At 65.6% G+C, this 57,671-nt stretch carries 43 protein-coding genes, 1 tRNA gene and 3 pseudogenes (1 of these 47 running past the window's edge); 14 read left to right on the top strand and 33 right to left on the bottom strand.

From position 1 onward, the window contains the following. The 3 genes from A7B20_RS04785 to A7B20_RS04775 all read right to left on the bottom strand — a co-directional run. Positions 1–847: the 5' portion of a sensor domain-containing diguanylate cyclase gene (locus A7B20_RS04785; protein WP_102107418.1), read on the bottom strand. 161 nt of this gene lie to the left of the window's left edge; 847 of the gene's 1,008 nt are visible here — the first part of the coding sequence; it begins with the start codon at positions 845–847; its stop codon lies beyond the left edge, outside the window. A 260-nt stretch (positions 848–1,107) separates the two neighbouring features. Then, a complete protein-coding gene (locus tag A7B20_RS04780) occupies positions 1,108–1,470 on the bottom strand; it encodes a helix-turn-helix domain-containing protein (protein WP_102107417.1) in 363 nt (120 codons plus the stop codon). A gap of 316 nt (positions 1,471–1,786) precedes the next feature. Then, complete coding sequence (locus A7B20_RS04775) at positions 1,787–2,101, bottom strand: hypothetical protein (RefSeq protein WP_172960963.1); 315 nt, start codon at positions 2,099–2,101, stop codon at positions 1,787–1,789. Between the two features lie 225 nt (positions 2,102–2,326). Here A7B20_RS04775 and A7B20_RS04770 point away from each other — a divergent pair, with 225 nt between their 5' ends. The 6 genes from A7B20_RS04770 to A7B20_RS04745 all read left to right on the top strand — a co-directional run bounded on the left by A7B20_RS04770 (position 2,327) and on the right by A7B20_RS04745 (position 7,580). Beyond that, complete coding sequence (locus A7B20_RS04770; protein ID WP_172960966.1) at positions 2,327–3,766, top strand: sensor histidine kinase; 1,440 nt, start codon at positions 2,327–2,329, stop codon at positions 3,764–3,766. Between the two features lie 5 nt (positions 3,767–3,771). Next, entirely contained in the window at positions 3,772–4,407 is a 636-nt protein-coding gene (locus A7B20_RS04765; protein ID WP_216641171.1) for a response regulator, read from the top strand. Between the two features lie 216 nt (positions 4,408–4,623). Continuing rightward, positions 4,624–5,091: a DUF411 domain-containing protein gene (locus tag A7B20_RS04760; RefSeq protein WP_102107413.1), complete on the top strand. Its 468-nt coding sequence runs from the start codon at positions 4,624–4,626 to the stop codon at positions 5,089–5,091. Between the two features lie 122 nt (positions 5,092–5,213). Beyond that, positions 5,214–5,906 (top strand): nitroreductase family protein, encoded by a 693-nt coding sequence (locus A7B20_RS04755; protein ID WP_102107412.1) that lies wholly within the window; start codon positions 5,214–5,216, stop codon positions 5,904–5,906. A gap of 166 nt (positions 5,907–6,072) precedes the next feature. Continuing rightward, positions 6,073–6,858, top strand: coding sequence for an SDR family oxidoreductase (locus A7B20_RS04750; RefSeq protein WP_102107411.1), 786 nt, complete (start codon positions 6,073–6,075; stop codon positions 6,856–6,858). A gap of 44 nt (positions 6,859–6,902) precedes the next feature. After that, entirely contained in the window at positions 6,903–7,580 is a 678-nt protein-coding gene (locus A7B20_RS04745; RefSeq protein ID WP_102107410.1) for a DUF4386 domain-containing protein, read from the top strand. Here A7B20_RS04745 and A7B20_RS04740 read toward each other — a convergent pair. Continuing rightward, positions 7,562–7,798 (bottom strand): anthrone oxygenase family protein, encoded by a 237-nt coding sequence (locus tag A7B20_RS04740; RefSeq protein WP_102107409.1) that lies wholly within the window; start codon positions 7,796–7,798, stop codon positions 7,562–7,564. The two genes, A7B20_RS04745 and A7B20_RS04740, sit on opposite strands and share 19 nt — an antisense overlap. A gap of 504 nt (positions 7,799–8,302) precedes the next feature. Between A7B20_RS04740 and A7B20_RS04730 the strand changes: the two genes are divergently transcribed. The 3 genes and pseudogenes from A7B20_RS04730 to A7B20_RS04720 all read left to right on the top strand — a co-directional run. Beyond that, positions 8,303–9,565: a tyrosine-type recombinase/integrase gene (locus A7B20_RS04730; protein WP_245866550.1), complete on the top strand. Its 1,263-nt coding sequence runs from the start codon at positions 8,303–8,305 to the stop codon at positions 9,563–9,565. 273 nt (positions 9,566–9,838) lie between these two features. Then, entirely contained in the window at positions 9,839–12,499 is a 2,661-nt protein-coding gene (locus A7B20_RS04725) for an AAA family ATPase (protein WP_102107407.1), read from the top strand. Between the two features lie 186 nt (positions 12,500–12,685). After that, positions 12,686–13,162: pseudogene (locus A7B20_RS04720) on the top strand (IS21 family transposase); the annotation flags it as partial. 101 nt (positions 13,163–13,263) lie between these two features. On the opposite strand, the gene A7B20_RS04715 reads toward A7B20_RS04720, so the two are convergent. The 9 genes from A7B20_RS04715 to A7B20_RS04675 all read right to left on the bottom strand — a co-directional run bounded on the left by A7B20_RS04715 (position 13,264) and on the right by A7B20_RS04675 (position 28,645). After that, positions 13,264–16,404 carry a DEAD/DEAH box helicase gene (locus tag A7B20_RS04715; protein WP_102107406.1) on the bottom strand — a complete coding sequence of 1,047 codons (3,141 nt, stop codon included), beginning with the start codon at positions 16,402–16,404 and terminating at the stop codon, positions 13,264–13,266. Next, a complete protein-coding gene (locus A7B20_RS04710) occupies positions 16,394–17,710 on the bottom strand; it encodes an EH signature domain-containing protein (RefSeq protein WP_102107405.1) in 1,317 nt (438 codons plus the stop codon). The genes A7B20_RS04715 and A7B20_RS04710 overlap by 11 nt, the downstream gene beginning before the upstream one ends. Continuing rightward, positions 17,707–18,825, bottom strand: a complete 1,119-nt coding sequence (locus A7B20_RS21170; RefSeq protein WP_157937598.1) for an OmpA family protein — start codon at positions 18,823–18,825, stop codon at positions 17,707–17,709. The genes A7B20_RS04710 and A7B20_RS21170 overlap by 4 nt, the downstream gene beginning before the upstream one ends. Next, the gene (locus A7B20_RS04700) at positions 18,825–20,900 is read right to left on the bottom strand and encodes a hypothetical protein (protein ID WP_102107404.1); all 2,076 of its coding nucleotides are present in this window, start codon (positions 20,898–20,900) and stop codon (positions 18,825–18,827) included. The genes A7B20_RS21170 and A7B20_RS04700 overlap by 1 nt, the downstream gene beginning before the upstream one ends. A 101-nt stretch (positions 20,901–21,001) precedes the next feature. Next, positions 21,002–24,424: a DEAD/DEAH box helicase family protein gene (locus A7B20_RS04695; RefSeq protein ID WP_102107403.1), complete on the bottom strand. Its 3,423-nt coding sequence runs from the start codon at positions 24,422–24,424 to the stop codon at positions 21,002–21,004. Positions 24,425–24,439: 15 nt separating this feature from the next. Next, positions 24,440–25,552: a restriction endonuclease subunit S gene (locus A7B20_RS04690; RefSeq protein ID WP_102107402.1), complete on the bottom strand. Its 1,113-nt coding sequence runs from the start codon at positions 25,550–25,552 to the stop codon at positions 24,440–24,442. After that, entirely contained in the window at positions 25,549–26,481 is a 933-nt protein-coding gene (locus A7B20_RS04685) for a GIY-YIG nuclease family protein (RefSeq protein WP_102107401.1), read from the bottom strand. Before A7B20_RS04685 ends, A7B20_RS04690 begins: the two co-directional genes overlap by 4 nt. Beyond that, complete coding sequence (locus tag A7B20_RS04680; protein ID WP_102107400.1) at positions 26,481–27,053, bottom strand: hypothetical protein; 573 nt, start codon at positions 27,051–27,053, stop codon at positions 26,481–26,483. Before A7B20_RS04680 ends, A7B20_RS04685 begins: the two co-directional genes overlap by 1 nt. Continuing rightward, a complete protein-coding gene (locus tag A7B20_RS04675; protein WP_102107478.1) occupies positions 27,050–28,645 on the bottom strand; it encodes an HsdM family class I SAM-dependent methyltransferase in 1,596 nt (531 codons plus the stop codon). Before A7B20_RS04675 ends, A7B20_RS04680 begins: the two co-directional genes overlap by 4 nt. Positions 28,646–29,008: 363 nt before the next feature. On the opposite strand from A7B20_RS04675, the pseudogene A7B20_RS04670 reads away from it, so the two are divergent. Next, positions 29,009–30,054: pseudogene (locus tag A7B20_RS04670) on the top strand (IS256 family transposase); the annotation flags it as partial. Between the two features lie 19 nt (positions 30,055–30,073). Here the strand turns inward: A7B20_RS04670 and A7B20_RS04665 are convergent. After that, a complete protein-coding gene (locus tag A7B20_RS04665) occupies positions 30,074–31,210 on the bottom strand; it encodes an IS110 family RNA-guided transposase (protein ID WP_245866547.1) in 1,137 nt (378 codons plus the stop codon). A 195-nt stretch (positions 31,211–31,405) separates the two neighbouring features. Here A7B20_RS04665 and A7B20_RS04660 point away from each other — a divergent pair. Then, a pseudogene (locus tag A7B20_RS04660) lies at positions 31,406–31,546 on the top strand (transposase); the annotation flags it as partial. 55 nt (positions 31,547–31,601) lie between these two features. Beyond that, positions 31,602–32,701, top strand: a protein-coding gene (locus tag A7B20_RS04655; RefSeq protein WP_245866544.1) for an IS3 family transposase whose coding sequence is annotated in 2 segments (ribosomal slippage) — positions 31,602–31,854 and positions 31,854–32,701 — 1,101 coding nt in all. Because the reading frame shifts where the segments join, the coding sequence is not laid out codon by codon here. 576 nt (positions 32,702–33,277) lie between these two features. Here the strand turns inward: A7B20_RS04655 and A7B20_RS04645 are convergent. From A7B20_RS04645 to purC, 19 genes are all read right to left on the bottom strand, one after another. After that, on the bottom strand, positions 33,278–33,682 hold the full coding sequence (locus A7B20_RS04645) for a transcriptional regulator (RefSeq protein ID WP_102107397.1): 405 nt from the start codon (positions 33,680–33,682) through the stop codon (positions 33,278–33,280). Positions 33,683–34,078: 396 nt separating this feature from the next. After that, on the bottom strand, positions 34,079–35,929 hold the full coding sequence (locus A7B20_RS04640; RefSeq protein WP_102107396.1) for a DUF927 domain-containing protein: 1,851 nt from the start codon (positions 35,927–35,929) through the stop codon (positions 34,079–34,081). Between the two features lie 113 nt (positions 35,930–36,042). After that, positions 36,043–36,279: a helix-turn-helix transcriptional regulator gene (locus A7B20_RS04635; RefSeq protein WP_172960965.1), complete on the bottom strand. Its 237-nt coding sequence runs from the start codon at positions 36,277–36,279 to the stop codon at positions 36,043–36,045. A gap of 300 nt (positions 36,280–36,579) precedes the next feature. Continuing rightward, positions 36,580–36,669, bottom strand: a tRNA-Ser gene (locus A7B20_RS04630). A 61-nt stretch (positions 36,670–36,730) separates the two neighbouring features. Then, positions 36,731–37,447 (bottom strand): alanyl-tRNA editing protein, encoded by a 717-nt coding sequence (locus A7B20_RS04625; protein ID WP_102107395.1) that lies wholly within the window; start codon positions 37,445–37,447, stop codon positions 36,731–36,733. Then, on the bottom strand, positions 37,444–39,897 hold the full coding sequence (locus tag A7B20_RS04620; protein ID WP_102107394.1) for a DUF3772 domain-containing protein: 2,454 nt from the start codon (positions 39,895–39,897) through the stop codon (positions 37,444–37,446). The genes A7B20_RS04625 and A7B20_RS04620 overlap by 4 nt, the downstream gene beginning before the upstream one ends. 2 nt (positions 39,898–39,899) lie before the next feature. After that, a complete protein-coding gene (locus A7B20_RS04615) occupies positions 39,900–40,925 on the bottom strand; it encodes a cysteine synthase A (protein WP_102107393.1) in 1,026 nt (341 codons plus the stop codon). A gap of 255 nt (positions 40,926–41,180) precedes the next feature. Next, positions 41,181–42,296 (bottom strand): NUDIX domain-containing protein, encoded by a 1,116-nt coding sequence (locus A7B20_RS04610; protein ID WP_102107392.1) that lies wholly within the window; start codon positions 42,294–42,296, stop codon positions 41,181–41,183. A gap of 7 nt (positions 42,297–42,303) precedes the next feature. Continuing rightward, a complete protein-coding gene (locus tag A7B20_RS04605) occupies positions 42,304–42,762 on the bottom strand; it encodes a TrgA family protein (RefSeq protein ID WP_102107391.1) in 459 nt (152 codons plus the stop codon). Positions 42,763–42,765: 3 nt separating this feature from the next. Further along, positions 42,766–43,980 (bottom strand): SAM-dependent methyltransferase, encoded by a 1,215-nt coding sequence (locus A7B20_RS04600; protein WP_102107390.1) that lies wholly within the window; start codon positions 43,978–43,980, stop codon positions 42,766–42,768. Positions 43,981–44,134: 154 nt separating this feature from the next. Then, complete coding sequence (locus A7B20_RS04595; RefSeq protein ID WP_102107389.1) at positions 44,135–45,556, bottom strand: cryptochrome/photolyase family protein; 1,422 nt, start codon at positions 45,554–45,556, stop codon at positions 44,135–44,137. Between the two features lie 223 nt (positions 45,557–45,779). Beyond that, positions 45,780–47,402 (bottom strand): BCCT family transporter, encoded by a 1,623-nt coding sequence (locus A7B20_RS04590; RefSeq protein ID WP_102107388.1) that lies wholly within the window; start codon positions 47,400–47,402, stop codon positions 45,780–45,782. 313 nt (positions 47,403–47,715) lie between these two features. Continuing rightward, on the bottom strand, positions 47,716–50,382 hold the full coding sequence (locus A7B20_RS04585; RefSeq protein WP_172960964.1) for an Rne/Rng family ribonuclease: 2,667 nt from the start codon (positions 50,380–50,382) through the stop codon (positions 47,716–47,718). 516 nt (positions 50,383–50,898) lie between these two features. Then, positions 50,899–52,230, bottom strand: a complete 1,332-nt coding sequence (locus tag A7B20_RS04580; RefSeq protein ID WP_102107386.1) for a sigma-54-dependent transcriptional regulator — start codon at positions 52,228–52,230, stop codon at positions 50,899–50,901. A gap of 9 nt (positions 52,231–52,239) precedes the next feature. Next, positions 52,240–54,006: a sensor histidine kinase gene (locus tag A7B20_RS04575; protein ID WP_102107385.1), complete on the bottom strand. Its 1,767-nt coding sequence runs from the start codon at positions 54,004–54,006 to the stop codon at positions 52,240–52,242. A 38-nt stretch (positions 54,007–54,044) separates the two neighbouring features. Then, positions 54,045–54,713, bottom strand: a complete 669-nt coding sequence (gene purQ, locus A7B20_RS04570; RefSeq protein WP_102107384.1) for a phosphoribosylformylglycinamidine synthase subunit PurQ — start codon at positions 54,711–54,713, stop codon at positions 54,045–54,047. A gap of 16 nt (positions 54,714–54,729) precedes the next feature. Continuing rightward, positions 54,730–55,767 carry a zinc-binding dehydrogenase gene (locus A7B20_RS04565; protein WP_102107383.1) on the bottom strand — a complete coding sequence of 346 codons (1,038 nt, stop codon included), beginning with the start codon at positions 55,765–55,767 and terminating at the stop codon, positions 54,730–54,732. Between the two features lies 1 nt (position 55,768). Further along, a complete protein-coding gene (gene purS / locus A7B20_RS04560) occupies positions 55,769–55,999 on the bottom strand; it encodes a phosphoribosylformylglycinamidine synthase subunit PurS (protein ID WP_102107382.1) in 231 nt (76 codons plus the stop codon). Between the two features lie 54 nt (positions 56,000–56,053). Continuing rightward, positions 56,054–56,815: a phosphoribosylaminoimidazolesuccinocarboxamide synthase gene (gene purC / locus A7B20_RS04555; RefSeq protein WP_102107381.1), complete on the bottom strand. Its 762-nt coding sequence runs from the start codon at positions 56,813–56,815 to the stop codon at positions 56,054–56,056. Positions 56,816–56,969: 154 nt separating this feature from the next. On the opposite strand from purC, the gene A7B20_RS04550 reads away from it, so the two are divergent. After that, positions 56,970–57,290, top strand: a complete 321-nt coding sequence (locus tag A7B20_RS04550; protein WP_102107380.1) for a DUF1476 domain-containing protein — start codon at positions 56,970–56,972, stop codon at positions 57,288–57,290. 143 nt (positions 57,291–57,433) lie between these two features. Then, positions 57,434–57,671 (top strand): hypothetical protein (locus A7B20_RS04545; protein WP_157937595.1); only part of this gene is annotated, 238 nt, incomplete at its 3' end.

Below are 57,671 nucleotides of genomic sequence, written 5' to 3'. Positions count from 1 at the left end.
GGACGGTCGGCGCTTCGGGCGACGACGTCTCGATCCGGGCGACGGCAAGCCGCACACGCTCGACGACCTCCCGCGCCTCGTCCGCAGTCGTCTCGGGCAGCGCCACGGCGAATTCCTCGCCCCCGAGCCGGCCGACAAGGTCCGTTGCCCTGAGGCGGTTCAGCAGGACCCTGGCGACCTCGGACAGGAGCAGGTCTCCCGTCCTGTGGCCATAGGTATCGTTGACGGCCTTGAAGTGGTCGATGTCCATGATCGCGACGGACAGCGGGCGGCCGCTGCGCGCGCTCAGCGCGATCTCGCGGCGGACCTGTTCCTGCCAGTCCCGCCGCGTGCGCAGACCCGTCAGCGCATCCGTGGTCGCGATCATCCGCAACTCGAGGTTCTCGACCACCAGGCTCGCGAAGCGCGACAGCAGGGCGATCTCGGCCTCGGCGAATTCACGCGGGCGGGTGTCGATCACGCAAAGGCTGCCGATCTGGTAGCCGTCGGAGGTCTGGAGCGGAATCCCGAGGTAGCTGCGGATGAAGGGGGCGCCCGTGACCAGCGCGTTGTCGCTGAACAGCGGATGCGTCGTCGCATCCGGGACGACGAACGGCTCGGCCCGCTTGATCGCGTGACTGCAGAACGACAGGCTGCGCGGCATTTCGCGTCCGCCCACGCCGCGCTCCGCCTTGATCCACTGGCGGTCGCGGTCGATGAAGGTCACGGCGCACATCGGGACGTTCAGGGTCTGCTTGACCAGTTCCACGATGGATTCGAATTTCTCCTCCGGCGGCGTGTCCAGCACGGAGTACCGCATGAGCGCGCGCAGGCGCCCCGCTTCGTCGTTCAGCTTGAGATCGTTCATACCCATGAAACACCTAAGTCTTTTGCGGTAACGACGGTCACCGTCTCACATCCGGACCCGTGCCCCGGTCCGGCGCCGCAGCGCGGTCGGATCGCATGGATCACCGCGATAATGGCCGCTGCCTGCCGCCCGCGCTTCGTCGGGTCTTCGCTCGAAATAATGTCGAATTGTGGCGAGTGTAAGATGCGCAGTCCAGGAACCTTCGCGATCCGTCGCCGCCCCGGCCGAACCGGCGCCGATCTCCGGCGCGGTGGCTGCCGTCATGCCGCCGCGCCGAGAACCTTCGCCAGCTTCAGCAGTTGCTGCCGCTGCGCCTGCGGTATCGCGTTGTAGCTGCGGACCAGCTGCGACGTTTCATCCTTGGCAAGGCAGTCGCTTGCGCAGGGCATGGAAGCCGCGCCGCCCGCGTCGGCACCTTCGAAGAAGAAGCTGACGGGAACACCAAGGACCGAGGCGATTTCCCAGAGACGCGATGCGCTGACCCGGTTCTTCCCGGTCTCGTACTTCTGGATCTGCTGGAACCGGATCCCGACCTGGTCGGCCAGTTCCTGCTGGGTCACGCCGACAATCCAGCGGCGGTGACGGATGCGTTTGCCGACGGAAACGTCAATTGGATGTGCCATTCTTTGTCCTGCCGTTGGGTGATGCGTCATGCAGGCAATTGAGCACATTTCCCCCAGACCGCACAACCTGACCGATAGTTCAGGTTCAGAGACAAATCCCGTTGAGCCATGAAAAGCAGGCACTTGGCTTCTGTTTCCGCTGCGCCGACGATGCCATCTTCCCGACACACTCTCGCTAGACGAGTGTCGCATTTGCCCTCTTTGCGCCTCACCCCGCGCGGCCCCGTCGGGCATTCGCGGCGACGGCGCAAGATGTCGACGGAAGGCAGACCCCCGCCCGGCTGGACCTCCATGCGGGCGGGGATGTTCGGGCGACTCAGGTGTGATTGGCGCCGTCGTCGCCACCGCGACCCTTGCCGCCATCGCGGCCGCCCCTGTCGTCGCCGCGGGCATCGTCTGCGCCGCGGCCCTTGCCGCCGCGGCGGCCGCCCTTGTCGTCACCCGCGTCGTGGCCCGCGCCGTCGTCGGCACCGCGGCCGCGGCGGACCTGCAGGATCTGCGCTCCGTCCCTGGACAGGTCGAACCCGAAAGGCGCGGATTTCTGGACGGCCTGCGCCGCGAGGGGGGGCGTCGCGAGGGCGAAGGCGGTCAGGATGGCGGCGGCGAGCCCGGCTTTCTTCAGTGTGATCATCATTGGTTTCTCCGGTTGGGGCCGGGGCGCTCTTGCCCGGGCTGCCTCACACTGCCACCGCGGCGCCGTCCCGGTCGACGTAGGCCGGACCCCTGCCGCGTCACCCCGGACTTCCGGCAGGATCCGTTCCGACCCTGGTCCACGCCGGCTTCGGACCAAGGTCCGATGTGGCTTGATTTTGTGCGCGCGCCGCAGCCTGATGATCCGGACAACCGGGCGATGCACGTGGCAACGACAGATCAGGACATCTCCATCGGACGGCCTGCCGAGCCCCGGCCATCGCGCGGGCTTGGCTGGGCCGCGCGTCCGCTGCACCACAGGTTCGCGATCGCGGGCAGTCTCGTCACCCTCGTCGGCATGGCGGTCATCGGGACGCTGGTCGGAAGCAGCATCGAGACCGGGGTCGTGCGCAATTCGGCGATCTCCAGTGCGGTCTACATGGAAAGCTTCATCGCCCCGCTCTCGCAGGAGCTGGTCGACGAGGAAAGCCTTTCCCCCGAGACCATCGCCCGCATGAACGCCCTGCTGGAACAGGCCCCGCTGTCCGAGCGCGTCGTCTCGGTCAAGATCTGGCGTCCCGGCGGGTTGCTGGCCTTCAGCAGCGATCCGGACCTGATCGGCATGACCTTCCCGCCAAGCGAGGAACTCGCCCGGGCATGGCGTGGCGAGCTGAATGCCTCCTACGACGAGCTTGAGGGGGCCGAGAGCCTGCGGGAACGCCAGTCGGGGATGCCGCTGCTTGAAGTCTACAACCCGATCCATTCCATCGTGACCGGTGAAATCATCGCCGTGGCGGAATTCTACCTGAACGCGACCGAGCTCGAAGCCGACCTGCGGCTGGCCCATGCCCGCGCCTGGGTCGTGGTCGCTCTGGTGACACTGGCGACCTTCCTCGCGCTGTTCGGGATCGTGCGCTCCGGAAGCCGTACGATCGCCGATCAGACCCGGCGCCTGAAGTCGCAGCTGGATGAACTGGCGCGCATCTCTGCCCAGAACCAGGCCCTCAGGACCCGTGTCCAGGGTGCGTCGCAACGGGTGAGCGAAACCAACGAGCGCTACATGCGCCGCCTGAGTGCCGAGTTGCATGACGGGCCGGCGCAGGCGCTGGCCCTGGCCTCCCTGCGTCTGACCTCTCTCATGCGCCGCGCCGGGGTGACGCCGGGCGATCCGGAGGCGCAGAACCTGCGGGACTGCCTTGAAGAGGCGCTGCGCGACGTGCGCGACCTGTGCAGCGGGCTGACCCTTCCGGAACTGGACGGCAAATCCGTGACGGAGACCCTGGACCTCGCCACCAACACCCATGAGCGGCGGACCGGGGTCACGGTGGAGCGTGCCTTCCGACACGCTCCGGTCATCCCGGGTTCGGTGCCACATCCCTTCCTGATCTGCATCTACCGCTTCGTCCAGGAGGGGCTGATGAACGCGTTCCGGCACGCTCCGGGCGCGCCGGTCCGCGTCGACGCGCAGGCGGAGACCGCGCAGATCGTGATCGCGGTGCAGGACGACGGTCCGGGCTTCGACCCCGGCAAGCGGAGCGCCTCGGGCCTCGGACTTGCGGGGCTGCGCGAGCGGATCGAAAGCATCGGTGGCGTGTTCCGGATCGACAGCCGGGAAGGCCAGGGCACCCGCCTGGTCATGACCTTGCCGATCGAGGAAGCGCATTGACCGGCATGGTGCATATCGTCGTCGCGGACGATCATCCGCTGTTTCGCGGCGGCGTCGTCCTGACCCTGCAGGAACACGGCGGCTTCAAGGTCCTGGCGCAGGCGGGCACGGCGCAGGAGGCCATCGCCGCCGTCGAGGTGCATATGCCCGACGTCATCCTGCTCGACGTCTCGATGCCGGGATCGGGCCTGACCGCCGCCGCCGAGATCGCGCGCCGCTTCCCCGCCGTGGCCATCGTCATGCTGACCGCCTCGGAAGCAGACGAGGACCTTCTTGCCGCGCTGAAGGCCGGCGCGCGGGGCTATGCCCTGAAGGGAGTCGGCGCCGACGAGCTGACCGGCATCCTGCAGGGCGTGGCTGACGGCGCGTCCTACGTCCCGCCCGCCCTGGCCGGGCGCGTCTTGGCGGCCCTGCAGGACCGGCGCAACGCGCCCCTGCCGCCGGAGGTCGAGGACCTGTCCGAGCGCGAGGCGGAGATCCTGCGGCATGTCGCCATGGGCCGGAGCAACAAGGAGATCGCTCGCGCGCTCGAATTGCAGGAAAAGACGATCAAGCACCACATGACCAACATCCTGCAGAAGCTGCAGGTGCGAAACCGCGTCGAAGCCGCGCTGAAGGCGCGCGATCTCGGTCTGTCCTGAAGCGAACCTCGGCGACCGTTTCCACGCGATCATGGCGCCGATGACCGGATCCCCATCTTCGCCGATACCGGCGCCGCCGTGCGGGTCACGATCGACGCCCTGCGCCCGCCGGTCCACCGCCCCGCCCCCGCGACGGGCGTGGAAGATGATTCCGGAAGCGTTATATCGGATGCTGTGCCCGAAAGCGCATCCGCGACCCCCTGGAAGGAGATACCGATGAGACTGACCCGCCGCGGCCTGCTGGCCGCCACCGCAAGCCTCGCCGCCTTCGTCCCGCTTGCGGGCGCGGCCGGGAGGGGGCCTGCGATCCACGTCGTGAAGGATCCGAACTGCGGATGCTGCACCGCCTGGATCGACGTGCTGCGCCGCGACGGCTCCTCCGTCACGACCGAGCACAGCCTCGGCACGCTGCTGATGCAGTACAAGCTCGACAACGGAATCCCGCAGGAGATGACCTCCTGCCATACCGGCAGGATCGAGGGCTACATGATCGAAGGGCACGTGCCGACGGCCGACATCCGCAGGCTCCTGTCGGAACGTCCCGATGCCGTGGGCCTCGCCGTGCCCGGCATGCCCTACGGATCGCCCGGCATGGGCCCGGAAGACGCGCGCGAGGCCTACGAGGTCTTCCTGATCCGCAAGGACGGCAGCACGGAGGTCTTTTCGAGCTACGAGGCCGCCTGACGCGATGCGGCGCCGGTGATGCCAGGGCGGGCATCCTTGGTGACCACGCCGCAAGCGGGTATGGCATGGACGCGCAGGATTGGAATATCCCGTGAAGGAAGTCCTGTGGGAGGGAAGAAGACATGCTGAAGGAAGACCTTGACGGATACAGGCCACTGTCCCTGCCGGACCGGGTCCAGATGCCGGAAGAACAGGCGCTCGCGGCGGCCCGGAGCTTCCGCGACTACATGACCAAACGCCACTCGGTCCGCGACTACGCCCCGCGGCCGGTGCCGGAAGAGATCATCGTCGAGGCCATCGCGGCGGCGGGGACCGCCCCGTCCGGCGCCAACCACCAGCCCTGGCACTTCGTCGCGATCTCGGATCCGGCCATGAAGGCGCGCATCCGCGCGGCGGCGGAAGAGGAGGAGCGGGCCTTCTACGGCGGGGGTGCCGGAGATCGTTGGCTGGCGGCGCTCGAACCGATTGGGACATCCGCCGAAAAGCCGCACCTGACCGACGCGCCCTGGCTGATCGTCGTCTTCGCGCAGCGCCACGGCGTGGCGGAGGACGGCACCACCTTCAAGCACTACTACGTGCCGGAGAGCGTCGGCATCGCCACCGGAATTCTCATCACCGCCTTGCATCACGCAGGCCTGGTCTGCCTCACGCACACGCCCAATCCGATGAAGTTCCTCACGGGTTTCTGCAACCGGCCCGGCCACGAGAAGCCGGTGATGATCCTTCCCGTGGGGTATCCGGCAGACCATGCAACCGTGCCCGCGGCGGCCAAGATCAAGAAGCCCCTGGACGAGATCATGAGCGTTTTCAGGTGAAGGACGTCAATCATCCGGTGCAGGTCCCGCCCGGGACAGGCTCAGGCTCTCGCAGAGGAACCTGACGAAGCGCCGGACTTTCTGCAGCCGTCGCAGGTCACCGTGGATCGGCACGAAGGTATGATGTCTCCACGCAGTCTCCGCGGCCCGGATCGAAAGGAGAGCCATGTCTCGACTGAATGACAAGACCTGCATCGTGACGGGCGGTGGCCGCGGCATCGGCGCCGCGATCGCGCGTGCCTTCGCCCGGGAAGGAGCCACCGTCGTCGTCACCGACAAGGACGAAGGCAGCGCCGCCGATGTCGCCCGTGAGATCGGGGGGCATCACCGGCGCCTCGATGTAGCGTCCGAACCCGACTGGGCCGCGCTGGCCGAGGCGTGGCCCGCCTGCGATGTCCTGGTCAACAATGCCGGGATCACGGGCTTCGAGGAGGCCATGCGCCCGCACGATCCCGAACACGCGTCTCTGGCGGATTGGCGTGCCGTGCATACCGTCAATCTCGACGGCACCTTTCTCGGTTGCCGCTACGCGATCGGGGCGATGCGCGCCAAGGGCAACGGGTCGATCATCAATATCTCGTCCCGTTCCGGCCTCGTGGGGGTTCCCGCGGCGGCGGCCTATGCGTCGTCCAAGGCCGCCGTGCGCAATCACACCAAGTCGGTCGCGCTGTATTGCGCCGAGGAGGGGCTGAAGATCCGCTGCAACTCGATCCACCCGGCAGCGATCCTGACGCCCATGTGGGAGCCGATGCTGGGCGACGGGCCGGACAGAGAGGCCCGCATGGCCGCATTCGTGGCCGACACTCCGATGCGCCGGTTCGGCACGGTCGAAGAGGTCGCCGCCATTGCGATCCTGCTCGCCTCGGACGAGGCCGCCTACATGACCGGGACGGAACTGAGCGTCGACGGCGGGTTGCTGGCCGGCTCGGCCGCCGCCCCCAAGGCGAACTGACCGCGGACACGTCCGCCCGACGCACTGCCCGAAGGACCGAAACCATGACCGACCTTGCCGTTTCCCCGGGCCTCGTGCGCCGGATCCGACTTGCCGGCCTGTTCTACCTCATCATCATCGTTGCCGGATTGAAGGCGGAACTTGTCCTGCGCGGCCAGCTGATCGACCTCGCGGATGCCGAAGGAACGGCGAAGGCCATCCTTGCCGCATCAGGTCGGTTTCGCCTGGCCATCGCCGCCGACCTGATCATGGCGCTTTGCGATGCCGGGCTGTCGATCCTGCTCTACCTGGTCTTTCGATCGGTCGCACCGGGGCTTGCCCTGACCGCCATGGTGTTCCGCCTGATCCAGACCGTGCTGATCGCCGCAAACCTCATGGCCATGCAGGCCGCGTGGCTCCTGATCTCGGGGGGCACCGCGGTTGCCGATGCAGAGGCACTGGCACTGGTCTTCCTCGATCTGCACGGTCATGGGTATGACCTCGGCCTCGTCTTCTTCGGCGTGAACAGCCTGATCATGGGAATGCTCGTCTGGCGTTCGGGGGTCTTCGCGCGCGCCTTCGGCCTTGGTCTCGGAGCGGCCGGTCTGGTCTATCTCACGGGCAGCGCGCTGCGGTTCTTCGCGCCGGACCTCTCGGCTGCCTTTGCGCCGGCCTACGGCGCGACCATCCTGGCCGAAACCGCCTTCTGCCTGCGGCTGCTGCTTCAGCGGGCGCCGACCTGAAACGCGGCAGTCTGCGGACGGGTCATCCACGGCAATCCGAAGAGCGGAAGGAGTGCGGGCACCCCGCAGGCCAGCGTCCGAACTGTGTTCCAGAAGGTCCAGCGCGGCAGACAGGTGCCTGTCCAACGGGCGCGGGTCGCGTCGTCGGAGAGGTTCAAACCCTCCAAAGCCTCGTTGATCGGCACATTGAAGAAGACGGTCACGCCGCAGCAGCCCATCAGGTGTAGGTGGCGGAACGCTCTCGTTCCCTGCCCGAGACGGACCGCCTGACGGGTCGCGGCGGCGGGGCGAACCTCGAGCGGCTGTTCAGATCCAGCCCAACCTGCTCGATTTCGGCTCGGTCCGCGACACCGACATCGCCCCCGCCGACCGCGTGCGGGAACAGACCGGTATCGGCGCGCGAGAGCCATTCGGAGACCCGTTCTGCGTCAGGCGCCCGGTCTCCGAAGGGCGGATAGCCCTGCCAACTCCCCTTGAAACACAAAGAAGAAAGGCCCTGATCGGGGCTCTTGGACGGGTTCGGCGTTTGAATGTGGCGGACAGACAGTCCGCCTTCTGGAAGTGTGATGGGGACGGACTGCGAAGCAATCAGACGCGCTAATCCACTATTTCATTGAAACTTATCTGCTTGCCAGTTGCAGGCGCTTGCCTCCCAAGGTAGACGAGAGCGAGTTTTATGGTGGCAATGATGGTGGCAAAGAATGCCTAAGAGGGCTGGGGAGATGAAGGCACTCGAGGTCAAGCGTCTCTCCAAACCAGGGCGGCACGCGGTCGGTGGCGTTCAGGGTCTCTATCTCAACATCACCGACACCGGGGCACGATCATGGATCTTGAGGGCGATGGTCAACGGCAATCGCCAGCATATTGGACTTGGATCGTTGAACGATGTCTCTCTTGCAGAAGCCCGTGAACTTGCCCGTGAAATGCGCAAGAAGATCGCTGGCGGGTCGGACCCGGTCCTTGAGCGAAAAGAGGCCAAGGCTGCAGCCATCGCCGAACGTCGCCAAGGCCTCACCTTCGCCGAAGCGTTTGAGCGTTACTACACGGACAAACTCGAGAGAGAGCTCAGCAACGCCAAACACCGGGCGCAGTGGCGGTCGACCTTAACGACCTACGCCTACCCCATCATCGGCAAGAAGGCTGTCGAACACATCACCGTCGATGACGTGCTGGCCGTCCTCACCCCGATATGGACCACCAAGACCGAGACCGCCACACGGGTCCGTCAGAGGATGGAACGTGTTCTAGACTGGGCTGCGGCCATGGGGCATCGCAGCGGACAGAATCCGGCTCTGTGGAAGGCGAGCCTCCAGCAGATGCTGCCCACTGCTGGCAAGGTCAAGAAGGTAGTGAATCATCCAGCCGTGCACATCGACGCGGTCACACACTGGTTCACGATCCTGATGACCCGCGAGGGCATCGCCGCCAGGGCCTTGGCCTTTCTCGCTCTGAACGCCTCCCGGTCACAAGAGATCCGGATGGCTCAATGGGACGAGATATCCTTCGATGGGGCGATCTGGCAGATCCCGGCGGAGCACATGAAGATGAAGTCTTCCCACCGGGTGCCACTATCATCGGTCTCATTGCATCTCCTGCGGGACATGCCGCGGTTCAAGGACTGCCAGCTGATCTTCCCTTCGCCAAGGATGGGGGTAATGTCGGATGCAACCATGGCTGCGGTGATGAAGCGAATACATCAATCCGAGGTTGATCGCGGCCGCCGAGGTTTTGTCGATCAGGCGTCGAAGCGTCCCGCTGTGCCTCACGGTTTACGGTCCACTTTCCGGGATTGGGCGGCCGAACGCACTGATTACCCTCGGGAGATGGCTGAGATCGCTCTGGCTCACGAGATGGGAAGTGACGTCGAACGCGCCTATCGTCGCAGTGACATGCTGGAGAAGCGGCGGGCCATGATGGAGGACTGGGCGAGCTTCCTTTCGGGCGCGCCATGCCGGCTGCTCGGAGATGAGGCAACTGGATCGTGACGGCTTTTCGCTCTTGTCGGCTCAATCATGGTGGAAGCAGCTTGTGTAGGGCAAGACATCAGTTCCGACGTCATAGCCAGCCAGATCAGGTGGCATAGAAAAAATCGAAGCTGCGTGACTGACGCCAGTTGAGGAAAGCTCATCGACGCCGCTCTCGAACTGACCATTCAATGGGCGCGGCACGCGGCACGAAGACTTTCACCGCACGGCCCCTGGCCCCCCTCTTGCGTCCGTCTACAGACGAAAGCATTCTCGCCTTACAGGAGAGATAAAATGGCCAAAGATCTGTTAGGTTGGGCCGCAGAACAGCCCGACTGGGTTAAAGACAGCCTGCGGCGGATCGCCATCACGGAGGATTATTCAGTTGAGCAGGCGGATGCCGACTGCATCCTCGACAACGTGCGTGCCGCGGCTAGGGCTGACTCGTGCGTTCACCCCGTAATTCCCATCGATACCTCACATATCGGAGGCGGATTTGGGGAGACGCGGCGAACCGTGCTGGTGCAGCTCGGTCCAGTGCAGAACATCGACCGTCTCGCCGGTGGCCAGAAGCTGCGCATGGCTGCAGTGGGTATCACACTGGTGTATGGAGAGAACGGGAGTGGGAAGAGCGGATACACACGGATTGCCAAGCGGCTGTGCCGCAGTCTCACCGCGGACCAGCTGCGGGGGAACGTCTTCGACGCCACCGGCGGGCCGATGCGGGTGCAGGTGCGCTACAAGGTCGGCGACGATGCGGTGACCGACATAGAATGGGATCCCGCAACCCCCGCACCCTCGCAGCTGCGCCAGATCTCAGTTTTCGACAGTCACAATGCCCGACTCTACGTCGATGGCGAGAACAGGATCGCCTATCTTCCACGCGAAATCGCGCTCCTAGAGCACCATGGCGAACTGTGCCAGAGGATGGCCGAGAAATTCTCCGGAGAAGCGAAGAACCTCGCATCGCGGCTGCGCGTCCCGCTCCCCACGGGCTACACCTCAGGTAGCACCGTCTCATTGACGCTGGCCAAACTTGACCCAAAGGATCCTTCGCTGCCGACCGAGGACGAACTTCGCAAGCTATCTGAACTTTCGAAGACGGAAATGGAGGAACTAGCCCGATTGGAGGCAGAACTCGCCGCCGATCCTGTCGCCTTGGCGGCGACGCGCCGCCGCGCCGTCTTAGTGCTGAAGCGTGTGTGCGAAGTGCTGAAAGGCCTTCGAAATGGGCTTTCGAAAACTGTTGGCGAGGCGATCGCATCCGCACGGCGGGAACTCGTCCAGGCTGTGGAGGCTGAAAGGATCGCGGCATCCGCCAGCTTTGCGGACGAACCCGTCGCGAATGTTGGCAGCCCGGCGTGGCGCATCCTGTTCGAGGCAGCGCGCAAGTTCGCGGCCGCCGGAGCGGTGTCAGCGCCCGAGCGTCTGCCGGAGACGACCGGCGACCGCTGCCTCCTGTGTCTCGAGCCGCTTACCTCGTCTGGCGCCGCCCGACTAGCGCGTTTCAACGACTTTGTGAGTGGTGAGGCCACAAAGCGCGCGGACGCTGCGCGCAAAGACCTTCAGACGCTTCTTGCACAAGTCGAGCAGGTCGAAGTGCCCGAGGTTGTGGTGGTGGAGGAGAGCCTAGCCGCTTACGGCCAACTCGACGCCGAGCGTGCGGACACCGTAGCTAAGATCATCAGGATCTTGCGCGAATTCGAGGCAAGGCGAGCCGCTCTGCTGGATGAGATGGCGGACCCGGCGCCCGCCCCGGATGTCGCCGCGATCATCGCGACGTTGTCCGCCGAACTCGCTCGCCTAGAAGAGGAGGCCACGTTGCTCCAGCGAAGCGCCTCCCACACCGAAGCGCTGGATTCCATGCGGGCGAGGCTCGCCGAACTCAAGGACCGGGCGAAGCTCGCGCACGACCTTGAAACGGTCCTTCAGCGTCTTCGGGACGTCGTGGAGCAAAGATCGCTTGCGAGCTGCCAGGCACAAGTGGCGACTCGTTTGATCTCGGCGCAAATCACCGCACTCCGCAAACAACTCGTGACCGAGGAACTGGAGCGCCGAATAGCCGAGGAAATCAGCTCGCTCGATCTGAACCACCTCCCGTTTAAGGTCAGCGATTCGAGTTCGGGCGGCAAGAGCCTGTTCTCGGTGGGACTTCGCGGCGCCGGTGCCGTGAAGAACAACCAGGTCCTTTCTGAGGGTGAGCAGCGAGCGCTGGCGCTCGCCTGCTACCTCGCCGAGATCGGAGGCTATGACCCGCGCTACGGTATCATCATTGACGACCCGGTGTGCTCGCTCGATCACCTGCGCATTCGCAAGGTCGCCCAACGTCTCGTAGCGGAGGCGAAGAAAGGGCGGCAGGTAATCATCTTCACCCACAATCTGGTGTTCTTCAACGAGGTGGTGTCGGAGGCAGCTCGCACCGGGGACGCTGCGCCTCTGATCAAGTCGGTCGTGGCCAAGACCCAGTCCGAGGGATTCGGCGTGATCCGCGAGAACAGCGAGCCGTGGGTCGCCGACCTGAACGCCCGGATCGAGGCGTTACGGAAACGCGCCAAGGAGCTCAAGTCCGAAACGGACTTCGACACAGACAAATACCGGCGGCAAGCAAAGGACTTTTACTCGGACCTACGCGAATCGTGGGAGCGGGCCGTAGAGGAGCTCGTCCTTGCGAAGACCGTGGTGAGGTTCGTGCCGGACGTGATGACGGGTCGATTGAAAGAAGTTACGGTCACCGACGAAGACTACCGGATCATCTTCTTCGCGATGAAGCGAGCGTCCGAACGATCAGGCCACGACATGTCTGCGGGTAGAGACATTCCACAGCCGTCCCCAGACGATATGGAATCAGACCTGAAGGTGCTCGATGATTTTAGGACCGAGCTCAAAAAAAGGAACAAGCAAACCTCCTACAGGAGATCTGCGCTCGAGAACCCGGTAGGTGCGGAACTGACTTAGGGAGCCGCGCACTGATCGGATGAACGGTTTGGATGCCCGATTCTGTCGCTTTTTGAGTTGGATGGTGCCCGACTGTTGATTTCCAGTGAGAAGTGACCCGGGTGAGCGCCTGATTTCCATTGAGATTTGACCCATGTGACCCTTCCCCCACGGCACTGCGCCACGGGGGACAACGGAGTGATCCACATGGGACTTTTGAACATCATCCGACGCATGGCGTTGCGGGAGAAGTTGCCGATCCGTGAGATTTCGCGGCGCACCGGGCTGTCGCGGAACACGATCCGGAAGTATCTGAAAGCGGGCACGATCGAGCCGAAGTTCGCCACGCCGGAACGGTCGAGCAAGCTTGACCCCTTTTCCGAGAAGCTGGCGGGCTGGCTGAAGACGGAGGCCGCGAAGTCGCGCAAGCAGCGGCGGACGCTGAAGCAGCTCCACTCTGATCTGGTGGCGCTCGGCTTCAGCGGTTCCTACAACCGGGTTGCCGCCTTTGCCCGGGACTGGCGGGCCGATCGGCAACGCGAGAGCCAGACGACGGGACGCGGCACATTCGTGCCGCTTGCCTTCCGACCGGGTGAGGCATTCCAGTTCGACTGGAGCGAAGATTGGGCACTTCTCGGCGGCGAGCGCGCGAAGCTGCAGGTGGCGCCTATCAACCTGTCGCACAAGGGCAAGAACGGCCAGATCGCTGACGGCCTCGTGCGCATGGATCTCGTGATCCTCGACGAACTCGGCTACCCAGCTCAGTTCCGGGTGGAGATCAACAGTTAAGGCAGTCGATAGGCGCCTGCTGCAACGCGGGGCGACTCCGGAAGGCCGTCACGGCGGAACAGGGCCAGCATCGTCTCATGGACAATGTGCCCATCTCCTATCGTCGCCACGGCGGAACCTTCAACTTCAAGACCGGCGCGGAGTCCGTCGAAATCCTCGCGGGTGTCGCCCATCGGCCAGAGCGCCTGCGACGCCATCCGCCGCTTGCGCTGCATCAGGCTCTGGAGGAGGCAATCGAAGGAGTGTTCTCGATAGCCGGGATGGATCGCGAGGGGCACATGGACCGTCACCGGTCGCAGCTGCCCAAGGCGATGGACCCGATCATTGCACTGCTCTTCCACCGCCGGGTTCCACCAGCGCGACAGGTGGATCACGTGCGTCGCTGCGGTGAGAGTCAGTCCGGTGCCCGCGGCCTTAGGACCTAGCACTAGGAGGTCGAAGCGGTCAGGTTCGTCGAGGAGGCGCTGGAACCGGTCGACGATAGCCTGGCGCCTGGGAATCGGCGTGTCGCCGTTGATGATGTCGACACTGTTTAGGCCAAAGCTGTGGCGGACCAATTCGGCGAAGCGGAACTGCATCTCGCGATGCTCAATGAAGACGAGTGCACGCTCCCGCCGGGCCGCGATGCCGCCGAGGATCTCCATCACTGCCGAGAGACGCGCGCTCATTGAGACGAAGGCGTCTGGCGCCGTGACGTCGTGAAGCGCGGGATGGACCGAGACGGAACGGATGTGGTGCAACATCTTCAGCGCGGCTCCGGCTCCCCCTTCGGCCAGCTTCAGGCGCGCCTCGTCGTAGGCCGCCGACTGGGCGGGCGGCATCAGGCGCGGATGCATCAGCCGGCTCTTGGTCGGCAGATCGGTCGCAACGTCGTCCTTCAGCCGCCGCAGTGCCAGTGGCGGGCGTCCGTCCTGCGGGCGGAAGACGCGGGCGTAGAGCTCGGTCATGTTCGCCTCGTCCGGGGTGCCGTAGCGTTTGCGGAACTCGGTGCCCGAGCCGAGCTTGCCCGGAGCGATCCGGTCCATGATGGTCCAGAGGTCCATCGTCGTGTTCTCGATCGGCGTCCCGGTCAGGCCGATCCGGAAGTCGGCGTTCATCGCCTCGACCGCCTTGGATGCGATCGTGTCCTTGTTCTTGATGTTCTGGATCTCGTCGAGAACGAGCGCGGAGAAGCGGATGCCCCCGAGCGAGTGCTGGTAGTTGGCGAGGGTCGTGTAGGTCGTCAGGAACCAGAAGCGATGCGCGCGCCCGTCCTCGATCGCCTCGTCGAGCCAATCGAGGTCGAGCGCCGGTAGGCCACTGGTCGTCTCGCGACCGCGCGCCCCTGCCGACTTCTGGCCCGCGAGGGACGAGCCATAGAGGCGGACGACATGGCCAAACTTCCGCTCCGCCACGTGCCGAGCGACCTCCCCCTCCCATGTCCGAAGGAGCGAAGTGGGCGCAACCACCAGGATGGGTCCGCGCTCTGCTGCGTCGGAGTTCTGCATGTGCTGCTTGAGCCAGCTCAGAAAGGAGATCGTCTGGAGCGTCTTGCCTAGGCCCTGCTCGTCGGCATTGAGAATGCCCGGAAGCCCGCTGCACCAGGCACTCGCCGCCCATGAGAAGCTTTCCTCTTGGTGCGGCCGAAGACGCGTCAGGATCGTCTCGGGCACCTTCTTATGGATGGTCGGGCGCCGCGGTCTCAGTCTTGCATGCCAAGACAGGCCCTCATAGTTGTCGAGCGTGTCGAGAATAATCGGGCCCGATTTCGGCTCCTCCTCCTCGGACGCCTCCCCGGGCTTCTCGTCCTCGGCCTGCGTTCGGGCCGCCAAAACGGCCGAGACCGCGAAGATCCGCTCCGGCGTCACCTCGACCTCCTGTTCCGCGATGCGGACGGTGCCCATCGGTTCGACTGCCTGCTTCGCCATCATCTCGCTTCGCAGAGCCTCTAGCTGCGTTGCATCCATCTTTTCGATGGCCGCCGCAACGGCCTCCGCGAAGACCTCGGGAAGCCAGCTGGTTCCACTGGCCTCGATGGCGGTCGGGGGGCGGACGTAGACGATCTTGCCGGTGACCCGCTCGCTGTATTCGCGGCTCTCGATGAACGAGGCGCCCGTCGTCCGCTCGACCAGTTCCTCCTGCGCGGCCCGGTCGAGATCTTCGAACGCGCCTTGGTGGGCGAGATGCCGTTCGATGGCGCCAGTGAGGAAGGCGCGGGGGTTGCGAATGAACTCCTTCCGCTCATCCCGGTCCGCCCGCTGCACGCGGGCCATCTCATTCAGGACAGGCTGGCTGCTCCGGTCGACGACCAGATAGCTGTTGTTACCGAGGGCGTAAGCTGGCCTCGCGCCGTGTCGGAGGAGGCGGTGCTGAAAGACCGCCAGTTGCTCGCCCTCTAGCTCGGCGTCACGCTCACTCACCTCGTCGTTGCCGACGCCACGATCCTGGAGGGTGCGCGACGAAAAGGGGACGATCTCGAACTGACCGAGGCTCTCGTCCGGCCGGATCGAAAACTGGTTCGCGATCCGCACCTCGAGCCCGCGGAGGAAGGCAGTCATGGCGAGGTTGGCGGTTCGCCGACTCATGCCGACATCGGCGTCACTTTCGTCCGGATCGAGGGCGCGGCGGAAATCGGCGAGGACCTGCCAATGATCCTCCATCGGACGGGAGGCATCGAAGCCGTCCGCCAGATCCAGAGCCCGCTTCATCCACAGCGGAACGCGCCGTGGGCCGGACGCGGTTCTAAGGAAGGCACCATCTCGACGCGGAACGACTCGGCGGCCGCTGTCGCTCCACTCGCAGACGAGGCGAAAGTCAGGGTTGCCGAGCGTCCCCTCGACATCGGTCCGGAGCGTCAGGTGGACGTCGGGCGGAAGCCCGAGCGCCGAGGCGGAGGCCGAGGAGAGGCTGGCGACAGCGTCGTGCGAGGCATGAATGCTTTCCGCCTCTACGGTGACCTCACCGGGATGGGTATCCTCCCACGCCCGGAGATCACCGATGGCGAAGAGAAGGTCCCGATGATCTTCGGGAAGGTGCAGGAACGACCGATCGTCCGCGGATCGTCCGGTCAGGCGTGAGAGGAGGCCGCGTTTCTGCTCGGGTAGGCGGATTTCGACTCTATCATCCGAGCCGAGCACGGTTGGGAGACTAGCCGACATTCTGGTTAACCCAAAGTTCCCAGGCGGAAATCGAGCTGTGCGACTTGGAGTTCGTCGCCCGTCGCATGATCGCGTCGCAGTGGTATTCGGGCTGGTAGAGCTTCGGCGCCGAACGATCATTGGCACGGAAGATGTGCGTGCGATAGCTATGGCATCCATCCACGATGATCCTGCCGCCGATCCGCATGATGAGGAGCGATGTGCTTCCCCCGCGATCGGTCTGCCGACCAAAGCGGCGATTGATGTCCGATGTCCCGGAGATCAGAAGTCGACGGCGCGCGTAGTCCCTTGCGGCGGTTCCAAATGCGACCCAAGCTTCATCGATACGTCCTTCCTCGTAGAGTTGCAGCCAGAATCTGCGTCGTGGAGGCCACATGTGAGAGTCCTGGGTCGCTGACACCATATCGCAGAAAAACAGCATGTCCTGTTTGGTCAGCCAGCGCAGGAAGACGGCCTTCAGTTCCTGGTCGAAGCCGGACCAGATGCCGCCGCTGTGCGTGCGCGGGTCGTTGTAAGCCGACAGGATCGCCTCACTGATCTCGTTGCGCACGTCGTCTGGCGGCGGGGCACCGGCCCAGACCCGCAAAAGCGCTTCGACCGCGACCCCGGCGTCCGATTGCAGCGGCACGCCGGAGGACGGCGTGATCCAGGCGAAGAGCTTCCGGCGCGCATCTGCCGTCGTCAGCGTCGGTTCGAGATCCTTGACGAAATGACGGTTCGCAGCCCGGGTCAGCCCGGATGCGTGCGGCGACCGGAAGCCGAGCGCCTTGACCCCGAGGTAGGGATCATCGGCGGTGAGCATTTTCCGAGCGAGGGATCGGGGCGCGGTCCTGGGATCGAAAACGTCCGGCAGCGAGGCGAGGAGCAGGCGCATGCGCCCTGTCAGTTCGGGGCCCCGCTTGGCAAGGGCTCTCGCCAGCAGCAGAGTGTGCCGTCCGACGGCATCGAACGTGTCAAGATAGACCTGCGCCATGCCGGAAAGGAAGGCCGCGCTCTTGGTGACGGCAATCTCGGCGATCAGAAACGCGCGGGCAGGCTCTAGATCGGGACGATCCCGCCGCTCCTCGTCGAAGACGGCGAGCGCGGCCGACAGAATTCGGGCGGTTTTCATGCGACCCCACGACCATTCCGTCACGCAGGTCAGAAGCTGGCGGGCCAAGGCCTCGCGATCCCGGGCGACGGGCTCGTGCACAACGTCGGGCCATTGCGCCAGAATGCGGTCAACCGAGCGGTCGATGGCGACAAGAGAGGGGATCGCACGGCGATGCAGGGTCGCGGAACGCTGGAGGACTTCGGATGCCTTCATTCGTCTACGATCCCCACGGGCTTTAGCGCCTGCCGGATCCCCGCGATACCGCCGTTGTCCTGAGGCGTCACCATGATGAATCGCAGGTCGATGCGCCGATTTGTGGCCCGCCCCGCCGGCGTCCTATTGTCGGCGATGGGCCGGTCCGGCCCATAGGCTGCAACCGACAGCACTGGCTGATTTTGAAGATTGTGATGCTCCATGATGGCAGGTGCGGCCTGTGCCATTCGGAAGAAGGTGTTGTTAGCCCGGGAAGTCGACAGCACTCGGTTGAAGTATTCCGTGCCGACATCGTCGGTGTGCCCCTCGATCTGCACTGCCTCGATCATCACGAAACCCGGATTGCACGTTTCGTTGAAGGCAGAGCGTGTTCCGATGGTGAAACAGGGCAGGATCTCGTCCAGACGCTCAGCCACACGGGCGACGATGACCTGCTTGTCCGACGCGAGGCTGGATTGGCCTGAGACGAACAGGCCTTCGCCCTGGAAGCGGAGCGCATCGCTCTCCTCGCTGAGCGCGACCTGAAGATTCGGAAAGTCCTGGAGAAGCGCGTCGCGAAGGCGGATGAGCACGAGGCGCCGCGTATCGGCCACTCGCGCCAGATAAGCCTCGAGCGGGTCTATCGTCCGGACTTTGCGCAGTTCCTCCTCAAGACGCATGATCTCTGCCCGGAGTTCGGCAATGGTCTGGTCCCGCTCGGACAACTGTTCTGACAGTGTTTCGATCTCTTGCCGGAGCGCGGCCTCCCGAAGGCGGGCCTCCTCAACCTTCTTTTCGAGGTTGGCGACTTTAACCCGCATATCTCGCAGTAGCGCCTTCAAGCTCTCGACTTCATCCCGGAGGACGTCGCGCTCGGCCGTGACCTCGGCCAGTTCTTTTTCGAGGACAATGATCCGTTCGCGCCTTGCGTCAGCCAAGTCTCGCAACTCGTTGCGTTGGACTACGACGTCTTCGTATATGGTGCGATCCACGACGTCCTGGTTGCGCACCTGGCTCGCGAAGAAAACAAGCAGGATCATGATGATGAAGAGGAATCCGACCGTCATGTCGGTCATCGACACGAAGGCGCTTTCCTCCTCCTCCTCGTGCGCGATCTGGCGGGCCTGCGCACGCATCAGGCCGTCCGCCGTTGCGCGGGCAGAAATGCCTCCGCTTGCTGGACGACCTCACGCAGCGTGTCGAGTCCGGGGGCAAGCTTCTCGCGCATCTCGATGACATGGTCTTGTGCTGTTCCCAGCGCGGACTCGAGTTGGGAATTGTAGTCTTGAAGAGCGCGGCCCAACAGTTGGTCGATCTCTTCGAGCTTGCGCGCCTGATCTGACAGGTCGCGCAAGGCAGCTCGCGTGGCTTCCATCGACTGGCGGATACCCTCCCGCTCGTTGCCAAGAGCCGTCTCTGCGGTCGCCAGGACGTTCCGAGAGCTGTCGGCGATTTGGCGCGCATTCTGCACCATGGCGTCGGAGACCGTCTGCACATGGCCATCGATCCGGCGAAGGCTTCCCTCGATCCGCTCGTGCGAGGCTCTGAGGGGCTCGGCCGCAGCAACGAGGCTATTACTCGCGGCACCGAAGCTCGAGGATGCACCGGTAATGGACTTGGCCCCGTCGGACATGCCGTCTGCGGCTCGGCGGGCTTCTGACGCGCCTCTTTCGATGGCGACCGAGAGGTCCTCAAGTTGCATGCCCACCGAATCCAGCCGAGTTAGGAGGTCTTCGCCGATTGAGGCACCCATCTCGGTGCCAAGGGCAGCAATCTGTCGTCCTGTGGCTTCAAATGCCGTGAGCAATGCCTGCCCGGCCCCGGCGATCGCATCACCTGCCTCGCCGGACGTCGCTTCGAGGCGGCCGCGAAATGCGGCGGCACCGTCGGTCGCCGCCGCAGTCAGTTCCTCGCGAAATGTTTCGGCGGCTTTCTTCAGGTCGTCTGCTGCTGCGCTCATAGCCTGCGCTCCGCGCCCGGTGTTATCTCGGATCCCTTCAAGCGTCTCGTTCATTACGCCCAGCAGCCTGTCCGCCCCTTCCGACATCGCCGAGGAGGCGGCCGTGCCAGTTGCCGCGACATCCTTTCGCAACTCGGATAGCGCTTCACCAAGTTGAGCGAGGGCGGTCTGTAGTCCCGCACCGGCTTCCGAGTTGACGCTGCTCATCCGGTCAATGATCTGGCCCATGCGGTCCGAGGCATCGCTCAGGGAAGTGCTCGCCTGATTTAACGCCAGACCAACGGATTGGGTGAGCTGCGACGAGAGATCACCTACCAGACCTTCCATGTTCGACGTCCCCATGGACGTGACCCGCTGGAGGATCGGCTCCATCTGCTCGGAAATGGACGCGGTGATTTGGCCGGGCAGCGCGTCGAGTGGCTTGCGAAGTTCCGCGACCATGGAAAAGCCGATCTCGCGGAGATGCTCGCGCTGTTCTGTCGCCGCACGGAGCTGTCGGAATCCGATGTCCTCGAGGCTGACAAAGACGAGTCGACGCTCGATCATCAGGCAGAGCTTGTGGAGGTCGCGGTCAACGCCGGTCGTCCGCCAACGAAGAAGGACGCTGAAAAGGATCGAACAAAGAAGGCCGACCAAGGACATCACGAACTTCGCCGACGCGATCTGCATGAAGGTGGTCATTGCGTTTTCCAGACCCACTCCGGATGCAGCGCCCCCCTCGCCCATCGCGCGCGAGAAGTCGAACAAGGCGGCGACAAGACCCAGGAAGGTCAAAAGCAAGCCAAGAGAAACGAACGTGTTGGGCAGGATTCGGAGCAGCCCCGGACCGAAGCCAAGGTCTTCCACGTTCAGGAAGGCTGCAGGCCTGATCGAGTTGCGTAGCCGAAGCTGGCCATCGACGTCATCCGGCACGATTGTCTCCGAAAACTCGTCCCATGCTTCCCACAGATCGCGCCGGGGCCCCGCACGTTCGGCGAGCGGCGCGATCTCGGCCCTGAATTCCTCGAAGTTCGCGGCAAAGCTCACGATACTATTGTGTTGCAGAACAGCCCGGCGCACCTCGCCCACTGCGCGGCGTTGGCGGTTGGTCTTTGTGACGAGCACGGCCGATGCGATCAACAGCAACAGAGCGAAGATGATCGCCACGATACCGGGCGAGCTTGACGATTTAGTCAGCAGCTGCGCGATGCCGATTATGAAGGCGACCGCGCCCTCGCCAGCCGAGGCAATCATGTCCGACACAACATCCATTTGTCACCTTCCGAGAATTACCACTCTGAGCACCGAACGTAAGACATCGAAAGCTGATGATTGTGGCATTCTTTGGTGCAACAATACGGTAAGCATTGCCTTCAGCCGATTTGTTCAACAGGGTCCGTGCGGGATACCATTGCCGAGCGATTGAGATTCCGGATTCGCGCTAGAAGCCGATCTACGTCATTTTCGTCGAAAACACTGTCGGGACCATCGGGCGTGAGCTCGGAGAAGGGCCGGGCGTAGAGCAGCCCCGGGTCGATCACCCCATTCTGGGTCAGATGCTCGATGACCATACCAACGAACTCGATCTGATCGGCCGAGGCACCATCAGCGATGAAATCAGCAAAATGCTCTTGCACTGCGGCCCGTTCCAGGCCGACAATTGACCTCAGGAAGACGCCGAACCCACCGACCTGTGCGGCCTCCGTTTTTCTAGCGATCTCAATGTCGGCATCCGATCCCACGCCCGCTTCGAGTAGCATGCGCTCGAGTTCTTCGATGTCCAAACGAGTAAGGGCCCGTCCGGTCCGCAAGCGGCGAAGTGCGACGTGGTCTTCGTGCTTGGAGAGAAACGCGCGGGTATTCTTCTTGAACGCTGCGAAATCTGCCGCCGGATTGAGGGAGACGGGGGTTGCAGCCCCGAGATCATCTTCGAAATCGGTGTAGAGGATGCTTCGGGACGCCTGATCGATGAGATGCACGATATCGCGCAGTCTCAGGCGCGCCCGCTCAGCGACAGGCACCGTCAGGCCTTCCCACCAGGCTTCGGTCAGGATTTCTTCGACGAGCTCCGCTTGCCGGGCTACTGCGGGAATCTCCAGCTTCGTCGAGAGTGCCTTCGTGATCTCCAGCACCTTCCGGCGGCAGGATTCCATCTTCGTCGACCTGCCCATTAGACTGAGCTGGAGCTCGAACATCACGAGGTCGAATCGCTTCGCCTCTTCCCCGCCGAGATCGGCATTGCTCGGCAAGGCTGCCAAGCCTGTCAGTTCCTCGGTGGCCTCCTCGGACAACACGGACCATGGCGCATCGTCTGCCTGCCAAGTCTCGAGAGACCGCAGATGACCGCGGACGACAAACGACGAGATGTCGAGGCCCATCACGAACCGGCGCACATCTGACGCGATCTCCGCGCGAACACCCTTGAGGTCTTCTGCGTCGTCATCGTGCTGCTCGTGGGATGTGGTGGCCAGCGTATCGTCGATGCCTTGGACCACCTTCAACCTTGCCTCGATCAGCCGCTCCGTCAGCGACTTCGGGACTGACGGATCCTTGAGTTCCGGGTTTGATCCGAAGAATTCGAGGTTGCCGCAGACATCGAAAATCCGGAATGCCGCCTTGTCCGCGCCAGGGCCAAACAGGTTCGGCCGCAGGCGTGTTCCCCGGCCGACCATCTGCCAGAATTTCGTCTTCGAGCGCACCAGCTTGAAGAAGACCAGGTTCACCACCTCGGGCACGTCCACGCCCGTGTCCATCATGTCGACTGAGATGGCGATCTGCGGCTCCTTGCCGAGGATCTCGAAGGCCTCGATCAGGCTCTGGGCATAGCTCTCGCCGTGAACGATCCGCCGGGCGAAGGTCCCGCCATAGTTCGGCCAGCCGGCGTTGAATCGCTCCTCGATGAACTTCGCATGGGGCTTGTTCGCGGCGAAGATGATCGTCTTGCCGATCTTGTCGCCGCCTGCGATGCGGATGCCGTGCTTCATGACATGCGCCAGCACCTTGTCGACCGTATCGGCGTTGAACAGATACTTGTTGATCTCCCCAGCCGTGACCTCCTCGCGCCGCCCGGTCTCGCCCCAGTCGAGTTCATCCCACTGGTCCTTTTCCTCGTCCGACAGATCTTCGTAACGGATTCCCTCGCGCATGAACCTGGTCGGCAGCGAGATCGGCTCGAAGGGCACCAGGAACCCGTCTTCGATCGCCTCTTCGAGGCCGTAGAAGTCCGTGGGGTGCCCGGGGTCGAGGTCGAACAGCCGGTAGGTATCCCGGTCCACCTCGTCGCGGGGCGTGGCCGTGAGGCCTACGAGGTAGCTGTCGAACCACTCGAAGATCGCCCGGTAGCGCTTGTAGATGGACCGGTGCGCCTCGTCGATGATCACCAAATCGAAATGCCCAGGCCCGAAGCGCCGGCCGGAATGATCGGCCCGGTCGATCAGGTTCATCATGGTCGGATAGGTCGAGACGTAGACGCGGCCCGTGCCCGAGGGGTCGGTCACCAGGTTCACAGGCGAGCTGTCGGGCATCTGCTGGGCGAAGGCGTTGCGGGCCTGCCGGACGAGGCTGATACGGTCGCAGAGGAACAGGGCACGCTTCACCAGCCCCGCGCGCACCATCATGTCCACGAGGGCGATCACTGTCCGGGTCTTGCCCGTGCCTGTCGCCATGACCAGCAGCGCCTTGCGGGAGCCTGCATCGAAATGCTCGGCGATCCGCGTCAGGGCGCGGGTCTGGTAGGGGCGCCCGGCGATGGCGGCCTTGGGCTTCTGGTCGACCAGGGCTTTCGCCTCGCTTCGGCGGGCGATCATCTCGCCCAGTTCTTGCGCCGTCTTGAAACCGCCCAGGCGACGCGGCGGGATGCCCCTGGCATCGTCCCAGATCCAGTGCTCGTAGCCGTTGGTGTAGAAGATCACCGGGCGGCGGCCGTGCATCTGCTCGAGCGCGTCGGCATAGAGCTTCGCCTGCTGCTGCCCCTCGGACGGGGAGCGGCGGGTGCGCTTGGCCTCGATGACGGCCAGAGGCAGGCCGTCCGCGCCCCACAGGACGTAGTCGGCGAAGCCATGGCCCTGCTCGTTGGGCATCGGCTCCACGCGGTATTCCAGATCCCGGCCTTCCGTGAGGGCGGTCCATCCGGACTCGGCCAGCAGAAGGTCGATCAGGCGCAGGCGGGTGGTGGCCTCGTTGTAGTCGTGTGGGTCGGTCTTTAGCTCGAGGCGCGCATTGGCCACCTCGGCGCGCTTCGCCTTCAGCTCATCGTCGAGGCTGGCGTATCGGGAGCGGAGGTCCTCGAGCTCCTCGGTGCGCTCCTGCAGAGCCTTCTCTGTGCTCTGGATGCGCCCGCGGGCCTCGCGGATCAGATCGAGCCGGGCCGTCAGCGGAGCCGGGTCGAAATCGTTCGGCTCGGGCGGCTTCTGGCGGCGGGCGTAGGTGCGGCCGAACCAGTGCAGGACGTGGTGAAGCTCCTCCACCACCTGGCGCGCCCCCTCGGGCTTCAGGTTCGATCCCTCATGGGCGGACTTGTTGCGGACGAGGTTGATGAACCGCGCCTTGGCATGGACCTTCTGGCCCATGATGGTGCGGAGGTCCGGGTCATTGATCATCCGACTGGCGCCGGTCTGGGCGGGGGGCGTCAAGCCAGCGTCATGGGCGAAGGCCCAGCCGAGCGCCAGCTCCACCGCCTTGCCCGCCAGGATTGCCGCTGCCTCGGGCTCCGACATCGCCAGCCGCTCGGCCGAGGTCGCCGCGGCGTGGACGGAAGGGAAGTCGGGTTCGAGATGGGCGAAGTTGCTGGCGGTCATGGTGATGTCACGGGGTCAGAGCTCTCCGGCGAAGGCGCGGGATTGGAGGGAGGCGAAGAGGGTTTCGAGTTCGGAGAGGTGGGCGGCCATAGCATCTCTCTGATTCAAAACCCGTTTCCGCGCGCTGCGAAACTCATCCTGCCGTTCGAAAGGAACCATGGGAACAGGTAATTTCTTCAAGTCACCCAAATTGATACCTTTTACTGCAACTCCCTTGGTTCTCTGCGCCATCCAGTGCTGGACCGATGGCAGTAGCAGGTATCCCTCGATGAATTCTGGTATTGCTTTTGTCAGCGCGAGGCGCGCCGTATCCTGCGTGATATTCGCGCCATCGCAGTTTTCAGGCACGGTCGCCGTTCTCCCGACATGACCACGAATTGACATTAGAAGATCCCCGGCTCTCAGCGAAGACCGCCGATAACTTTCCGCGATCTCGTCTGTAGTTCTATTCAGATCATCCAGCCTGACTGTTCCGTCTTTCATGTCCACAACCCGGATGTATGGAACGCCTTCGGGTATATCAGGGCCAGGTTTCAGAATCCCGTAAGTGATTTTGCGCTCGGGATCGACGAACTCCTCGAGGTGGCGCAGAACATAATCGCCTGGCTCGACCAAGGGGTCACCGAACATCTCCGCGAAGATCGCGCCCGGGAGGGTGTCGAGCAGGGCGAGGGCCTCGCGGCGGCGGCGGCGCAGGGCGTCGGCCGCATCCAGTATCCCCGCAATCCGCCTCTGCTCCTCGAGGGGCGGTAGGGGGATTTCCCCGCGTTTGAGGAACTTGAAGTGTCGACTGTATCCCGCCTCTGGAATGTCGATGGTGTGCAGGGCATAGAACAGGAATTTCAGGTCAGCTTCGACCTTGGGGACCAATACTTTTGTCCCGTCTGCCCCGAGACAGAACGGAAAATCGACATACTTAAGCGCCTTGGTGTGATCCCCGAAGACAATAACAGGCTCACCGGACTTGCAAAGAGCGGCTCCGTCGTCCGTGTATCCCCCGACCATAGCCTTGCCTTGGTCAACGATGGGATATGCCCCGGTTGGAAGGTATTCGGACTGCTTCGTCTTGATATTCCCACCGGTGGCATCTCTGAAAACGTCAAGGAATGGCAGTGTCTGCCAGCTCATTCCGCCGCCTCCTGCTTCGCCGCCTGCGCCTGCTGCCAGTCATGGTAGGTCTGTTTCTCTGCCGAGCCGTGCACCTTCCATTCCGTGCGTCCGTTCGACTGGCGGTCAAGGACCACGCCAGCCGCAGCGGATGGGCTGGAAAAAGACCAAGGCTTGGAAAACCGAAACCTGTCCGATGCGATCTCCACCAGCACGCCTTCCTCTATCAGCTTGTCCTTGAGAGGGCGGTTGTGGTGGTATGCGTATCCGGCATCCTTGAGCGCCTCCGACCCCTCTAGCACGATGAACTCGCCATCCTCCTCGACCGCCATGGCCGAGACCCCGCTCTTGTGCCGGATCTCGAATTGCACCTCGTCCGAGACAGAGGGAGAAGTCGGGCTGGCCTTGGCGCTGATGGCCTTGGGCTGCGGCTTCAGCATGTCGAGCCCGATCACCGGCAGGATGATCCGGAGGTTCGCCAGGAATTGCTCCATGTTGGCGATGTCGGCCTCGGGCAGACGTCGGCGGCCGATATCCGGGTTCGTGCCGTTGTCGAGCGTCACGCGCCCGGCATTGGCCGTCTGTTCTATCAGCCGCGCCTCGAGGTATTCGGCGTGGCCTTTCGACATGTCGTCGTCGCTGGTCGTGACGGTGATCGCCGTCTCCCAGAAATCGCGTCTCACCGCGCTCTGCTTGATGCGCTCGGCGACGGAGTTGCCTGACCCGATGTAGACCCGGGTTGTTCCGGCTGTGACGGGATCGGGACCGGCGAGGATGTAGACGCCCGTGCGGTCCACCTCGTCCCGCGCCGTGAGGTCACCGAAGGCGGAGGCCCCGGAGACGAAGAGGAGCCCCGTCCAGCCGTGGATGGTCGCCTTGCGCAGGCCGGTGGGTTTGCCGTCGACCAGGAAGAGCTGGATCGTGCGGCCAAAGGTCTCGTCGATGGTCATCAAGTCGCGCCTTCCGGTGCGGATGCGTGGGCGGATTCGACCAGCCACTCCCGCAGGGGCCGGTAACCGGCATTTCGGGCAATCAGCCTCTCGAAGGCCGGGAAGGAGGCTGCATCGGCCTGCACGGGACCGACCGGATCGGCATTCCCCCGGAGGCTATGGGCGATCACGGTCCAAGACAATGGCCCGCGCATCATCCTGCCATGGGGGTCGCCGTCCGTGGGTCTGATCTCGCTGGCTGCCACGGCCGCTCTTTCGGCCTCATCCAGCACAGCATAGGACACCTGAGCTCCCTCGGCCAACCAGAACATCAGGGGACTGCATTTCAGCCGGTTCCACATGCCACTGGCGGATACCCGGCGCGGGTCCTTGCCGTTCTTCCGCTCCCTGCACTCTTGCCCCACCAGCCAGCCGAGCATGTGCTCGCGCTGTGACTGATACCACTTGCCGTGAAAGCCCGTGCCAATCCTAATGCGCTGTTCAAGGGCCGTTGTGCGTGGGAGCATATCCGGGAACGAAGCCGCGTAGGCCCGGAACTCGGGCAGACTGATCATCTCGGCTTGCAGGTTCATTCGGCTGCTTCCCGCACTGCCTTGACACCCAGCATCTCCTCAAGCTCTTCAAGGCCGTCGAAGATGTCACGCTCCATCTCGCGCAGACGCGAGAGGATCTCTGCGGGCGGCTCGTGCTCGACCGCGTCGTGCTCGATCTCGCGGTAGCGGTTGAGGCTGAGGTCGTAGTCGGCGGAGGCGATCTCGGCCTTCGGGACCACGAAGCTGCGGGCGGTGCGGGGATTATCCTTTTCGTTGCCGTCGCGTTGCTGCCAACGGGCAAGTGCGTCGGGGAGGTCGTTAAACTTCGCTTCCTCCTCGGTAAGCTCGGCCCAGGGGCCGATCTTGTCTTCGGGCACGAGCAAGTTGCGCTTGTCGTCGAGGCTGAGGCCGTCGGCGTGCAGGTCGTAGAACCACACGCCATCCGTGCCGCCGGAATCGGTGCGCTGGAAAAGCAGGATGGCCGTCGAAACCCCTGCATAGGGGCGGAAGACTCCGGCCGGGAGCTTGACCACGCCCTGGAGCTGCTGATCCTCGACCAGCATGCGCCGCACCTCTTTGTGGGCGTTGTTGGAGCCGAAGAGCACGCCGTCGGGCACAACGACCGCCGCTCGGCCGCCCCGCTTCAGGAGGCGCAAGAACAGGGCCAGGAAGAGCAACTCGGTCTTCCGGGTGTTGACGATGCGAGTGAGGTCCTTGGCTACCGCCTCGGCGTCCAGGGAGCCGGCGAAGGGTGGGTTGGCGAGGATCAGGGAGTATGCCTCTGCCTCGTCGCCGTGCTCCTGTGTGAGGCTGTCGCGATAGACGATGGAGGCATCTTCGAATCCGTGCAGCGCCATGTTCATGCTGCCCAGGCGCAGCATGGTGCCGTCGAAGTCATGGCCGTGGAACATGGCGTTCTGAATATGCTCGCGAGCTTCGTTGTCGCTCCAGGCGGCTAGGTCTGTCCGGCGCAAGTATTCCGCCGAGTTTACGAGAAAGCCAGCCGTCCCACAGGCCGGATCGCAGATGACGTCATTCCGCCGCGGCTCGGTCATCGCGACCATGAGGTTGATGATATGCCTAGGCGTCCGGAACTGACCGTTCTGGCCCGCGGCCGCCACCTTCGACAGCATGTATTCGTAGAGGTCGCCCTTTGTGTCCCGCTGTTTCATGGGGAGATCCGAGATCAGGTCAACAACCTTCGCCAGCAGACGACCAGTGGGGATCTCATAACGTGCGCTGGCCATGTGCTTGCGCAGCGGAGCACCGTCCGACCCAAGGCGACGCAGGAATGGGATCAGGTGGTTCTGCGCGGCCTCCTGCATTTCCGCGGCGGATAGCGAAACGAACCGGGGCCATCGCAGATCGGCGTAGGAGCGACCCTCGGCGATCTTTTTGCCTTCTTCGTCGAGGATGGCGATGCCGTCGAGCTCATCCGGAAAGAGGTCTCGTTCCAGCGCAGTGCCTCGCGCCCGCGCTTGGCGCTCGGCCAGCGTCTGTGCGTCGTCGAGCCCCTTGAGAAAGAGGAGCAGGGTCAATTGCTCCATAACGGTTTGAGGGTTCGAGAGACCGCCCGTCCACATCGCATTCCAGATTGCGTCGACTTTTGATTTTATTTCACCGGTGATCATGCTCGTGCCCCGAATTATTTTAATGAAGATGCTGCCCGATTGTGACGACGGCGTCCACCACTCCGCCGCGACCCGATCTCGCAATTGACTGTTCCGCTTGGGGATGACCCGCAAAGGCCCTGGGAGGCCACCTGCAGCGTCAACAGGTATGCACCAGACCCAGGACTGCACAAGTTACAACCCGGCTTGTGCAGCCTGCTCAGGGGCTCTGGGATGTAAACGTTTCAGATTGCCGGGCCAGGTTAGTGTCCGAGCACGTGGTGTAATTTCGGCGCCGTCGACGGTATGATCCCGGGTGGCCATCGAGGTGTATGGTCGAGGTGGAGTTTGGCGACTTCAACCACGGACCACACGGAGACCCCGATGACCAAGACGAACATGGACCTTTCCGAGCTTCTGGCAAAGCACGACCAGGGCGACTTCCTACGCGCTGTCGCTGAGGCGGTTCTGCAGCTGATCATGGAGGCCGATGTCGAGGGCCTGATCGGCGCCGGTCGGCACGAGCGCGGCGGCGAACGCACGACCTGGCGAAACGGGTATCGGGAGGGCGCCCTCGATACCCGTCTGGGAACGCTGAACCTGCGGGTGCCGAAGCTCCGGCAGGGCAGCTACTTTCCCGGCTTCCTCGAGGCCCGCAAGACCTCGGAGCAAGCGCTGGTCGCGGTCATTCAGGAGGCGTGGATCGGCGGGGTATCGACCCGGCGTGTCGATGATCTGGTCCAGGCGATGGGGCTCTCGGGCATTTCGAAGAGCACGGTTTCAAAGCTCTGCGTTCGCCAGGGGCCTCGGACCGATGGCGGCCCATGGCTCACCATCGACGAGCGCGTCGGCGAGTTCCTGAACCGCCCGCTCAGCGGCGAGTGGCCCTATCTCTGGCTGGATGCCACAAATCTCAAGGTCCGCCAGGGCGGGCGCATCGTGCCGGTCGCAGCCATAATCGCCGTCGCCGCCAACACCGACGGGCGGCGCGAGATCATCGGTCTGGGGATCGGACCTTCGGAGGCCGAGACCTTCTGGACCGAGTTCCTGCGCTCGCTGAAGGCCCGTGGCCTCGGCGGTATCAGGTTGGTCATCAGCGATGCGCATACCGGTCTCAAGGCCGCCATTGCCCGGGTCTTTGAGGGTGAGCTTGCGAACGGCAAAGATGTCGCGTTCACTGGATGAGGAACGCACTCGCGCATGTCTCCCGCGGTCAGCACACCGTCGTCGCCGCCGCGATCCGGCAGGTCTTCGACCAGCCCGACCGCGCCCATGCCGGCGAGACCTGGCGCAAGGTCTCCGAGCAGCTGCGTCCACGCTGGCCCAAGCTCGCCGACCTGATGGACGCAAGCGAACACGACGTGCTGGCTTACACGTCCTTTCCCCGACAGCATCGCACGAAACTGCATTCGACGGATGGGATCGACAAGACTTTCTTGCTCGTTTCCGCTATTCTCGTTCCGTGCGGTCGACCTCGTGGCGAAGCGTGGCGTGTCGGCTGGAAGCGCTACCGGGCAGCCCATGCAGTCCCTGCCGGTTTGAGGCGGCCGCACACTTTCCTTTGGACGGTGGATGCGAGCGCCAGGCGGCGACGAAGTGTTCGTAGCTCTCCTGCGCCCGCTCCGCGATTTGCATCTCCTGGTGGCGCAATTCCTTCACGTTGTAGGCGTAGGTCGCGCCCCGCTTGTTACCCTTCTTCTGCGGCTGCCCGGCAGCCAGTTCCATGGACCGGTGCTTGTGAGCGACGAGGCTGGGGCGGGCCCAGCGGTAGTCCTCACCCTTGGTCAGCATGTGCCAGCACAGGACGGCCAGTTTGCGAGCCACCGCGACGGCAGCGATCTGATGGCCGCGTTTAGCGCGAATACGGATGAAGAAGGCGCGCAACGGTCCCGGCGCTTTCGCAGCCGCCCAGGCGGCCTCAACCAGCATGGCTCGGGCGTGGCTGCGACCGACCTTGCTGATCCGACCGTGGTGGGCGGCGCCGAGGCCGGACTGGCGGACCCGCGGGTTCAGGCCGAAGTAGCTCACCAGCTTCTGGGGAGAACTGAACCGCTCGACGTCGCCGATCGCCGCCATCAGGCCCGCCGCCACGGCAAGGTTGACGCCGGTGATGGTCAGCAGCCGCCGGATCGGCTCGTCCTCCAGCGCGTCCCGGGCGATGTCCCGATCGAGCACGGCGAGATCCTCTCCGAGCCGGTCCAACTCGCGGACATGGCGCGTGATGGCGGCCCGCTCGTCCTCCGGGACCGGCTGACGGGAAAGCCAGTCGCGGCCACGCCGGTTGAACAGGTCGGCATGCGGGCATTTCGGGATCAGGTGCGCGTGCAGGATGGCATGCACCTCGTTCTTGATCCGGGTCCGGTGGCGCACGACCTGGTAGCGCCGCGCGACGAGCCGGCGCATCCGCTCCGTCGCAGCGTCAGGGGTCCAGATTTCCGGCAGGTAGCCGGCGGCGTGCAGGCTGGCCAGCGTGCCTGCGTCGATCTTGTCGGTCTTCACATGCGCATGGGCGATCGCCTTCACCTGGAGCGGATTGGCGATGACCACCCGCTTCACGTGAGGCGACAGCACGCGCGACACCGCCATGCAGTTGCCGGCAGATCTGCTTGATCGGCTTCTTGTCTTGGAAATACTCCCGACGGATCTTCGCGATTGTCTCCACGACCAACATCCCGCACCTGCTCCCGGTTGCCCCGGGAGCATCATGGCCACCGATGTAAGGGGGTCATTTTTGGACGCCGATCACCCCGCTACGGGGTCATTTTTCCATGCCGGTTCACAATCGAACGCCTCAACAAGGAGGTGAAGCGCCGGGCAGACGTCGTCGGCATCTTTCCGAACGAGGCTTCCATCATGCGCCTGATCGGCGCGGTGCTGTTCGAACAGAACGACGAATGGCAGACCGCAAGCCGCTTGACCTGAGCCCCGCATCTTCCTCCAGTTTGAGGTAGAATCCGCTCCAACGAGGAGACGGATGATGAAGCGATCGAGGTTCAGCGAGGAGCAGATCATCGCGATGCTGAAGGAGCAGGAGGCCGGCATGTCGACGGCCGATGTCTGCCGCAAGCATGGGGTGAGTTCTGCGACCTTCTACAAATACAAGGCGAAGTATGGCGGGCTCGAGGTATCGGATGCCCGGCGGCTGAGGGCGCTCGAGGAGGAGAACGGCAAGCTCAAGAAGCTGCTCGCCGAGGCGATGCTCGACAACGCGATCCTGAAGGATGTCGCGGCAAAAAAATGGTAGCGCCCGGTGTCAGGCGGGAAGCGGTGGCCCACGTCGTTGCGACACACGGAGTGAGCCAGCGCCGGGCGTGCCAGGCCCTGGCGGTGGATCGGTCGAGCGTGCGGTATCGCAGCGTTCGTCCAGACGACGCCGAGGCGCGGGCGGCGATGAAAGCCGTCGCGGCAGAGCGGCGGCGCTTCGGCTATCGTCGCGTCCACATCATGCTCGAACGACAAGGGATCATGATGAACCTGAAGAAGCTCAGGCGCCTCTACCGCGAAGAAAAGCTCCAGGTGCGCCGTCGGGGCGGCCGCAAGCGCGCCCTCGGCACGCGTCGGCCGATGCTGCTGCCTGACGCGCCCAACATCCGCTGGAGCCTCGACTTCGTCAGCGACGCGCTGACGGACGGGCGCCGGTTCCGGGTGCTGGCGGTGGTCGACGACTACAGCCGCGAGTGCCTGGCGCTGGTGGCCGACACGTCGCTGTCGGGCCACCGCGTCGTTCGGGAACTCGATGCCGTGATCGCGCGGCGGGGTCGCCCGGCCATGGTGGTCAGCGACAATGGCACGGAGCTGACCTCGATGGCGATCCTGTCGTGGTGCCAGCGCACCGGCGTCGAATGGCACTACATCGCGCCCGGAAAGCCGATGCAAAACGGCTTTGTCGAGAGCTTCAACGGGCGGTTTCGCGACGAGCTCCTCAACGAGACGCTCTTCTCATCGCTCGGCGAGGCGCGGGAGAAGATCCGCGAGTGGCAGGACGACTACAACCTCCACCGCCCGCACTCCAGCCTCGGAAACATACCGCCGGTCGAGTTCATGGCAAAGAAGAGGCTGGAAATGCGTGCGGCGTAGCCCCAAAAATCAACCCGCGGATTCTCCAAAAAGCCGGAGCAGAGTCGGGGCTCAGGTCATTATGCTCTACATCTTGAGAGTGTATTGGGTAAGATGGTCGGTCACTTAGGGACTTTTCTCGGATCTGCTGAGGAACGTAAACTTCTGAGAAAAAACTCTTGTTATGTTGACCCGAAGCGTGTGTGGATCCGTCTGAAAGGTGTCATTTCCGTCGCTGAAGTTTACGTCTTCATGTCGGAAAGTCTCCCAGTCTGACCCTAAAGTTTCCCTCTGACGCGCCGATGTCAACTCGACCGCAACCACTAAATGTTGATGGGGTGCCGACATGTTCGCCGTGACCCGCCCTCTTGGCGCGGTGCCGCTCGGGCGGATCACGGTAGCTGCGGGGGTGCCGACGCTATCCTTTCCGGCACCGTCCAAGGGTGGTGTTCATAGCTTGGCGTAGCGCCTGCACTCGGGCAAGTGTCGGGGCTGGATCGCTGTCGTAGGTCAACAACCGGAAGATGCCGACCCATGCCCGTTCGTTCTCGGTGAGATCCTCGAGTTCCGGCCTGAAGATCGAGGAGTTAGCGCGGCTCATTTGCCGAAGATCGCGAAGATGGCCGCACGGGCCCTCGACGTCAACGACGGATCGGTCTCGTCAGAGGCCACGCGGATTGCCTCGAGCCAAGTGTTCTCGTTACGGGTGACGAGGCCACCGAATACCTCAGTCACAACGGCGCGGCTGGTCTCGTGGCCGCTCTGCAGCAGCGCCAGCCGGAACAGCCGCGCCGGGTCGCAGTCCAAGGCCCTCGCCAGATCGGGCACCCTGTCGAGGGCCAGCTTCGAGGTGCCGGCCTTCAGCATGCTCATCATGTTCGCGTTGTTGAACCCCGCCTCGGCCGCGATCTCCGCCTGGCTCTTCCGCGGTTTCAGCTCGGCGATCCGGTGAGTGAGAAAAGCGGCCACGTCGGTGCCGCCATAGGGCTTCGTTCTTGCCATATCTCCTCCCATTTCAGAGTTTTACAGCAGCTCTTCGCTGCATGTCTCTGCTATAGACAGGCCGACAATGGGACTGCGTTGGGATTGATGACCCTCGCGAAGATGTCTGGAGCACTGGCGCAGACGGTCGCGTCAGATTCACCGCCCCCCGAATACACCGATTCACGGTGACCGCATGGATCGCCGGGATCACTGTCACCGCTGCTGTGTTCGAGGTGCGCAACATTGCTACTCTCGCAGCCAGGACCGCTGTGACCGCCGGAGCCAGGCAAGCTTCCACGGGGAGCCTACAGCGGCCAAGCACCACATCTCGCAAGGACCGCTGGGGCCATCAGGACCGGGCTCGAGTTGAGCGTGGGTCTGGCAGTCACAGCGGTCCTTGCTTCCTGACTCCAACTACGTCGAGAGGGCAGACGGACGGTTCTCGAACACCTCGACGCTGACGGCATAGGCCTTTGGGCGTCCCGGCACTCTGCGGGGCATTCTGAACTGGAGCGTGTCGCCCTTGTCGGTCTTCAGCAGGTGCGCGGCTTTCAGTAGACGAGCAGCCTGCTGAGCGCCTTCGACGCCGTGGATATGTGCCCAGACGTCGGAGCGGACATAATAGTGCGTCTCGTCCCGCCAACCTTCCGGGGCTGGGTCTGGCCCGCAAGGGACGAAGCCAGCGGCGTTCGCCAGAAGATGGTCACGCGTCCGTTCCCTAGCCGCGTTCACCGCGCCAACAGTCACAAGGTCGCGCTCCCCGATCCAGACGCTCGCCACCTCCAGAATGCCGTCAAAGGCGTCGCCACGCTTCCACCCGGTCAGCCCGAACGTGGTGGCAAGCTCTCCGGCCAGCGCCGCGAGGGCGAACCGTTTCAAAACTCGACGGACCTGCCCATTCTGGTCGAGATCATTGCGCTTGGTCACCAGCGCGACGAACAACGTGATGACATTCTCCATCTTGGCCCGGTCGGTCAGCGCGCCGATCAGCCTCTCAACAAATACTCTGCTCGCACGGCCGTAGTTTGCGGCGGCCGCGTCGACCAACCTCTCGACGAACCGCCCCGGCTCTGCAGAGCCGTGCAACTTGTCGAACGCCCCGAACGCGCGGCTCTCGGCGTCGATGTCGATCAGCCTGACATCCTGACCCGCGTGAAATTTCTTGCCTCCAGAGGCCAGATGCTCTTCAAGCGTGATCTCGCCCGTGGACAGGGTCGCGACGTGCCAGCCACCGGGCGTCTTCGCCGCACCGCCAGAGGTCATGCGCAGTTTGCCCCGACCGTCACTGAGCATATAGACAATATCGGCCGCGGCCTTCGGATCAGCTTGATGCAGTTCGTCGAGCGCGAGCAATGCGTCGCTACAGCACGATGCCACATCCTCCACCGCATTGTCGGTGGTGCGCCAGCTCTGGCAGAATGACGGCGAACCCCAGACCGAGGCGGCAAGCTTCATCAACGTCGATTTGCCACGCGACGACGCCCCGCGGAGGTGGAATCCCCCACCCTCAAGACCAAGCGGCGCCAGCAGCGGCCCGACGTAAGCCTGAGACACCGCAAGAAGCATCAGCGGATTGCCGACGCACGCCGACCCGACGCCCGCCTTCCAGCCATCGATCGAGCCCGTTGTCTTGCTCATCTCGCCGACGATCCCCGTGTAGCGGTCGAGGATCACCCTCTTCGGACCAATCACCTCGCCGTTGGCAAAGACGAAGATGTCGAAGTCACCGTCAACCCAGCCCGGGCGCGAGACGCGCAGGAACCGATCCAGCGGCCGCCACGCCTTCACCAAATGCGCGACCCTCTCTTTCGTCCCAGGGGCAGTGCTAAGCTGCAGGCCGTGAGTGAGCAGTTTGCGCATTAGCGCAGCAGGGGAACTCTGGACCTCGGCCTCGTCGAGCAGCAGCCGGTGGCGATATTCGTCGGGATCGACTACATCCACCACACGGCTCCAGCCCTTGCCGTCGATACCGCGACACAGACCGACCACGCTGAGAGGCGAACAGACCCAGATCGGGGCCGCCGCTTCCTCGTCGTCAGTCTGCTTCTCGAACCAGATTCCGTCCGCAGTCGAGAAATAGCCCTCGGGCAAGCATGCCGCAGGGGGCGCTTCACGCGGCTCCGGAGGGAACTCTTCGTTCGCATCGCGACGCTCCGGCAGTGATTCTTCAATCACCGGCGCAACCTCGTTTCGAGAGCCGGTGAGGGGAATGACGTTAGAGGCGTTCCGACCGTGAATGTTGTCGTTCGAGGACTCGTTGTCCATCTCTTGGATCCTTTGAGGGAAATACTGCCCCGTGCCGCGCGATGCTGCGCGCGGCCTCCGGGGCGGTGGTGGTGATGGCAGGTTGGGCGCCTGCCGGGCGCTACGCGAAAGTCTCAGGAGATCGTCGGCAGGGCCCAGGGCTCGGCGAGGTGGGTCGCGAAGGCGCAGGGGCGCTCGGCTTCGTAGGCTTCAAGCTCGCTCAGCCGCCAGCGTGAGGTGTTACCGCCCAACCTGACGGGCTTCGGGAAGTCACCCTCCCGGCGCCAGCGCCAGATGGAATCTTTGGACACGTTGTAACGAGCAGCGACCTGCTCGACTGACAGATAGATGTTTTCGGCACCAGCGATCATGGTTTTGTTCCTTCTTGAACAGCGCACACAAAAATACTCCCGGTGCCTTATGGCATCGAGGGTATAGGGGTGGGCGCCTTTGATTTCGGTTGCGGGAAACTGTTTAGATCACATCTGACCTAGGAAATCACCCCATTTCCACTCAGCCGTGCACGAATCCGTCTCGGCGTGGCTGCGTAAGCACAGCACCGTCGGGCCCTCAGCATTTGATCCAATCGGAACTTGATGGTGGCAAAGATGGAGGCAAGCGGCGTTGCCCTGAAAAATAATCTTTAGCGGATAGGTATTTAAATGATTTTATGGCGGACAGACAGGGATTCGAACCCTGGAGACGGTTTCCCGCCTACACACTTTCCAGGCGTGCGCCTTCGACCACTCGGCCACCTGTCCGTGGGGCGTCTCCTAGCAAAGAACGGCGGAGGGATGCAAGACGTGACGCGCGCGGCGGGGGCTATTCGATGTGGACGTAGACGCGGCGGTTCTGCGCGCCCTTCTTCTCGATCTTGCCGAGACGGAGTCGGCCGATCTCGCCGGTGCGCCGGACATGGGTGCCGCCGCAGGGCTGGAGATCGATCTGCTCGGCCCCCTGCCCGATCCGCACCAGCCTGACCCGGCCCGAGCCCATGGGGGGCATCACCGACATGGTCTTGACGAGGCCGGGGTTGGCGCGCAGCTCGTCGTCGGTGATCCAGCTCTCGCTCACCTCCAGGTCGCGGGCCGCGAGGGCGTTCAGGGCCTCGGACAGGGCCTCCTTGTCGGCGGGCGCCTCGGGCATGTCGAAGTCGAGGCGGCCCTTGTCGGCGGCGATGGCGCCGCCGCTGACCGGCAGCGGGATCACGACCGACAGGAGGTGCAGCGCGGTGTGGACGCGCATGTGGCGGTGGCGGCGGGCCCAGTCGAGCTGCTGCATCACCTCGGCACCGACCGCGGGCAGCGGACCCGGTTCGGCGGGCACGCAGACGAGCGTGTCGCCCTCCCCCTTCAGCGTCGTCGCGATGGCCGTCTCGCCGCCGCTCCAGGACAGGGTGCCGCTGTCGCCGGGCTGCCCGCCCCCGGTGGCGTAGAACAGGCAGGAGTCGAGCACGAGGCCGCCTTCGGGGGTATGGGCCAGGACGCGGGCGGGCGCCTCGCGCAGATAGGCGTCCTCGCGGAACAGGGGTCGGGTCATCGGGGATCCTCCGGGCTGTCGCCGTCGTCGCGGCCCGCCGCCTCGGTCTCGTCGGCGCGGTCGTTGGCGATGGCGTGGGTGTCTTCGATGTCGGGCGCGGCGCGGCGGGGGGCGGCGGCCTCCCGGTCCGCGGACGCGGCCGCGCGCAGGGCTTCGGGGTTGCGCAGCCAGAGATCGCGCTGCGCGAAGGGGATCTCGATCCCCGCGGCGCGGAAGCGGGCCGCGATCTCGTGGTTGACGTCGGACTTCACGGCCAGGACGAAGTTCACGTCGCGCAGGATGGCGCGGATCTCGAACATCATGCCGTCGGCGCCGAAGCCGATGAACAGCACCGCGGGCGGCGGGTTCATCACGACGAGGGGCTGCGCCTCGGCGATCTCCTGCAGGATCTTCTCGACCTTGCGGGTGTCGGTGCCGTAGGCGACCGAGACCGGCACGATCACCCGGCCGACGAGGTTGCCGCGGGTCCAGTTGGTGACGGTGCCGCTGACGAAATCGGCGTTCGGCACGATCACGTCGGTCTTGTCGAAGGTCTCGATCCGGGTCGAGCGCACCGAGATGTCGCGGACATAGCCCATCTGCCCGCCGACCTCGATCCAGTCGCCTTCCGAGATCGGCCGCTCGATCAGCAGGATGATGCCGGAGACGAAGTTCGAAACGATGTTCTGCAGGCCGAAACCGATCCCGACCGAGAGCGCACCGGCGACGATGGCAAGCGACGACAGGTCGATGCCCGCCGAGGTGACGGCGAAGAGCACGGCCAGCAGGATGCCGAGATAGCCGATCCCGGCGGTGATCGCGTTCCGCCCGCCGACGTCGAGGCGGGTGCGCGGCAGGACCGAGGACTTCAGCGTGCCCTGCAACAGCCGCGTCAGGCCGAAGCCGATGGCGAAGACCACGGCGAAGGTGATGAAGTCCGAGGGCGAGATGCGGCTGTTCCCGACCGAGAAGCCCTCCTGGAAGCGGGTCCAGATCTCGGCCAGGTCGGTGACGCGCATCCCCCAGATCAGCGCGAAGAGCGGCAGGGAGGCGACGGAGAGGGCGAAGACGATCAGCACCGGGGTCAGCGCGGCGCTCGCCTCGTCCTGGGTCTTGCCGGTGAAGAGGGCGTAGAAGTCGCGCACCGCGATCCTGAGCACGGCGAGGAAGGCCATCAGCGCCAGGCTGACGGAGGCCGGGAACACCATGTAGCGGGCGGCGGTCAGATAGCCGATGGCGGCCAGCACCGGCCCGGCGATGCCGAAGGTGACATAGACGCGGCCCATCAGGTGGATCAGCCGCTCGGCATAGCCGGGATCGTCGCTGGCCTCGGTGCCGGCAAGCCGCGCGTCGCGCAGCATCTGGCCGAGGCGCAGCAGGATCAGCCCGACGCCGAGGATCAGCGGCAGGCTGAGCACGGCGATCGTGGCGTCGTCATAGCGGTCGAAGGCGGCGAGGCGGACCAGCAGGTGGTTCACGCACAGCAGGAACCCCGCCAGCCCGACGTAGAAGCGGCCCGACCGGCGACGCTCGGCGGGCATCTCAAGGGGGGCCGAGATGTCGTCGCGGCGGGGGAACATCCGCGCGCCGAGCCAGGTCGAGGTGAAGAAGACGAAGCCGAGGCCCGGCAGCGTCTCGGCGAAGATCTGGCCGCGCAACCCGAGGACGCCGCTGGCAAAGAGGGCCTCGCGCAGGGCGAACATCCCGAGGACCGGCACGATCACCTGGCCGAGGGAGACGACGAAGGCGATGGCCGGGCTGCCCCGGCCGCGCTGCCCGGTGTAGAGGCGCAGCGTCAGCCATTCCATCCAGTAGCGGCCGCGGATCAGCAGGGCCAGCGCGATGGACAGGAACAGCGCGACACCGGGCAGGTTCGAGATCAGCTCGCCGCGCTGGCCGGGGGTCCCGAGCCCGTTCACGATCTCGCTCGACGCGCGGGCGAAGCTTTCGCCGAGGGCGGCAATGGCGGGGGGCCAGTAGACGGGGTTCAGCGGCGTCGGCCCGAGTTCCAGCACCTTCTCGGTCTGGCGCTCGCGCAGGGTGGTGTCGATCTCGCGGATGATGCCGTCGGCGCGGTTATAGGCCTCCTCGGCCGCGCGGCGCGGCGCCAGAAGGCGCTGCATCTGCTCGTTCAGCTCGGCGCGCCGGGCGGCGATGTCCGCCGCCTCGGGCGGGGCGCCTTCGGCCGGGAGCGGGCCCAGCGCGTCGATCTGCGCCTGCAGCGTGTCGACCCGCGCCTGTCCGCTGCTCTGGGCGGCGAGGAAGTTCTCGCGGTACTGGGCGATCTCGGCGCGCAGCTGTTCCAGCGCGAGGTCCGTCGCCTCGCCGTCCTCCAGCGTGGTCTCGGCGCGCTCGGCCAGACGTTCCCACTGCTGGGCGGGCACCGTGCCCTGAGCCAGCGCCGAAACGGCCAGCAAGACCGTCAGCGCCGCGGCGAGGACCGCGGCCCGCATCCCCCCGCCGATCGCCATGCTCAGTCCTCGAAGACCGTCGGCAGGACGCGGCCGCCGGTGTCGAGCCATTCGGGCACCGGCAGGCCCTTCTCGCGCAGGAAGGCGGGGTTGTAGACCTTGCTCTGGTAGCGGGTGCCGTAGTCGCAGAGGATCGTGACGATGGTGTGGCCCGGCCCCATCTCCCGCGCCATGCGCATGGCGCCCGCGACGTTCACGCCGGTCGAGCCGCCCATGCAGAGGCCCTCGTGCTGGAGCAGGTCGAAGACCACCGGCAGCGCCTCGGCGTCGGGGATGCGGTAGGCCATGTCGGGGGTGAAGCCTTCGAGGTTGGCCGTAACCCGGCCCTGCCCGATCCCTTCGGAGATCGAGTCGCCGGGGTTCTCCTGCCCGGTGTAGATCTTGAACATGCCCGCGCCCTCGGGATCGGCGAGGCCGACCTTGACCCCCTTCGGCTGAAGCACCGCGGCGACGCCCGCAAGCGTGCCGCCCGAGCCGACGGCACAGATGAAGCCGTCGACCTTGCCGCCGGTCTGCTCCCAGATCTCGGGGCCCGTGCCCTCGATATGGGCCTGGCGGTTGGCGACATTGTCGAACTGGTTCGCCCAGATCGCGCCGTTCGGCTCGGTCTTCGCAAGCGCCTCGGCCAGGCGGCCCGAGTAGCGGACGTAGTTGTTCATGTTCTTGTAGGGCACCGCGGGCACCTGGACCAGCTCGGCCCCGGCGAGGCGCAGCATGTCCTTCTTTTCCTGGCTCTGGGTCTCGGGGATCACGATGACCGTGCGGAAGCCCATGGAGCTGCCGACGAGCGCGAGGCCGATGCCGGTGTTGCCGGCCGTGCCTTCCACGATGGTGCCGCCGGGCTGGAGCAACCCCTTCTCGACCGCGTCGCGGATGATGAACAGCGCCGCGCGGTCCTTCACCGACTGGCCGGGGTTCATGAACTCGGCCTTGCCGAGGATCTCGCAGCCCGTCGCCTCGGACGGGCCCTTGAGGCGGATCAGGGGGGTGTTGCCGATGGCCGAGGCCAGGTCGCTGTGAATGGTCATGGGGCAGATCCTCCGGCGCTCTGTTCCGCCCTGTCTAGGGCCGCGGCGGCGCGAACTCAAGCGAAGGCGGGCGGGACGGGGGGCGGGTCACGGGCATCTGAAGGCGCCGTGCGCACCGTGGGCCGCGCCGCCTCCGGCGGCGCGTTCGAGGGGGGGAGAAACGATCCGGGGGGATGGTTTCCCCTTCGCACGGGCGGAGCCCCCGGAAAGCGCGGGGGCGGGCGCGCCCCGGGTTGCGGCCTGTCGCGGCAGCCCTCAGCCGAAGTCGCCCCGCGCCACGGCCCGGTCCAGCCAGAGCGCGCTGACCATCAGCGGGGCGGAGTCCACGGTGCCGTCCTCCGTCATCGCGATCAGATCCTGCAGCGCGACGACGTGGGTGCGGATGTCCTCGCCCTCTTCGGCCAGCCCGCCACGGCCTTCTTCCGGGTCCGGCAGGTCGCAGAGGCCGACGAACTGGTAGAGGTATTCGCTGAGGGCCCCGGGGCTGGGATAGCCGCTTCCGATGGGCACCAGCCGGTCGAACGCAAGATGCGCCTCCTCGACCGTCTCGCGCCGGGCCGCCTCTTCGGGCGTCTCGCCGGGATCGATGAAGCCTGCCACGGGTTCGAGACACCAGGGGAAGGGGTCGCCGCGCAGGAAGGCGCCATAGCGGAACTGCTCGACCAGCAGGACGCGGCGGCGCACCGGGTCGTAGGGCAGCACGGTCACCGCGTCGCCGCTGTGCAGGCCGGTGCGGTGCAGCCGCGCGGAGGTGCCGCCGTCGAAGCGCGGATAGCGGAGCGCGCTGTCCTCGACCGCGAAGAAGCTGACGAAGGGCCGCCGCGCCTCGACGACGGTCACGGCGTCGCGGGACAGCCCGGCGCGCGGCCCCATGGGCGCGGGGCGCGTCTCGGCCCGGAGCGCGGCATCGGCGCGCACGCGGATGCGCTGCATCTCCCCGGCCAGCGCCGTGCCATCGATCCGGCCGAAGAGCGACATGGCCTCGAGCGCGGCCCGGCGCGTGAGGGCGCCCCATGCCGCCTGCCAGTGGTCGAGCCGCCAGGGCCCGCCACTCGCCGTAACGCGGTGCTGCGCGCGATAGGCAAGCGCCTCCGACTCGCCTGTGCCGGCGCGGACCCGCACCGGAACCGCGTCGTAGCCGAAGCCCTGTTCGTAGTAGTGCAGCCGCGCCAGCGCCGCTTCGGGCACGTCGCGGAACAGGAGCCCCGGCGCCGCCTCGCCCGCGCCAAGCACGGGATAGTCGCCGTCGGCCGCGCGCCAGATCCCCTGCCCCGGCAGCACGGCCGGCACCCCGGCAAGCGGCCGGCCCGCGACGGTGCCGCGCAGCTCGTCGTCCAGCAGCGTGCCGAACAGGAACAGGTCGGATGTCACGCGCCTCTCACTCCACCCGCGGGCGCTGCGTCCTGCGGGCCAGCCACTCGGTCACGAGACCGCAGAAGACGGCGCCGATCACCATGGAGCCGATGGCACCGTTGCCGTAGAGGTAGACCGCGTAATCCAGCATCAGGCGCACCATCTCCTGCAGCGCCTCGGTCGGATCCTTGTAGTAGAGATCGAGCGAGCGGCGGATCATCTCGCGTCCGCCCCAGAGCAGCAGGCACCAGAACACGATCGCGGCCATGGCCGTCAGCCCGTAGGCCGCGGCAAAGCTCATCCCTTCGCCCGCGCGCCGTCCGACCACCCGCCATCCGATCAGGAACCCGACCAGCGCGTTGGTCAGACCGAAGCCCGCCGTGGGATGACCCGAGGGGATGTTGGCGATCACCAGCCCCGTCACGAAGAAGCTGACGGTCGCGAAAAGCAGTCCCGCAATCATCTTCGGCGCGGTGGGGTACATCTGTCAGGCGGGCCTCTGCACGGTGATCTGGGTCACGTCGCAGTTTCCGCTGTGGAAGGTCGCCGCGCAAGAAATAAGGTACATGTTCCACATCCTGCGAAACCGTTCATCGAATCCCAGCGCTTTGACCTCGTCCCAGCGACTGTTGAAGGTCTCGTGCCAGCGTTTCAGGGTCTGGGCATAGCTGTCGCCGAACTCGACCGACTTCAGGACCGACAGCCCCGACTTCTCGACCTCGCGCCGCAGCACCGCCGGGCTGGGCAGCATGCCGCCGGGGAAGATGTAGCGCTGGATGAAGTCGACGGTGTTGCGATAGACCTCCCAGCGCTTCTCCTGCACCGTGATGATCTGCAGCGTGGCGTTGCCGCCGGGCTTCAGCCGGTCGCGAAGGGTGCTGAAGTAGACCGGCCAGTAGCGTTCGCCGACCGCCTCGAACATCTCGATGCTGGCGATGTGGTCGTAGAGGCCCTGTTCGTCGCGGTAGTCCTGAAGCTTGATCTCGACCCGGTCCGAGAGCCCGGCCTTTGCGATCCGTTCGAGCGCATAGGCATACTGCGCGCGGCTGATGGTCAGGCAGGTGACGCGCAGCCCCCGCTCCTTCGCGGCGTATTCGGCGAAACCGCCCCAGCCGCAGCCGATTTCCAGCACGTGATCGCCTGGCCGCGCGCCCATCTCGTCGACCATGCTGGCGTATTTCGCGATCTGCGCCGCTTCCAGGCTTTCCTGACCGGTCGAGAACTTGGCCGAGGAATAGGTCATCGTGTCGTCGAGCCAGATCCCGTAGAACTCGTTTCCGAGGTCGTAATGGGCCGAGATGTTCTTCTGCGCCTGCCGTTTCGAGTTGCCCATCCACCAGAAGCGGAGCCGTTCGTAGAAGCGCACGAGGCCCATGCCAGGGAAGCTGTCGTAGACCTCCCAGTTGTCGGCGTGGACAAGGTCCATGAACGCCTGCAGGTCGGGGGTGGTCCACCATTCGTCAAGGTAGGCCTCGCAGAAGCCGAGATCGCCCTCGCGGATCAGGCGCGAGAATATCTCGGGGTTGCGGATATGCAGCTCGGCGATCGGCCAGGCCGATTTCGTGCCCGTGGCGCGGAAGCGCCGCCCGTCGGGCAGCACGAAGTCGAGCCGCCCGTTGTCCATGCCGCAGGCCATCCGGAACACCTGGGCAAAATACCGCGGCAGGCCCTTCTGGCCGTCCACCGTCGTCAATACGTCCATGTCCACTCCCAAAACACCCGCGAAAGGCTAGCCGCGGCCCTGCCCCCGGACAACCCGTCACACGCGCGCGTGACGATGCGTCCCGCTGGCCTCAGAGCCATATACGGAGAAAAGGTCAACACGGTTTCACTTTCGTGACCCCGCCCCCCGCCGCTCAGAAATCGCGGTTCTCGTAGGCATCAAGGGCGCGCTTGCGTCCCTCGTCCATACTGACCACCGGCTCGGGATAGTCATCGTCCGGCGCCATGTTCCACGACCGCGGAATCGCCTCGAAATAGGCCAGCGCGTCCTTGCCGGGATTGTCCGAGCGTTCGGCGATCCAGCGGTCGACATAGGCGCGGTCCTTGTCGAACTTGTCGAGCTGGGTCACCGGGTTGAACACCCGGAAATAGGGCGTCGCGTCGGGCCCCGACCCGGCCGACCACTGCCAGCCGAGTGCGTTCGAGGCGGGATCCCAGTCGATCAGGCAGTCCTCGAACCATTTCTGGCCGATCCGCCAGTGGCACATCAGGTGCTTCGTCAGGTAGCTCGCCACGATCATGCGGGAGCGGTTGTGCATGTGGCCGGTGACGTAGAGCTCGCGCATCGCCGCATCGACGAAGGGGATGCCGGTGCGGCCCTGCTTCCACGCCTTCACCTCGGCGCGCCGCTCGTCCTCGTTCCAGGGGAAGGCGTCCCACTCCTCGCGCCAGTTGCCCGAGGTCAGGCGCGGCGTGTGATAGACGAGGTGATAGGCGAACTCGCGCCAGACCAGCTCCTTCAGGAAGGTCTCGGCACCCTTCTTGCCCTCCTCCAGCGCGCGCCGTCCGGCGTGCCAGCAGGCGCGCGGGGAAATCTCGCCGTAGGTCAGGTTCTCGGACAGCTTGCTGGTGCCCTCCATGGCGGGGCGGTCGCGCGCCGCGTCGTAGCTTTCGATGTTGTGGCCGATGAAGGCCGCAAGCCGTCCGGTGGCCGCGCTTTCGCCGACGTTCAGGAACGGCTCCACCACCGCCGCACCCCGGTCCATGGCGGCCCCGAGGCTCCAGTCGTCCAGGGCGTCGCTCTTCGGCCAGGTCTTCGGCGCCACGATGCTCTTCGGCGCGGACAGGGTGGCGGCGACCTCGTGATCCTTCGCGTTGCGCCAGAACGGGGTGTAGACCTTGTAGAACTCGCCGCTCTTGGTCTCGATGTCCCAGGGCTCGAACAGCAGGTGGCCGCGGAAGCTCTTCGCGTCGATGCCGTCGTCCTTCAGCCCCTCCTTCACCGCCTTGTCCCGCTTCACCGCGTCGGGATCGTAGAGCCGCGACCACCAGACCGCCCCCGCCCCCGTCTCCTTCACCAGCGCGCGCAGGGTCTCGAGCGCCTTGCCCCGCCGCAGGATCAGCTTGGCGCCCTTCTCCTCCAGCGATTGCGCCAGCGCCCCTACCCCGAGGCCCAGCCGCCATTTCGGGCAGGCGCCCTGGGCTTCCACCACCTCGTCGAGCAGGAAGACCGGGATCACCGGGCGGCCCGAGGCGCAGGCCTCGGACAGCGCGGGGTGGTCGCCCAGCCGCAGGTCGCGGCGGAACCACAGGAGGATCGGGGAGTCGTCGGCCATCTTGCACCTCGGTATTGCCGTGCCGGGCGCCGCCGGCCTTGCCGTGGAGCTAGGGCGCGAGGCCCCCGGTCAAGTCGGACGCGGCATACCACCGCGCACCTGGCACCGGCCGGACCCTTCCCATTCCCGCCGGAAACACTCCCGCCAGAAGAGGTGCGACGCCCGAAACGAAAACAGGCGGCGCCACGGGGGCGCCGCCTGTCGGGTGTCACGGGTAAGGCGTTCAGCGGCGTTCGCTGGACAGCCCCTTCCAGATCGCCACGCACATCGCCAGAAGGACGATGGTGAAGGGCAGCCCGGTCGAGATCACCATGGCCTGGAGCGAGGCAAGCCCGCCGCCCAGAAGCAGCGTGATCGCCACTGCGCCCTCGAACACGCACCAGAACACGCGCTGCGGCACCGGCGCGTCGACCTTGCCGCCCGCCGTGATCGTGTCGATGACGAGCGAGCCGGAATCCGACGAGGTGACGAAGAACACGATCACCAGCACGATGCCGAGCACCGAGGTGATCGAGGCCAGCGGCAGGTCGGCCAGCATCCCGAACAGCGACAGTTCCGGCGAATAGCTGTCGATCACGTTGGCCTTCACCAGGCTGTCGGGGTTGGTGAACACCTGCTCGATCGCGGTGCCGCCGAAGACCGCCATCCACAGCACGCAGACGATGGAGGGGATGATCAGCACGCAGGTCACGAACTCGCGCACCGTGCGGCCGCGGCTGACGCGGGCGATGAACATGCCGACGAAGGGCGACCAGCTGATCCACCAGGCCCAGTAGAAGGCCGTCCAGCCCTGGCGATAGCTGTCGTCCTCCCGGCCCACGGGGTTGGAGAGCGGCAGCAGCTCCTTCGCGTAGGTGACGAGCCCCTCGCCGAAGCCGGTGAGGATCGCGAGCGTCGGGCCGACGAACAGCACGAACAGCAGCAGAAGCGCCGCGAGGCCCATGTTGATCTCGGACAGCACCTTCACGCCGCCGTCGAGACCGCGCAGCACCGACACCAGGGCGACCGCGGTGATCCCGGTGATCAGCACCACCTGGAGGTTGATCGAGTTGCCGATGCCGAAGACGAACTCCAGCCCCGCGCCCGCCTGCTGCGCCCCGAAGCCAAGCGAGGTGGCCAGGCCGAACAGCGTCGCGAACACCGCCAGCGTGTCGATGATGTGGCCCCACCAGCCCCAGACCCTCTCGCCGAGGATCGGGTAGAAGGCCGAGCGGATCGTGAGCGGCAGGCCCTTGTTGTAGCTGAACAGCGCCAGCGCTAGCGCGACGACGGCATAGATCGCCCACGGGTGCAGGCCCCAGTGATAGATCGTGGCGGCCAGCCCCATGTCACGGGCCATCGCAACGTTCGCCTCGATCACGTTGCCGTCGGCGTCGAAGGGCGAGGGCGTTCCGAGCGGTTGCGACACCGCCATGTGGTAGACGGGTTCGAGCACGCCGAAGAACATCAGCCCGATCCCCATGCCCGCGGCGAACAGCATCGCGAACCAGCCGGCATAGCTGTAGTCCGGCGTGGCCTCGGTTCCGCCCAGCCGGACGCTGCCGTAGGGCGTGACGATCAGCAGCAGGCAGAACACGACGAAGATGTTGGCCGCGCTCATGAAGAACCAGTCGAAGGTGCTGGTCAGCCAGGGGCGCAGCGCGCCGAAGGCGGCGGCGGCCTGGTCGTGGAACACCAGCGCGTAGAAGACGAAGGCGATGATGCTGAGCGCCGAGACCAGGAACACGGGATTGTGGATGTCGAAGCCCAGCGGTCCCAGCGAGCCTTCGACGTTGTTCTGACCGATCTCGTAATCGGTGTCGATCAGGTTGGATGACCCCTCCGGTTCGGGAATTCCGGGGGGCATGGATGTGTCTGTCACGTTCGATCCCTCTTCTTGTTCTGGTCGCCCGATGCGTTGACCCCGGGTCAATGCAATGCTCGGAACCCGGTTCCCGGGGGTCTCCCCCACGAAAGACCGTTCATGTCCCGCGCGCGACTTATGGAAGGGGTTCCTGTAGCAAGAACGTCTCCACCTGTGAACCCCGCGGGTCCGGAAATGCCGGCCGCGCGGCCTTGCGGGCCGCCTGAAAGCGCCAAATTCCGGCACGCAGGCAGGGAGGGCGCAAGAAAAAGGCGCCCCGGGGGGCGCCTTTCCTGCATCCTGCGACGGTCGGCCGTCAGCGGCCGAGCGACCACCAGCCGCGCCGCTTCGGCTTCTCGGCGGTGTTCTCCGGCTCCTGCGCCTCGGCCATGGCCGGTTCCGGCGTGGCCTCGGCCTCGGCGGATGCCGCCTCCGGTTCCGCTGCGGATTCGGGAGCGGTTTCTGCGGGTGCGGGCGCGGCGGCTTCCGCGGGCTCCGGCGATGCGGCGGCTTCGGCCGACTCCGGGGCGGGGGCCGCCTCTTCGGTCTCGGCGGCAGGCTCCGCCTTCTTGCGGCTGCGCGGCTTGGCCGCGGCGCGGGTGCGGGTCCGCTTGCGCGGCTTCGCCTCCTCCTCCGCGACGGGTTCGGACGCCTCTTCGCTCGCGGCCGCTTCGGCGGGGGCGTCCGGCGCCGCTTCCGCGGTCCCGGCAGGCGCTTCCGCCTCGACCGGCGCCGCCTTGCGCCTGCGCTTCGGCTTCGCCGTCACCTCGCCGCCCTGCTCCGCCCCATCGGTGTCGGACTCGGTACCGGAGTCGGTGTCGGCTTCAGAGTCGCCCTCGCGGTCGTCGTCCTGGCCGTTGCCGTTGTCCTGCGCGCCCTGCTCGTCGCGGTTGCCGGACTTCCGGCGGCGGCGGCGGCGGCGGCGCTTCTTCGGCTGGCCCTCGCCGTCCTCGTCGCGGGCCGGCCGCTCCTCCTTCGCCTCGGCGGGCGCGGCCTCTTCGGCTTCCGGCGCCTCGGACTCGTCGACCTCGATATCGTCCTCGTCGTCATCGGCCATGTGCGAGGCGTCGACCGAGACCACCGGCAGCACCTGCTCGACCACCCGCGTCGCGGTCTTGAACTTCTCGATCGTGAAGTCGGGCGAGATCAGCGAGGGCTCGGCCTCGATCCGGACGGACATGCCATAGCGCGCCTCGATGTTGGCGATGTGCTCGCGCTTCTGGTTCATCAGGAAGTTGCAGATGCCGACGGGCACCTTGACCAGCACCTCCTTGCTGCGCTTGCGCACGCCCTCTTCTTCCAGCTGGCGGATGATGTTCAGCGCCAGGTTGTCGTCCGAGCGGATCAGCCCGGTGCCGTGGCAGACGTGGCAGGGCTGGGTCGTCGCCTCGATCATGCCGGGGCGCAGGCGCTGGCGCGACATCTCCAGCAGGCCGAAGCCCGAGATGCGGCCGACCTGGATCCGCGCCCGGTCGGTCTTCAGCTTGTCCTTGAAGCGCTTCTCGACGGCGGCGTTGTTCTTGCGCTCCTCCATGTCGATGAAGTCGATCACGATCAGACCGGCAAGGTCGCGCAGGCGCAGCTGCCGCGCCACCTCCTCGGCCGCTTCCAGGTTGGTGTTCAGCGCCGTCTGCTCGATGCTGCCTTCCTTGGTCGCGCGACCCGAGTTGACGTCGATGGCCACAAGCGCCTCGGTCACGCCGATCACGATGTAGCCGCCGGATTTCAGCTGCACGGTCGGGTTGAACATGCCCGAGAGGTAGGATTCGACCTGGTGGCGCGCGAAGAGCGGCATCTGGTCCTGGTAGAGCTTCACGTTCTTGGCGTGGGACGGCATGATCATCTTCATGAAGTCCTTGGCCGTGCGATAGCCCTCGGCGCCCTCGACCCAGACCTCGTCGATGTCGCGGTTGTAGAGGTCGCGGATCGACCGCTTGATGAGGTCGCCCTCCTCGTAGATCTTGGCGGGCGCGATGCTCTTCAGCGTCAGCTCGCGGATCTGCTCCCACATGCGCTGGAGGTATTCGTAGTCGCGCTTGATCTCGGTCTTGGTGCGCTGGCTGCCGGCGGTCCGGATGATCAGGCCCGCGCCGTGGGGCACGTCGATCCCGCTGGCGATCTCCTTCAGCTTCTTGCGGTCCGCCGCGTTGGTGATCTTGCGCGAGATGCCGCCGCCCCGGGCGGTGTTCGGCATCAGCACGCAATAGCGCCCGGCGAGCGAGAGATAGGTGGTCAGCGCGGCGCCCTTGTTGCCGCGCTCTTCCTTGACGACCTGCACCAGCAGGATCTGACGGACCTTGATGACCTCCTGGATCTTGTACTTGCGCACCCGCGGCTTGGCGGGACGGCGGATCTCTTCCGAGACGTCCTCCTCGGCGACGGATTCGATCTCGTCGTCGCGGTCCGCGGCGCTTTCGGCCGCGTCGTCGTCATCGTCGGACTCCGGCGTCTCGACCGGGGTCTCGGCCACGCGGTCGACGGGCGAGCTGCCCTCCTCGTCGGACCGGCCGTCGCGGTCCTCGTCGTCATCCAGGTCGACGACATCCATGCCGGCGATCGACTTGCGCGGCGCCTCGGCCGGGTCGGCAGAGGCGACGGCATCGCCGTTGGCGGCCTCCTCGGCCTTCGGACGAGACGCGCCGCGGCTGCGCGACCGGCGGCGCGGCTTCTCGTCCTCCTCCTCCTGCGCCTTGGCATAGGCGGCCTCTTCGGCCAGCAGCGCCTGACGATCGGCGACGGGGATCTGGTAGTAGTCGGGGTGCACCTCGGAAAAGGCGAGGAAGCCGTGGCGGTTGCCGCCGTAATCGACGAAGGCCGCCTGCAGCGAGGGTTCGACCCGTGTTACCTTGGCAAGGTAGATGTTGCCGGCAAGCTGTCGGCGGCTTTCGGATTCGAAGTCGAACTCCTCGACCTTGTTTCCGTCCACGACCACCACACGGGTCTCTTCCGTGTGGGTGGCATCGATAAGCATCTTTTTTGGCATGGTTTTCTGTCTCGCACCGCGCGAAGGCCGCCCCCGGTCGGAGGTGGCATCAGCGGGTGTTTTCTGTTGGGGGCGAGACGGCCGACCGCGGGCATGGATCCGGCAGGGCTTGCGCCCGCTGTCCCCTGCCCTTCGATCCGGTCGCGCGTCATCGCGTTTCTTCTCCGACGCCCCGAAGGGCGCCCATTACAAACCCGGCCTTTCCAGGCACACGGGCATTCGGTCGGCCTTGCGGCCCATCAGCATGCGTCGACCCCGGCCGAACGGGCCTGACGGCACCTTTCAAGGGCCGACGGGTCGAAGCAGTGAAACTCTTCGCGGAACTGTCACGGCACGCCCTGCGTGTCACGAAACATACTTCCGTTTCTCATAGTAACGGCGTCCCGCGGGCAAATACAACGACTATCTTGGCACCGCCCTGCCGCGCACCCGCGATTGCGGCATCTGCAGCCCGCAACCTGCGGTTGATTCCGGAGGACGTAGGATGGGTGATATCACCCATCCTGCCCCTCGCCCCTACAGGTAATCGGAACGGGTCAGGTTGTACTTCGCCATCTTCTCGTTCAGCGTCCGGCGCGGCAGGCAGAGCTCTTCCATCACGTTGACGATGGATCCCTTGTGGCGCCGCATCGTGTTGTCGATCAGCATCCGCTCGAACGCCTCGACATATTCCTTCAGCGGCTTGCCCTCGGTCGTCATCCCCGGTTCGCTCTCGTCGGAATCCGCCATCAGCAGGGACGAGATCGTGCCGGTTCCCCGCCGGTTCTGCAGCACCGCCCGCTCGGCCACGTTGATCAGCTGGCGGATGTTGCCGGGCCAGGGCGCCTGCAGCAGCTGCGCGGCCTCCTGGGCCGAGATCTCGGGGGCGTCGCAGCCGTATTCGTCGGCGAACTGCTCCGAGAAGCGCGCGAAGAGCGTCAGGATGTCCTCGCCCCGCGCGCGCAGCGGCGGAATCGTCAGCTTCATCGCGGCCAGGCGGTAGTAGAGGTCGGGGCGCAGCACGTCCTCGCAGGTCTTGCCCTGTTCCTGCAGGTTCGAGATCGCGACGATCCGCGTCTCGGCCGGGGTCCCCTGCTCGTTCATCCAGGTCAGGAGCCGCGACTGCAGCGGCATCGACAGCGCGTCGATGTCCTCGAGCACCAGGGTGCCCCCCCGCGCCTCCTCCAGCAGCGGCATCTGCCCGTCGTCGCCGGAGCTGCCGAACAGCTTCGCCGCCATCGCGTCGGGATCGAGGGCCGAGCAGGACTGGATCACGAACTTGCGCCCCGGCTTCGCGCCGACCGCGTGCAGCGCATGGGCGACCAGCGTCTTGCCGGTCCCCGTCTCGCCGTCGATCAGCACGTGGCCGTCGGCCTGCCCGAGATCGAGGATGTCCTCGCGCAGCCGCTCCATCACCGGCGAGGTGCCGATGACCTTCTTCATGATCCCCGTGCCGTCCGACAGTTCGCGGCGCAGCGCGCGGTTGTCCAGCGTCAGCCGCCGCGCCTGGGCCGCCTTCTTGGCCAGCTCGGTCATCCGGTCGGGATTGAACGGCTTCTCGAGGAAGTCGAAGGCGCCGACCCGCATCGCCTCGACCGCCATCGGCACGTCGCCGTGGCCGGTGATCATGATGACGGGCAGCCCCGAATCGAGGCTCATCAGCCGCTTCAGGAAGGCCATGCCGTCCATCCCGGGCATCTTGATGTCGGTCACAACGACGCCGGGATAATCGGCGCCCAGCACCTTCAGCGCCTCTTCCGCGCTGGCGAAGCTTTCGGTGTCGAAGCCGGACAGGGCCAGCCACTGGCTGATCGACTGCCGCATGTCCTTCTCGTCGTCGACGATGGCGATCTTCATAGCCTGGGCCATGGATTCTTCCTACTCCGCTGCCTTCACCTGGTCTTCCAAGATGGGAAGCTGCATCTCGAATACAGCCCCGCCCTCGCGTCCGTTCCGCGCGGTCAGCCGCCCGCCGAGGTCCGCGACGATCCCCGAAGAGATCGCGAGCCCCAGGCCGACGCCGTCGCCCGGAGCCTTCGTCGTGTAGAACGGTTCGAACAGATGGTCGAGATCGGCGATGCCGGTGCCGTTGTCCCGCACGCTGAGAGAGGCCACGGTGCCGGCGGCGAGCAGGATCTCGATCTTCGCCCGCGGACGGTCCTTGGTGGCGTCGAGCGCGTTCCTGAGCAGGTTGATGATCACCTGCTCGACCCTCAGCCGGTCACCCCTCACCCAGACCGGCATCCGCGGAAGGGACTTGGCGATCTCGACGTCGCGCTGCTTCAGTTGCGGCTCCATCATCGCCAGCGCGGCCGAGACCGACAAGCGCAGGTCCATGGGCTCGAACGCTTCCGAGCCCCGCCGGGCATAGCTTTTGAGCTGCCGGGTTATGGCGCCCATGCGGTCGATCAGGTCGTCGATCCGCGCGAAGCTCGACAGCGCCTCGTCGGGCCGCTTGCGCTTCAGCAGCAGCCGGGCCCCCGCGAGATAGGTCTTCATCGCCGCCAGCGGCTGGTTCAGCTCGTGGCTGACCGCCGCCGACATCTCGCCCAGCACGGCCAGCTTCGAGGTCTGCGCCACTGTCTGCTCGGCCACCTCCAGGTTCTTCTCGGCCTTCTGGCGTTCGGCGATTTCCCGCTGGAGCGCCATGTTCAACTGGCGAAGCTCCGCCGATTCCCGCTGGAACAGCAGCACCCGCGACAGCGCCTTGCGGCTGACGAGGTAGAAGCCCGCGGCCATCAGCAGGGCAAAGCCCATGATCTCCAGCGCCAGCACGCCGTTCACCCGCTCGCGCACCGAGGCGAAGGTGGTGAAGGTCGCCATGCGCCAGCCCTGGAACGGGATCCGCGCCTCCTGCCGCATCACCGCCTCGCCGAGGAGATAGGCGTCGGGGGGCAGCGCCGCCCAGTCGGCGGTCGCCTGGAGCGCCCGCTCGATCGCCGTGGGGGCCGAACGGACCGACAGCGCCTCGTCCTCCGTGCGGCCGCGCCAGCGGCTTTCGGTGGACAGGATGATCGTGCCCTCGCTGTTGGTGACGAAGACGGCGTCCGAGAAGCCGGCCCAGCTGCTTTCGAACTTGGCGAGGTCGACGCCCACGACGATCACCCCCGTCGTGTCGTTGCCCGAGACGATCTTGCGGGAATAGGAGAAGCGGAAGCCGCCGGCATCGGTGCGCGCGGTGGTGAACACCGTGTCGGCCGAGTTCATCGCATCGGTGAAATACACCTTCTCGGCGTGGTTCGAGCCGAGGTTCTCGCGGTCGGTCGAGGCGACGGCCTTGCCGTCCTTGTCCAGCAGCAGCAGCGAAGCCGCGCCGATCTCGTCGCGGTAGGAGATCAGGCGCTGCGTCGACTGGGAATAGTCGCCCGAGTTCAGCGCCCCGATCAGCGCCGGGTCGCGGCTGAGCAGCAGCGGCACGATGGAGGCGCGCTGCAGTTCGCTGCGCAGGTTGCCGATATACAGCGCCATCCGCACCTCGGCCCGGTTGCGCGTGCTCTCGGTGAAGCGCTCGGTCAGGAAGGCATTGGTGATCCACACCACCGCCAGGGCGATCACCACCAGCGTGACGAACAGGATCCTCAGCCGCCAGCGGCGCAGCGGCCGCGGCAGGGGTTTCGGCAGGGGTTCGGAAGACGGCTCGTCCATCGCCACAGACTACGCCGCGCCGCGTCCGCGCTCAAGCGTCACGCCGCGGCCATCACCCCGGCGAGGGCGTCGAACAGGGCCCGCCCGTCGGTCCCGCCAAGGGCCGGGTCGGCGGCCCGCTCGGGGTGGGGCATCATGCCGAGCACGCGGCGGTTCTCCGACAGCACGCCCGCGATGTCCCCGGCCGACCCGTTCGGGTTGTCGGCATAGGTGAAGGCCACCCGGTCCGCGTCCCTCAGCCGCGCCACCAGCGCGTCGTCGGCGGTGTAGTTGCCGTCGTGATGGGCGATCGGGATCCGCAGCTCCTGCCCCGGCGCATAGCCCGAGGTGAAGGCGCTGTCGGTCGTCGCGACCTTCAGCCCGACGGTGCGGCAGATGTAGGTCAGCCCGCGGTTGCGCATCAGCGCGCCGGGCAGGATCCCCGTCTCGGTCAGCACCTGGAACCCGTTGCAGACCCCCAGCACATAGCCGCCCCGCCCGGCATGTTCGACCACCGCGCGGCAGATGGGCGAGCGGGCGGCGATGGCGCCGCAGCGCAAGTAGTCGCCGAAGGAGAAGCCGCCGGGGATGCCGACGATGTCGGTGCCCTCGGGCAGGCCCGTGTCCTTGTGCCAGACCATGGACACCTCGGCCCCGGCGGCGCGGAAGGCCACGGCCATGTCGCGGTCGCAGTTCGACCCGGGAAAGACGATGACGGCGGCTTTCATCCTGCTGCTCCTTCGGTCAATGGGCGAAATCGGTGACGACGGCGACACCGGGCGGCGTCGGGCCGTTGAAGGCGGCGAGTTCCCGGCCGACCTCGGACAGCGCGATCTCGCGCGCGATCATCGGGCGCATGTCGACGCGCCCGCCCTCGATCAGGCTCAGGAGCGAGGGGAAGCGCCACGACGGCATCCCGCGGGTGCCGAACAGCGCGAGGTTCTTCATGTAGACCGTGTTCATGTCGATCTCCATCCAGGCGGTATGCCCCACGGGCATCCCGACCTGCACGTGGCGGCCAAGCGGGCGCAGGCAGGCGATGGAGGCGTTGGTGGTCTCGGCGATGCCCAGAGCCTCGACGCTGACATGGGCGCCGCCGCCGGTGATCTCGCGGATCCGCGCCGCGACATCGCCGTCCCTCGCGTTCACCGCCGCCTCGGCCCCGAGACCCAGCGCATGGGTCAGCTTCTCGGCCACCACGTCGACCACCACGACCCGCGCCCCGAGCGCGCGTCCGAGGATCAGCGCGGCCAGCCCGATGCCCCCGGTGCCGTGCACCGCCAGCCATTCGCCGGGCTGCACCGCCGCCCGTCCCGTCAGCGCGTGCCAGGCGGTCGTGACCCGGCAGCCGAGCCCGGCGGCCACCACCGGCGACAGGCTTTCGGGCAGCGGCGAGAGGTTGTGGTCGAACGGCACCGCGACGTATTCGGCGAAGGCCCCCGGCTCGGCAAAGCCGGGCAGGCGCTGGTTCGGGCAGGTGTTCTGGTGGCCCGACTGGCAGGCGGGACAGGCGCCGCAGGCCAGGATGAAGGGCGCGACCAGAACCTCGCCCACCCGGTGACGCGCCCGCGGACCGGCCTCGACCACCTCGCCGCAGTATTCGTGGCCGCCGATCTGGCCGGGCTTGATGCGCGGATGCTCTCCGCTCCAGCCGTGCCAGTCGGACCGGCAGACGCCGCAGGCCAGCACCTTCAGCACCACCCCGTCCTCGGGGCAGGCCGGGTCGGGGACATCCTCGATCGACAGGTCGCTGTTGAAGGCCCTCAGGACAGCCGCGCGCACCTCAGAGCATCTCCACCCGGTAGCTCTCGATCACCGTGTTGGCGAGCAGCTTCTCGCACATCTCGCGCACGGTCGCCTCCTCGGTGCCCTCGGCCAGGTCCAGCTCGATCACCTTGCCCTGCCGCACGCCCTCGACGCCCGCGAACCCCAGCGTGCCGAGCGCATGGCGCACCGCCTCGCCCTGGGGATCCAGAACGCCGTCCTTAAGCATCACATGCACCCGTGCCTTCATGCCCCGGACCCCTGCTTCTTCTTTGCAAAAATACTCGAAAAGCCCGGCCGGCCCTCAGTTGATGAGGGTCGGCTTGGGCGCGTGGGTGACGTTGGAGGGCAGCACGCCCAGTCGCCGCGCGACCTCGGTATAGGCATCGGCAAGCGAGCCGAGGTCGCGGCGGAACACGTCCTTGTCCAGCTTGCGGCCCGTCTCGATATCCCACAGCCGGCAGGAATCCGGCGAGATCTCGTCGGCCACGATCAGCCGGTGGAAGTCGTTCTCCCAGATCCGCCCGATCTCGATCTTGAAGTCGACCAGCTTGATCCCGACCGCCAGCATGACGCCCGACATGAAGTCGTTGACCCTGAGCGCCAGCGCGATCATGTCGTCGAGGTCCTGCTGGTTGGCCCAGCCGAAGGCGATAATGTGCTCCTCGCTGACCAGCGGATCGCCCAGCGCGTCGTCCTTGTAGCAGAACTCGACGATCGGCCGGGGCAGCGGCGTGCCCTCCGCCATGCCGAGGCGCTTGGAGATCGAGCCGGCCGCGAAGTTCCGCACGATCACCTCGAGCGGGATGATCTCGACCGAGCGGATCAGCTGCTCGCGCATGTTGAGCCGCTTGATGAAGTGGTTCGGGATGCCGACCTGCGTCAGGCCGGACATGAAGAATTCGGACAGGCGGTTGTTCAGCACGCCCTTGCCCTCGATCGTCGCCTTCTTCTCGGCGTTGAAGGCGGTCGCGTCGTCCTTGAAGTACTGGACAAGCGTGCCGGGCTCGGGGCCTTCGTACATGATCTTGGCCTTGCCTTCGTAGATCTTCTTGCGACGTGCCATGGGCGCTCCAATAGCTTTCGGCGCGGGGCGGGCGGCCACGCGCGTTTGACCGCCCTATAGGACATTGCGCGGGGGCAGACAAGAACACCCTCTTGTTCCGTGGACCCGTCAAGGGCATATCCAGATGGACCCCGCGTTCAACAGAGGAATCCAGATGTCAACTTTCGACGACCGCGAGCACGCCTTCGAGAACAAGTTCGCCCACGACGCCGAGATGCAGTTCAAGGCCGAGGCGCGCCGCAACCGGCTGCTGGGCCTCTGGGCGGCCGGTCTCATGGGCAAGACGGGCGAGGACGCCGCCGAATACGCCCGCGAGGTGGTGAAGTCGGATTTCGAGGAGGCGGGGGACGAGGATGTCTACCGCAAGGTCTCGGGCGATCTCGGCGACAGGGCCGACGAGAGGACGATCCGCACCAAGATGGTCGAGCTGATGGCCGAGGCCAAGGCGCAGCTGATGACCGAGATCCGCGAGTGATCGGGGGCGCCTGACGCCCTCTCCGCCAGCAGGGGCGCCCTCCGGTCCGGACGGCGCCCTTTTTGCTGCGCATTCGAGCTGTTAACGCGCCCTTGTCCGCGCCTCCCCTATCCCCCGCCCCGGTGCAGGGAAAGGAACGGGACATGGGGCGCAGGCAGATCATGCGGGCGGGGGTGGCGCGCGTCGCCGCGTCCCCGCGGGGACGGACGGTCGCGCTGATCCTGCGCCAGGCGACGCCGCTCGTGGCGGCGGCCCTGCTGGTCGCGGCGTTCCTCGACCGCGCCGAGGCGCCGGCGCTCGCCGATCTCGCCGGGGCCGCCCGCGCCATGCATCCCCTCCAGTGGCTCGCCGCGCTGGCGCTCTGCCTGCTCAGCTACATCG

It is taken from the genome of Oceaniglobus roseus (genome assembly GCF_002869745.1).
Taxonomy (GTDB): Bacteria; Pseudomonadota; Alphaproteobacteria; order Rhodobacterales; family Rhodobacteraceae; genus Oceaniglobus; species Oceaniglobus roseus.
The sequence above is the reverse complement of the archived record's forward strand: the minus strand, read 5'-3'. Positions and strand labels throughout refer to the sequence as shown.

Coding starts and splice junctions, on each gene's coding strand:
- A7B20_RS04675 (WP_102107478.1), bottom strand. CDS start 28,645: ATGATCACCGGTGAAATAAAATCAAAAGTCGACGCAATCTGGAATGCG.
- A7B20_RS04600 (WP_102107390.1), bottom strand. CDS start 43,980: ATGGACGTATTGACGACGGTGGACGGCCAGAAGGGCCTGCCGCGGTAT.
- A7B20_RS04775 (WP_172960963.1), bottom strand. CDS start 2,101: ATGATCACACTGAAGAAAGCCGGGCTCGCCGCCGCCATCCTGACCGCC.
- A7B20_RS21170 (WP_157937598.1), bottom strand. CDS start 18,825: ATGCGTGCGCAGGCCCGCCAGATCGCGCACGAGGAGGAGGAGGAAAGC.
- A7B20_RS04750 (WP_102107411.1), top strand. CDS start 6,073: ATGTCTCGACTGAATGACAAGACCTGCATCGTGACGGGCGGTGGCCGC.
- purC (WP_102107381.1), bottom strand. CDS start 56,815: ATGGCACGTCGCAAGAAGATCTACGAAGGCAAGGCCAAGATCATGTAC.
- A7B20_RS04645 (WP_102107397.1), bottom strand. CDS start 33,682: ATGGCAAGAACGAAGCCCTATGGCGGCACCGACGTGGCCGCTTTTCTC.
- A7B20_RS04615 (WP_102107393.1), bottom strand. CDS start 40,925: ATGACCATTCACAGCGACCTGGCCTCGGCCATCGGCAACACCCCCCTG.
- A7B20_RS04710 (WP_102107405.1), bottom strand. CDS start 17,710: ATGAAGGCATCCGAAGTCCTCCAGCGTTCCGCGACCCTGCATCGCCGT.
- A7B20_RS04595 (WP_102107389.1), bottom strand. CDS start 45,556: ATGGCCGACGACTCCCCGATCCTCCTGTGGTTCCGCCGCGACCTGCGG.
- A7B20_RS04575 (WP_102107385.1), bottom strand. CDS start 54,006: ATGGACGAGCCGTCTTCCGAACCCCTGCCGAAACCCCTGCCGCGGCCG.
- A7B20_RS04635 (WP_172960965.1), bottom strand. CDS start 36,279: ATGATCGCTGGTGCCGAAAACATCTATCTGTCAGTCGAGCAGGTCGCT.
- A7B20_RS04640 (WP_102107396.1), bottom strand. CDS start 35,929: ATGGACAACGAGTCCTCGAACGACAACATTCACGGTCGGAACGCCTCT.
- A7B20_RS04690 (WP_102107402.1), bottom strand. CDS start 25,552: ATGAGCTGGCAGACACTGCCATTCCTTGACGTTTTCAGAGATGCCACC.
- A7B20_RS04695 (WP_102107403.1), bottom strand. CDS start 24,424: ATGACCGCCAGCAACTTCGCCCATCTCGAACCCGACTTCCCTTCCGTC.
- A7B20_RS04680 (WP_102107400.1), bottom strand. CDS start 27,053: ATGAACCTGCAAGCCGAGATGATCAGTCTGCCCGAGTTCCGGGCCTAC.
- A7B20_RS04585 (WP_172960964.1), bottom strand. CDS start 50,382: ATGCCAAAAAAGATGCTTATCGATGCCACCCACACGGAAGAGACCCGT.
- A7B20_RS04740 (WP_102107409.1), bottom strand. CDS start 7,798: ATGGGCTGCTGCGGCGTGACCGTCTTCTTCAATGTGCCGATCAACGAG.
- A7B20_RS04590 (WP_102107388.1), bottom strand. CDS start 47,402: ATGCCCCCCGGAATTCCCGAACCGGAGGGGTCATCCAACCTGATCGAC.
- A7B20_RS04550 (WP_102107380.1), top strand. CDS start 56,970: ATGTCAACTTTCGACGACCGCGAGCACGCCTTCGAGAACAAGTTCGCC.
- A7B20_RS04580 (WP_102107386.1), bottom strand. CDS start 52,230: ATGGCCCAGGCTATGAAGATCGCCATCGTCGACGACGAGAAGGACATG.
- A7B20_RS04715 (WP_102107406.1), bottom strand. CDS start 16,404: ATGTCGGCTAGTCTCCCAACCGTGCTCGGCTCGGATGATAGAGTCGAA.
- A7B20_RS04745 (WP_102107410.1), top strand. CDS start 6,903: ATGACCGACCTTGCCGTTTCCCCGGGCCTCGTGCGCCGGATCCGACTT.
- A7B20_RS04780 (WP_102107417.1), bottom strand. CDS start 1,470: ATGGCACATCCAATTGACGTTTCCGTCGGCAAACGCATCCGTCACCGC.
- A7B20_RS04665 (WP_245866547.1), bottom strand. CDS start 31,210: ATGGCGGTGTCGCGCGTGCTGTCGCCTCACGTGAAGCGGGTGGTCATC.
- A7B20_RS04730 (WP_245866550.1), top strand. CDS start 8,303: ATGAAGGCACTCGAGGTCAAGCGTCTCTCCAAACCAGGGCGGCACGCG.
- A7B20_RS04700 (WP_102107404.1), bottom strand. CDS start 20,900: ATGGATGTTGTGTCGGACATGATTGCCTCGGCTGGCGAGGGCGCGGTC.
- A7B20_RS04620 (WP_102107394.1), bottom strand. CDS start 39,897: ATGGCGATCGGCGGGGGGATGCGGGCCGCGGTCCTCGCCGCGGCGCTG.
- A7B20_RS04755 (WP_102107412.1), top strand. CDS start 5,214: ATGCTGAAGGAAGACCTTGACGGATACAGGCCACTGTCCCTGCCGGAC.
- A7B20_RS04605 (WP_102107391.1), bottom strand. CDS start 42,762: ATGTACCCCACCGCGCCGAAGATGATTGCGGGACTGCTTTTCGCGACC.
- A7B20_RS04725 (WP_102107407.1), top strand. CDS start 9,839: ATGGCCAAAGATCTGTTAGGTTGGGCCGCAGAACAGCCCGACTGGGTT.
- A7B20_RS04765 (WP_216641171.1), top strand. CDS start 3,772: ATGGTGCATATCGTCGTCGCGGACGATCATCCGCTGTTTCGCGGCGGC.
- A7B20_RS04685 (WP_102107401.1), bottom strand. CDS start 26,481: ATGACCATCGACGAGACCTTTGGCCGCACGATCCAGCTCTTCCTGGTC.
- purQ (WP_102107384.1), bottom strand. CDS start 54,713: ATGAAAGCCGCCGTCATCGTCTTTCCCGGGTCGAACTGCGACCGCGAC.
- A7B20_RS04760 (WP_102107413.1), top strand. CDS start 4,624: ATGAGACTGACCCGCCGCGGCCTGCTGGCCGCCACCGCAAGCCTCGCC.
- purS (WP_102107382.1), bottom strand. CDS start 55,999: ATGAAGGCACGGGTGCATGTGATGCTTAAGGACGGCGTTCTGGATCCC.
- A7B20_RS04625 (WP_102107395.1), bottom strand. CDS start 37,447: ATGACCCGACCCCTGTTCCGCGAGGACGCCTATCTGCGCGAGGCGCCC.